The 56,075-nt window shown below is 67.1% G+C and carries 56 protein-coding genes (1 of these 56 running past the window's edge); 40 read left to right on the top strand and 16 right to left on the bottom strand.

Translation table 11 applies throughout. From position 1 onward, the window contains the following. From AC5592_RS30615 to AC5592_RS30565, 11 genes are all read left to right on the top strand, one after another. Positions 1-957 carry the 3' portion of a flavin-containing monooxygenase gene (locus AC5592_RS30615; RefSeq protein WP_063066204.1) on the top strand. The gene continues 555 nt to the left of window position 1, outside the view, so the window shows 957 of its 1,512 coding nt (coding positions 556-1,512); its start codon lies off the left edge, out of view; it ends in the stop codon at positions 955-957. After that, positions 950-1,849 (top strand): alpha/beta fold hydrolase, encoded by a 900-nt coding sequence (locus AC5592_RS30610; RefSeq protein ID WP_036511123.1) that lies wholly within the window; start codon positions 950-952, stop codon positions 1,847-1,849. Before AC5592_RS30615 ends, AC5592_RS30610 begins: the two co-directional genes overlap by 8 nt. Then, complete coding sequence (locus AC5592_RS30605) at positions 1,846-3,246, top strand: flavin monoamine oxidase family protein (RefSeq protein ID WP_063066203.1); 1,401 nt, start codon at positions 1,846-1,848, stop codon at positions 3,244-3,246. The genes AC5592_RS30610 and AC5592_RS30605 overlap by 4 nt, the downstream gene beginning before the upstream one ends. 171 nt (positions 3,247-3,417) lie before the next feature. Continuing rightward, a complete protein-coding gene (locus tag AC5592_RS30600; RefSeq protein WP_063066202.1) occupies positions 3,418-4,845 on the top strand; it encodes an APC family permease in 1,428 nt (475 codons plus the stop codon). A gap of 56 nt (positions 4,846-4,901) precedes the next feature. Continuing rightward, positions 4,902-5,561 carry a hypothetical protein gene (locus tag AC5592_RS30595; protein WP_063066201.1) on the top strand — a complete coding sequence of 220 codons (660 nt, stop codon included), beginning with the start codon at positions 4,902-4,904 and terminating at the stop codon, positions 5,559-5,561. Further along, on the top strand, positions 5,554-6,927 hold the full coding sequence (locus AC5592_RS30590) for a glutamine synthetase family protein (RefSeq protein ID WP_036511109.1): 1,374 nt from the start codon (positions 5,554-5,556) through the stop codon (positions 6,925-6,927). The genes AC5592_RS30595 and AC5592_RS30590 overlap by 8 nt, the downstream gene beginning before the upstream one ends. Next, complete coding sequence (locus AC5592_RS30585) at positions 6,924-7,706, top strand: gamma-glutamyl-gamma-aminobutyrate hydrolase family protein (RefSeq protein WP_063066200.1); 783 nt, start codon at positions 6,924-6,926, stop codon at positions 7,704-7,706. The genes AC5592_RS30590 and AC5592_RS30585 overlap by 4 nt, the downstream gene beginning before the upstream one ends. Then, positions 7,682-10,144, top strand: coding sequence for an AMP-binding protein (locus AC5592_RS30580; RefSeq protein WP_232329622.1), 2,463 nt, complete (start codon positions 7,682-7,684; stop codon positions 10,142-10,144). The genes AC5592_RS30585 and AC5592_RS30580 overlap by 25 nt, the downstream gene beginning before the upstream one ends. Beyond that, positions 10,141-11,271: a Zn-dependent alcohol dehydrogenase gene (locus tag AC5592_RS30575; RefSeq protein ID WP_036511103.1), complete on the top strand. Its 1,131-nt coding sequence runs from the start codon at positions 10,141-10,143 to the stop codon at positions 11,269-11,271. Before AC5592_RS30580 ends, AC5592_RS30575 begins: the two co-directional genes overlap by 4 nt. Next, the gene (locus AC5592_RS30570; RefSeq protein ID WP_036511100.1) at positions 11,268-12,728 is read left to right on the top strand and encodes an aldehyde dehydrogenase family protein; all 1,461 of its coding nucleotides are present in this window, start codon (positions 11,268-11,270) and stop codon (positions 12,726-12,728) included. The genes AC5592_RS30575 and AC5592_RS30570 overlap by 4 nt, the downstream gene beginning before the upstream one ends. A 65-nt stretch (positions 12,729-12,793) precedes the next feature. Continuing rightward, positions 12,794-13,672, top strand: a complete 879-nt coding sequence (locus AC5592_RS30565; RefSeq protein WP_063066198.1) for an NAD(P)-dependent oxidoreductase — start codon at positions 12,794-12,796, stop codon at positions 13,670-13,672. 71 nt (positions 13,673-13,743) lie between these two features. Here the strand turns inward: AC5592_RS30565 and AC5592_RS30560 are convergent, their stop codons facing one another. Next, positions 13,744-14,964: a PucR family transcriptional regulator gene (locus tag AC5592_RS30560; protein ID WP_232329620.1), complete on the bottom strand. Its 1,221-nt coding sequence runs from the start codon at positions 14,962-14,964 to the stop codon at positions 13,744-13,746. Between the two features lie 131 nt (positions 14,965-15,095). Between AC5592_RS30560 and AC5592_RS30555 the strand changes: the two genes are divergently transcribed. The 4 genes from AC5592_RS30555 (at position 15,096) to AC5592_RS30540 (ending at position 18,836) form a co-directional block, all read left to right on the top strand. Next, positions 15,096-15,728, top strand: coding sequence for a TetR/AcrR family transcriptional regulator (locus AC5592_RS30555; RefSeq protein WP_063066197.1), 633 nt, complete (start codon positions 15,096-15,098; stop codon positions 15,726-15,728). 388 nt (positions 15,729-16,116) lie between these two features. After that, positions 16,117-16,623, top strand: coding sequence for a TetR/AcrR family transcriptional regulator (locus AC5592_RS30550; RefSeq protein ID WP_198163975.1), 507 nt, complete (start codon positions 16,117-16,119; stop codon positions 16,621-16,623). Positions 16,624-17,213: 590 nt separating this feature from the next. Further along, entirely contained in the window at positions 17,214-18,581 is a 1,368-nt protein-coding gene (locus tag AC5592_RS30545) for a flavin monoamine oxidase family protein (protein WP_036511092.1), read from the top strand. A gap of 54 nt (positions 18,582-18,635) precedes the next feature. Continuing rightward, positions 18,636-18,836 carry a hypothetical protein gene (locus AC5592_RS30540; protein WP_157122335.1) on the top strand — a complete coding sequence of 67 codons (201 nt, stop codon included), beginning with the start codon at positions 18,636-18,638 and terminating at the stop codon, positions 18,834-18,836. 128 nt (positions 18,837-18,964) lie between these two features. On the opposite strand, the gene AC5592_RS30535 is transcribed toward AC5592_RS30540, so the two are convergent. Continuing rightward, positions 18,965-19,432 carry a hypothetical protein gene (locus AC5592_RS30535; protein WP_036511090.1) on the bottom strand — a complete coding sequence of 156 codons (468 nt, stop codon included), beginning with the start codon at positions 19,430-19,432 and terminating at the stop codon, positions 18,965-18,967. Positions 19,433-19,905: 473 nt separating this feature from the next. Next, positions 19,906-20,271, bottom strand: a complete 366-nt coding sequence (locus AC5592_RS30530; RefSeq protein WP_157122333.1) for a hypothetical protein — start codon at positions 20,269-20,271, stop codon at positions 19,906-19,908. 235 nt (positions 20,272-20,506) lie between these two features. On the opposite strand from AC5592_RS30530, the gene AC5592_RS30525 reads away from it, so the two are divergent. Both AC5592_RS30525 and AC5592_RS30520 read left to right on the top strand, forming a co-directional pair. Further along, the gene (locus AC5592_RS30525) at positions 20,507-20,794 is read left to right on the top strand and encodes a hypothetical protein (RefSeq protein WP_063066194.1); all 288 of its coding nucleotides are present in this window, start codon (positions 20,507-20,509) and stop codon (positions 20,792-20,794) included. 238 nt (positions 20,795-21,032) lie between these two features. Further along, positions 21,033-22,040, top strand: coding sequence for an LLM class flavin-dependent oxidoreductase (locus AC5592_RS30520; protein ID WP_063066193.1), 1,008 nt, complete (start codon positions 21,033-21,035; stop codon positions 22,038-22,040). 35 nt (positions 22,041-22,075) lie between these two features. On the opposite strand, the gene AC5592_RS30515 is transcribed toward AC5592_RS30520, so the two are convergent. Next, on the bottom strand, positions 22,076-22,294 hold the full coding sequence (locus tag AC5592_RS30515; protein WP_036511077.1) for a dodecin: 219 nt from the start codon (positions 22,292-22,294) through the stop codon (positions 22,076-22,078). 278 nt (positions 22,295-22,572) lie between these two features. After that, on the bottom strand, positions 22,573-23,208 hold the full coding sequence (locus AC5592_RS30510) for a TetR/AcrR family transcriptional regulator (RefSeq protein WP_063066192.1): 636 nt from the start codon (positions 23,206-23,208) through the stop codon (positions 22,573-22,575). A gap of 70 nt (positions 23,209-23,278) precedes the next feature. Between AC5592_RS30510 and AC5592_RS30505 the strand changes: the two genes are divergently transcribed. Then, the gene (locus tag AC5592_RS30505; protein ID WP_063066191.1) at positions 23,279-24,484 is read left to right on the top strand and encodes a cytochrome P450; all 1,206 of its coding nucleotides are present in this window, start codon (positions 23,279-23,281) and stop codon (positions 24,482-24,484) included. After that, complete coding sequence (locus tag AC5592_RS30500; RefSeq protein ID WP_036511068.1) at positions 24,481-24,765, top strand: hypothetical protein; 285 nt, start codon at positions 24,481-24,483, stop codon at positions 24,763-24,765. Before AC5592_RS30505 ends, AC5592_RS30500 begins: the two co-directional genes overlap by 4 nt. On the opposite strand, the gene AC5592_RS30495 is transcribed toward AC5592_RS30500, so the two are convergent. Next, on the bottom strand, positions 24,752-25,183 hold the full coding sequence (locus tag AC5592_RS30495; protein ID WP_036511064.1) for a hypothetical protein: 432 nt from the start codon (positions 25,181-25,183) through the stop codon (positions 24,752-24,754). The genes AC5592_RS30500 and AC5592_RS30495 overlap by 14 nt on opposite strands. 391 nt (positions 25,184-25,574) lie before the next feature. On the opposite strand from AC5592_RS30495, the gene AC5592_RS30490 reads away from it, so the two are divergent. Then, positions 25,575-26,618 carry a YdcF family protein gene (locus tag AC5592_RS30490; protein ID WP_036511061.1) on the top strand — a complete coding sequence of 348 codons (1,044 nt, stop codon included), beginning with the start codon at positions 25,575-25,577 and terminating at the stop codon, positions 26,616-26,618. 79 nt (positions 26,619-26,697) lie between these two features. On the opposite strand, the gene AC5592_RS30485 is transcribed toward AC5592_RS30490, so the two are convergent. Then, entirely contained in the window at positions 26,698-27,360 is a 663-nt protein-coding gene (locus tag AC5592_RS30485) for a TetR/AcrR family transcriptional regulator (protein ID WP_036511058.1), read from the bottom strand. A gap of 132 nt (positions 27,361-27,492) precedes the next feature. On the opposite strand from AC5592_RS30485, the gene AC5592_RS30480 reads away from it, so the two are divergent. From AC5592_RS30480 to AC5592_RS30445, 8 genes are read left to right on the top strand one after another with little or no spacing between them, the layout of a single operon-like run. Beyond that, positions 27,493-28,626, top strand: coding sequence for a VOC family protein (locus AC5592_RS30480; RefSeq protein ID WP_063066189.1), 1,134 nt, complete (start codon positions 27,493-27,495; stop codon positions 28,624-28,626). Continuing rightward, a complete protein-coding gene (locus AC5592_RS30475; protein ID WP_063066188.1) occupies positions 28,623-29,561 on the top strand; it encodes a fumarylacetoacetate hydrolase family protein in 939 nt (312 codons plus the stop codon). The genes AC5592_RS30480 and AC5592_RS30475 overlap by 4 nt, the downstream gene beginning before the upstream one ends. After that, complete coding sequence (locus AC5592_RS30470) at positions 29,558-31,459, top strand: acyl-CoA synthetase (RefSeq protein WP_063066222.1); 1,902 nt, start codon at positions 29,558-29,560, stop codon at positions 31,457-31,459. Before AC5592_RS30475 ends, AC5592_RS30470 begins: the two co-directional genes overlap by 4 nt. 29 nt (positions 31,460-31,488) lie before the next feature. Then, positions 31,489-31,815 (top strand): DoxX family protein, encoded by a 327-nt coding sequence (locus AC5592_RS30465; RefSeq protein WP_232329618.1) that lies wholly within the window; start codon positions 31,489-31,491, stop codon positions 31,813-31,815. Further along, on the top strand, positions 31,812-33,389 hold the full coding sequence (gene mhpA, locus AC5592_RS30460; RefSeq protein WP_063920422.1) for a bifunctional 3-(3-hydroxy-phenyl)propionate/3-hydroxycinnamic acid hydroxylase MhpA: 1,578 nt from the start codon (positions 31,812-31,814) through the stop codon (positions 33,387-33,389). The genes AC5592_RS30465 and mhpA overlap by 4 nt, the downstream gene beginning before the upstream one ends. After that, positions 33,382-34,566, top strand: coding sequence for a cytochrome P450 (locus tag AC5592_RS30455; protein ID WP_063066186.1), 1,185 nt, complete (start codon positions 33,382-33,384; stop codon positions 34,564-34,566). Before mhpA ends, AC5592_RS30455 begins: the two co-directional genes overlap by 8 nt. A 14-nt stretch (positions 34,567-34,580) precedes the next feature. Continuing rightward, a complete protein-coding gene (locus AC5592_RS30450; RefSeq protein ID WP_063066185.1) occupies positions 34,581-34,778 on the top strand; it encodes a ferredoxin in 198 nt (65 codons plus the stop codon). Further along, positions 34,775-35,905, top strand: a complete 1,131-nt coding sequence (locus AC5592_RS30445; RefSeq protein ID WP_198163973.1) for an NAD(P)/FAD-dependent oxidoreductase — start codon at positions 34,775-34,777, stop codon at positions 35,903-35,905. The genes AC5592_RS30450 and AC5592_RS30445 overlap by 4 nt, the downstream gene beginning before the upstream one ends. 138 nt (positions 35,906-36,043) lie before the next feature. On the opposite strand, the gene AC5592_RS30440 is transcribed toward AC5592_RS30445, so the two are convergent. Both AC5592_RS30440 and AC5592_RS30435 read right to left on the bottom strand, forming a co-directional pair. After that, entirely contained in the window at positions 36,044-36,814 is a 771-nt protein-coding gene (locus AC5592_RS30440; RefSeq protein WP_063066183.1) for a helix-turn-helix domain-containing protein, read from the bottom strand. Positions 36,815-36,842: 28 nt separating this feature from the next. Beyond that, positions 36,843-37,655, bottom strand: a complete 813-nt coding sequence (locus AC5592_RS30435; protein ID WP_232329617.1) for an alpha/beta fold hydrolase — start codon at positions 37,653-37,655, stop codon at positions 36,843-36,845. Positions 37,656-38,001: 346 nt separating this feature from the next. On the opposite strand from AC5592_RS30435, the gene AC5592_RS30430 reads away from it, so the two are divergent. Further along, positions 38,002-38,907 (top strand): class I SAM-dependent methyltransferase, encoded by a 906-nt coding sequence (locus AC5592_RS30430; protein ID WP_063066181.1) that lies wholly within the window; start codon positions 38,002-38,004, stop codon positions 38,905-38,907. Between the two features lie 15 nt (positions 38,908-38,922). Here the strand turns inward: AC5592_RS30430 and AC5592_RS30425 are convergent, their stop codons facing one another. Then, entirely contained in the window at positions 38,923-39,708 is a 786-nt protein-coding gene (locus AC5592_RS30425; protein ID WP_063066221.1) for an SDR family NAD(P)-dependent oxidoreductase, read from the bottom strand. 191 nt (positions 39,709-39,899) lie between these two features. Beyond that, a complete protein-coding gene (locus AC5592_RS30420; RefSeq protein ID WP_232329616.1) occupies positions 39,900-40,592 on the bottom strand; it encodes an NAD(P)H oxidoreductase in 693 nt (230 codons plus the stop codon). A gap of 129 nt (positions 40,593-40,721) precedes the next feature. Between AC5592_RS30420 and AC5592_RS30415 the strand changes: the two genes are divergently transcribed. The 6 genes from AC5592_RS30415 to AC5592_RS30390 all read left to right on the top strand — a co-directional run bounded on the left by AC5592_RS30415 (position 40,722) and on the right by AC5592_RS30390 (position 47,283). Beyond that, positions 40,722-41,657 carry an AraC family transcriptional regulator gene (locus AC5592_RS30415; protein WP_063066180.1) on the top strand — a complete coding sequence of 312 codons (936 nt, stop codon included), beginning with the start codon at positions 40,722-40,724 and terminating at the stop codon, positions 41,655-41,657. Positions 41,658-42,059: 402 nt separating this feature from the next. Then, a complete protein-coding gene (gene sigJ / locus AC5592_RS30410; protein WP_063066219.1) occupies positions 42,060-43,001 on the top strand; it encodes an RNA polymerase sigma factor SigJ in 942 nt (313 codons plus the stop codon). Positions 43,002-43,083: 82 nt separating this feature from the next. After that, complete coding sequence (locus AC5592_RS30405; protein WP_083871550.1) at positions 43,084-44,319, top strand: NAD(P)/FAD-dependent oxidoreductase; 1,236 nt, start codon at positions 43,084-43,086, stop codon at positions 44,317-44,319. A 1,026-nt stretch (positions 44,320-45,345) separates the two neighbouring features. Then, positions 45,346-45,801: a pyridoxamine 5'-phosphate oxidase family protein gene (locus AC5592_RS30400; protein ID WP_036511006.1), complete on the top strand. Its 456-nt coding sequence runs from the start codon at positions 45,346-45,348 to the stop codon at positions 45,799-45,801. Between the two features lie 53 nt (positions 45,802-45,854). Then, positions 45,855-46,850: an NADPH:quinone reductase gene (locus tag AC5592_RS30395; protein ID WP_063066179.1), complete on the top strand. Its 996-nt coding sequence runs from the start codon at positions 45,855-45,857 to the stop codon at positions 46,848-46,850. 28 nt (positions 46,851-46,878) lie between these two features. Next, positions 46,879-47,283 carry a DUF3052 family protein gene (locus AC5592_RS30390; RefSeq protein WP_063066178.1) on the top strand — a complete coding sequence of 135 codons (405 nt, stop codon included), beginning with the start codon at positions 46,879-46,881 and terminating at the stop codon, positions 47,281-47,283. 168 nt (positions 47,284-47,451) lie between these two features. Here AC5592_RS30390 and AC5592_RS30385 read toward each other — a convergent pair whose 3' ends face one another. Together AC5592_RS30385 and AC5592_RS30380 are read right to left on the bottom strand one after the other, a co-directional pair. Then, positions 47,452-48,753, bottom strand: coding sequence for a lipase family protein (locus AC5592_RS30385; RefSeq protein ID WP_198163972.1), 1,302 nt, complete (start codon positions 48,751-48,753; stop codon positions 47,452-47,454). Positions 48,754-49,462: 709 nt separating this feature from the next. Next, positions 49,463-49,999 carry a phosphatidylserine decarboxylase gene (locus AC5592_RS30380; RefSeq protein WP_232329626.1) on the bottom strand — a complete coding sequence of 179 codons (537 nt, stop codon included), beginning with the start codon at positions 49,997-49,999 and terminating at the stop codon, positions 49,463-49,465. Here AC5592_RS30380 and AC5592_RS30375 point away from each other — a divergent pair. Next, positions 49,946-50,134 carry a hypothetical protein gene (locus tag AC5592_RS30375; protein ID WP_051025634.1) on the top strand — a complete coding sequence of 63 codons (189 nt, stop codon included), beginning with the start codon at positions 49,946-49,948 and terminating at the stop codon, positions 50,132-50,134. The two genes, AC5592_RS30380 and AC5592_RS30375, sit on opposite strands and share 54 nt — an antisense overlap. Before the next feature lie 122 nt (positions 50,135-50,256). Here AC5592_RS30375 and AC5592_RS30370 read toward each other — a convergent pair whose 3' ends face one another. Together AC5592_RS30370 and AC5592_RS30365 are read right to left on the bottom strand one after the other, a co-directional pair. Beyond that, complete coding sequence (locus AC5592_RS30370; protein ID WP_157122327.1) at positions 50,257-50,595, bottom strand: hypothetical protein; 339 nt, start codon at positions 50,593-50,595, stop codon at positions 50,257-50,259. A gap of 96 nt (positions 50,596-50,691) precedes the next feature. After that, a complete protein-coding gene (locus AC5592_RS30365) occupies positions 50,692-50,997 on the bottom strand; it encodes a hypothetical protein (protein ID WP_063066174.1) in 306 nt (101 codons plus the stop codon). 327 nt (positions 50,998-51,324) lie between these two features. Here AC5592_RS30365 and AC5592_RS30360 point away from each other — a divergent pair, with 327 nt between their 5' ends. After that, positions 51,325-51,849, top strand: coding sequence for a hypothetical protein (locus AC5592_RS30360; protein WP_051025632.1), 525 nt, complete (start codon positions 51,325-51,327; stop codon positions 51,847-51,849). 340 nt (positions 51,850-52,189) lie between these two features. On the opposite strand, the gene AC5592_RS30355 is transcribed toward AC5592_RS30360, so the two are convergent. Beyond that, positions 52,190-53,611, bottom strand: coding sequence for an amidase (locus tag AC5592_RS30355; RefSeq protein WP_036510994.1), 1,422 nt, complete (start codon positions 53,609-53,611; stop codon positions 52,190-52,192). Between the two features lie 82 nt (positions 53,612-53,693). Here AC5592_RS30355 and AC5592_RS30350 point away from each other — a divergent pair, with 82 nt between their 5' ends. The 3 genes from AC5592_RS30350 to AC5592_RS30340 all read left to right on the top strand — a co-directional run bounded on the left by AC5592_RS30350 (position 53,694) and on the right by AC5592_RS30340 (position 56,030). Continuing rightward, positions 53,694-54,374, top strand: a complete 681-nt coding sequence (locus tag AC5592_RS30350; protein WP_167332044.1) for a TetR/AcrR family transcriptional regulator — start codon at positions 53,694-53,696, stop codon at positions 54,372-54,374. Positions 54,375-54,713: 339 nt separating this feature from the next. Beyond that, positions 54,714-55,787 (top strand): oxygenase MpaB family protein, encoded by a 1,074-nt coding sequence (locus AC5592_RS30345; protein WP_063066173.1) that lies wholly within the window; start codon positions 54,714-54,716, stop codon positions 55,785-55,787. A gap of 15 nt (positions 55,788-55,802) precedes the next feature. After that, on the top strand, positions 55,803-56,030 hold the full coding sequence (locus AC5592_RS30340; protein ID WP_371507550.1) for a hypothetical protein: 228 nt from the start codon (positions 55,803-55,805) through the stop codon (positions 56,028-56,030). The last annotated feature ends 45 nt before the right edge of the window (positions 56,031-56,075 follow it).

The raw sequence follows: 56,075 nt of genomic DNA, 5'->3' as shown, positions 1-56,075 counted from the left end.
GTGATCGGGAGCGGCGCGACCGCGGTGACCCTGATTCCGTCGATGCTGACCGGCGAGGGCGCCGCCGCTCACGTGACCATGCTCCAGCGCACCCCGACGTACGTCGTGCCCTGGCCGAAGGTCGATTCTCTGGCGTTGCTGTTCGCCCGGCTCTTCGGCCAACGCCGCGGTTACGCGATGACCCGGTTCACCAACATCTGGATCGATCGGGGCGTGGTCAAGTCGCTGCGCACCTTCCCCCGCCTGGGGCGCGCGGTCATCCGGCGCGTCAACAAGATGTTGCTGCCCAGGGGCTACGACGTGGACACCCACTTCAACCCACCCTACGACCCGTGGGACCAGCGCCTGTGCCTTTCCCCCGACGGCGATTTCTTCGCCGCGCTGCGCGACGGCAGCGCCTCGATCGTCACCGACCGGATCACGCGTTTCACCGAGTCGGGGATCCAGCTCGAGTCGGGCGAGCATCTGGACGCCGACGTGATCATCACTGCGACCGGCCTCAATGTGCGCCTGCTCGGCGGCATGGACGTGGTGGTCGACGGTGCACCGGTGAACCTGGCCGACTCCGTCGTCTACCGCGGCACCCTGCTCTCGGGCATTCCCAACCTCGCCATCGCGATCGGCTACACCACTTCGTCGTGGACGCTGAAGATCGGCATCCTGTGCCGCTACTTCTGCAACCTGCAAGCGCATATGGACGCCTTCGGTTATGACAGCGTCGTCGTCGAGGCCGATCCCGCCATGGAGACGCGCCCGGTCATGGACCTCAGCTCGGGTTATGCGCAGCGGGCCATCGCGATCAATCCGAAGCAGGGCACCGGCATGTGGCAGATGTCGATGTCCTACCCGCAGGACGCCAAGCTTTTGCGTGGCCCCCTGCTGGACGACGCGCTGCGATTCGGTTCCACCGCCGAGGAGAGCGCAGCCTCGACAGTGCGGGCGGCGGCTCATGCCTGAGCACACCGAGGACCGTTTCGCCGTCCTTCCCGGCGGCACGCGTGTCTGCTATCGAATCGAGGGCACGTTCGGCGCCCCGCCGATCCTGCTCATCGCCGGCCTCGCGGAGGACTTGACGGCGTGGTCGCAGCGGTTCGTCTCCGCCCTGGTCGCGGCCGGCTTTCAGGTCATCCGGATGGACAACCGCGACTGCGGCCGCTCCACCTACGCGAGCACTCCGCCACCGAGTACGCTCCGGCAACTGCTCGCCCGGCCCCGCCGGGACGCCTACACGCTGGCCGACATGGCGGCCGACGCGGCGCAACTGATCGAACATCTCGGCCTGGGCCCGGTGCACCTCGTCGGGCGCTCGATGGGAGGGATGATCGCGCAGACCGTCGCGGCGCGGTACCCCGAACTCACCAGTTCACTGGCCTCGTTGTACTCGACCACTGGCGATCCGAAGGTCGGCCGGCCGGCCGTGTCGACTCTGGCGCTGATGGCCGCCCCGCCGCCGCGCAACCGGGTACAGGCCGTGCGTGCGCACCTTCGCTTGACGGCGCATCTGGCGGGCGACAAGTTCCCGATCGATGAGGTCGAGGAAGCGGACCATGCCGTGCAGACGTGGAATCGCACGGCCGGCGACGGTGCGGCCGGAACCGCCCGGCAGGTTCAGGCCATCCAAGCCTCGGGTGACCGGACGGCGGAGATCGCCGGCGTCAAGGCTCCCACCGTGGTGATCAACGGCGATCGCGACCTCATCATCGCGCCTTCCGGGGGCGAGGCCACCGCGGCCGCGATACCCGGTGCGCGACACATCGTGATTTCCGGAATGGGACATCACTTGCCCGCCGCGCTCGCACCCCTCGTCGCCGACCACGTCGTCGAACACCTCGAAAGGGCATCAGCATGACCGAGCTACGCACCGCCGACATCGTCGTCGTCGGCGCCGGGGTGTCCGGGTTGACAGCGGCGCGGCGGCTGGTACAGGCCGGGCAATCGGTCGTGGTGACCGAGGCCGGTGACCGAGTCGGCGGCCGCACGATGAACCTCGACGTTGCCGACGGTGTGATCACCGAAGGCGGCGGCCAATGGGTCGGTCCGGGCCAGGACCGGGTCCTCGCGCTGATCGACGAGTTGGGGCTGGCCACCTTCGAGACGTACGTCGACGGGAAGTCGATCTACCACCGGCGTGGTCGTTCGAAGCGATACGACGGCACCATCCCGCCGCTGAGTCCGCTCGTTCTCGCCGACTTCGCCCAGTTGCAGTTGCGGTTGGAGCGGATGGCGAGAACTGTGCCGCTCGACGCGCCGTGGACCGCGCGTCGCGCCCGCTCGTGGGACGCCACGACCTTCGGGCACTGGGTCGATGCGAACGCGATGACCGCGGAGGCCAGAGAGTTGTTCTCGGTCGGCTTCTCGGTGAGCAACGCCGAGGCCCTGCACTCCACCTCGCTGCTGGTGCAGCTGGCGCGGATCCGGGGCGCCGGCGGAATCGACCACATCTTCAACATCACCGGCGGGGCGCAGGAGTCGCGGGTGGTCGGTGGCTCGGTCCGGATCGCGGAGCGCCTGGCCGAGGATCTGGGGGACGCGGTGGTGCTCGACTCGCCCGCTATCGAGATCGCGCAGAATGCCGGGGGCGTCTCGGTCCGGTCGGCGCGGGTCGACGTTCGCGCGGACCGGGTGATCGTCGCGATGTCGCCCGCGGACGCGGCCCGGATCCGTGTGACACCGGGCTTGCCCACCCGCCGCACGATGCTGCAGCGTCGCTGGTGCAGCGGCGCGGAGAGCAAACTCTTCGCCGTCTACGACCGCCCGTTCTGGCGCGAGGAGGGCCTGAACGGGCAGGCGGTTACGGACCTGCCGGTGGCCCAGTTCGTCGTCGACAACTCCCCGCCGGACGGCAGCGTCGGGATCCTGCTGGCCTTCCTCGCGACCGCTGGGGAGGGAGTCGGCCGGCCCGGGCCCGACGCGATCCTCGACGACCCCGCCGTGCGGCGCTCGGCGTTCCTCGCCGACCTGACCGTGCTGTTCGGGGCGCAAGCGGCCGATCCGATCGCGTACCTCGAGAAGGGCTGGACGCACGAGCCGTGGATCAGCGGCTGCGTCGGCTCCCGCCCTCCGGGCTCGCTGACCGAGTACACGGATGCGGATCGCCGGCCGGTCGGTCGGATCCACTGGGCCGGCACGGAGACCGCGACGGTCAATCAGGGCTATCTCGACGGCGCTGTCCGTGCTGCGGAACGCGCCGTCCGAGAGGTGCTGGACGCGGGACTCGTCAAGGTTCCGAGTCGGCCCGCGGGGTAGCCGCGTCCGTCGCCGGTCCGCGGGCGGGTCTTCCGCCGCCCTCCCGCGGGGTGTCGAGCCGGTGCGCCTTCCATCTGTCGCACAGGGGGCTATCTCCGTGGGACCGGCGGTCGGTCACTGCGGACCTCTGGCAGGCGGACTAGGAAAGCATCACCGAATGGAGCAGTTGTCATGACCGAGCAGCGCGAAGAACGGGCACGAGCGGTCACGGCCGGCCTGGACCGGACACTGGGCGTTCCGCAGATCGTTTTCATGGTCGTGGCGATGGCCGCGCCCCTGACGGTGTTCGCCGGACTCATCCCGTTGATGCTCGGCTCGGGGAACGGCATCGGGACGCCGGTCGACTTCGTGCTCGTCGGAGTCGTGCTCGTGCTGTTCACCGTCGGGTATTCGGCGATGACCCCTGAGGTACGCAACGCGGGTGCCTTCTACTCCTACGTCCAACGCGGTCTCGGTACCGGCACCGGGCTGGGCGCCGCGACGCTCGCCCTGGTTACGTATTCACTGCTCATGGTCTCCGTTTCGGCCTACCTCGGGGCCGCCGCGCGCACTGTGGCCGAGACCTTCCTCGGCGTCGCGGTGCCGTGGTGGGTCCTTGCGGGCGCGGGGCTCGCGGCTATCGGTTACCTGGGGTACCGCAACGTGGAGGTCAGCGCGCGGGTGCTCGGCGCGCTGCTGATCGCGGAGGTCGGGATCGTCGCTCTCGTCGACCTCGCCATCGTGCTGCGCGGCGGCGAGAGCGGGCTCTCCGCGCACCCGCTGACCTGGGACGCGTTCACCAGCGGCGCCACCGGCACCGGAATCATGTTCGCCGTCTTCGGCTTCGTCGGGTTCGAGGCCACCGCCGTCTTCCGGTCCGAGGCGAAGGACCCGGACCGGACCATCCCGAGGGCCACCTACATCGCGGTTGTCCTGATCGCCGTGATCTACGCTTTCTCGTCCTGGGCCATGGTCAATGGCCTCGGCGTCGCGCACGCCGTCGAGCTCGCGGCGAACGACCCCGAAGGACTAGCGCCTGGGCTGGCTACCCGTTACCTGTCTCGGGCCGCCCACGATGTCATGCAGGTTCTGCTCGTCACGAGCTTCTTCGCCTGCGTGCTCACCGCGCACAACGTGGTGGCCCGTTACCTGTTCGCCCTCGGACGTCAGGGCGCGTTGCCGGTCTCGCTCGGCTCGGTGCACCCCGCGCATCGGTCGCCGCATGTGGCCTCGCTGCTGACCTCCGGGGTGATCGCCACCGTGCTCGCGGCCACGGCGATCGCCGGGCTCGAGCCCGTTGTCGAGATCTACGCCTGGTTCGGCGGTGCCGGCACCCTCGGGCTGATCGTGCTACTGGCTCTGACCTGCGCGGCGGTCTTTGTGCACTTCCGCAAGGTTCGCACGGCGACCGCGTGGACGGGCACGGTCGCCCCCGCCCTCGCGTTCGGCGCGCTCGCGACGATCCTCGTGCTCGTCATCGGCAACTTCGAGCTGCTGATCGGCTCGCGCACCGGGGCGAACGTCTTCCTCACGGTCGTCGCCGCGGCGTTCGCCGGTGGCCTCGCGTGGGCGGCGCTCCTGTCCCGGCGCCGGCCGGAAATCTACGCGGCCCTCGAATGACCGCCGCGCCCACAGCCCCACAAGCACCAACCCCGTCTTCGGAGAAAGGTACGACAATGACGGAAACCCCGACGATCTCCCCGGGCCTGGCGGCGCAGCGCGCGCCGGTCCGGGTCGAGGTCGACGACGATGCCACGCCTGTCGTCCGGCTGCTCGGCCGGACCCTGCGCGACGCGGTCCGGATCGGCCACGCCCCCGAGGTGCTCGAGCGTGGCACCGGGACGGTCGCCGTGCTTTCGCACGACACCCCTCAGGCGGCCACCGTCACGCTGGGTGAGGGCGCCGTCACCGTGACAGGTGGCGTCTTCGCGCCGGCCGACGCGACGCTGGTCGTCGATCTCGAATCCCGTTTCGCGCCGACTCGCGGCCCGGACGGTGACCCGGAACTGGCTGAGGCGGTCCTCGGCGCCTTGCGACCCCCGCTGCCACCGTGGCGCGAGGCCGCCGAGCGCTTCTGGAACCTGACCCGCGGCATCCGCGGCATCCCAGACGTCCTCGTCGCGGTCGCGCAGGAAGCCGAGGGCCCCCAGGAGGCCCGGTTCGGTTCGGGCCCGTCCACCTACCGCATGGTCGGCACGCCCGACGCGCTGGCAGGCGTGTTCACCGGCGCCGACTACCTGCTCACCTCCCTGGACTCCGGCCTGCGGGTCCAAGGGACGCTCTCGCAGATGTCGGTCATGACGGCCGCCTCCTGGAAGGTTCGATTCGATGTCTGAGATCATCCGGTCCCGATCCATCAAGTCCGCGTGGGAGGTCCCCGCGAAGGCGATCCGCCTGGAGGCCACCGGCCACGACGGGAGCTTCCTGGGAAAGACCGTCACGCCCGCGAAATTCGCCGCCGGCAAGGAGTCGGGCTTCGCCTTCGCCGACATCATGTTCGCGATCGACCTGGGCGATGCGTTCGTCTTCGGCGACGCCTTCCCCGACTGGCGCGGCAACCTCTACGACATCTCGATGATCCCCGACATGAATACGCTGGTGCACTGGAAGCCCGGCCTGGACTCCGTCATCGGCGACTACTGGCTCCGGGACGGGCGGCCGGTGCCGATCTGCCCGCGGAACATGGTGCGCAGGCTGGTCGAGCGGCTGAAGGGACTCGGTTACACCGCCACGGTCGCGGTGGAGATCGAAACGACGCTGTTCGAAGAGTCCGTCCAGCAGGCGCGGGCCCGCGGCTACCGCAATCTCACCCCGCTCGGCGGGGACACCGGCGCCACCTATCACTTGGCGAGGTCGAAGGACTGGGTCGATTACATGGACGCAGTCACCGACCGGCTCGACGAGCTCGGCATGACCTGGGAGGCGTGGACCGACGAGGCCGCCGCCGGTCAGACCGAACTGAACCTCGCGCCCACCGATCCGGTGTCGCTCGGCGACCGTTGGGTGCGCACCAAGCAGGTGATGCGCGAAGTCGCGTTCGAGCAGGACCGGACGGTGACCTTCATGGCCAAGCCGACCGCCGGGTTCGGGCAGGGCGCGCACATCAACCTCTCGCTGCACCGGGACGGTGAGAATCAGTTCTTCGCACCGGACGGGCCGTCCGAGGTGATGCTGCAGGCCGTTGGTGGGCTGCTGGCCACGATGGCGGGAAACACCCTGCTGGCGCTGCCGCAGATCACCTCGTACCGGCGTCTGGTCGACATCAGCGGTCCGCCGACCACCATCTCCTGGGGCGTCAACAACAAGACCGCGGCGGTGCGAGCCATCGTCGGGCATCCCAAGTACTCGCGGCTCGAATACCGGCTGCCCGGCTCGGACGTCAACCCGTACTACGCGCTGGCCGGTGTGCTCGCCGGGGTCGTGGCCGGTATCGAACGGCAGATGCAGGCCCCGCCGCAGGTCGACGACATGGCGTGGTGCCTGCCCGACGACTGCGGAGTCGAGCGGATCCCGGACTCGATCACGAAGGCCATCGCGGCGCTGGACGGCGACGCGGTGCTGCGCGAGTACCTGGGCGACGAGTTCGTCGACTTCTGGGTGGCGTCGCGGCGATGGGAGTGGATGGAGTTCCACACCAAGGGCGGGGACCCCTACGCCGAGCTCTCCGAGTGGGAGTCCCGTCGCTATTTCGAGTTCCCGTGAGCGGCAAGCCATTGGTCGGGATCACCGGCCGCCGGTTCCAGCTGGGCCTGATCGCCGGCATGGACGAGCGCTACGCCGCGGCGTGCGTGGACTCGTTCATGTCCGCCTTCGCCACCCGCGTCGCGAAGGCGGGTGGCGTGCCCGTGCACCTGCCCTACGACGCCGATCCGCAGGAGGCCTGCGAGTGGCTGTCCGGGGTGGTGATCACCGGCGGACAGGATGTGCACCCGGCCCGGTGGGGCGGCGACGTCTCCGTCGTCCGGGATGTCGACCCTCAGCTCGATCCCCATGCGCACGACTCCGAACGCGACGACTACGAGTTCGCCCTGACCCGCGCCGCCATCGACCGAGGTATCCCCGTGCTGGGAGTGTGCCGCGGGATGCAGCTGCTCAACGTAGCGCTGGGCGGAACGCTCATCGCGGACCTGCCGCCCGGCCCGGTGCCTCACTTGTCGAAGCTGGCGGCACCCACCGACGGCGACGCCGAGCACCTCGTGACCTTCGATCCCGGTTCGACGGCCGCGCGGATATTCGGTGACAGCGCCGTCACCAACTCGTGGCATCACCAGGCCGTCGATCGGTGCGGCGCGGGACTCGTCGTCACCGGCCGCGCGCCCGACGGGGTCGCGGAGGCCGTGGAGGCGCCCGGCGCGCCGATCCTCGGGGTGCAATGGCACCCCGAGTGGATGGAACGAGACGATCCGGCCATGGCCTGGATCGTCGACGAATCGAGAAAACGACAGGAGGCCGGGGAATGCCCGCTGACACGACAGTCGTGACGACGCCCAGGGACGAAGCACCGCGGCGTCCCGCCGTCGCCCTCGACCGGATGGGAGCGACGCCCCGGGTGCGCACCGTCACCGGCCTGCTGGCCGACGGTGCCGCTCGCACACCCGTCGCCGAGCTGCTGCGGTTCGGCGACGCTTCGTGGACCTACGAGCAGGCCGACACGTCGTCGTCGCGGTTGGCGCACCGCCTGATCGAGGTCGACGGCGTGGCGCCGGGCGACCGCGTCGCGATCATGCTGCCGAATGTCGTGCAGTGGCCGCTGACCTGGTTCGCGGTGCTCAAGGCCGGCGCTGTCGCCGTGCCCGTCAATTCGGCGTACCGCGCGGCTGATCTGGCGTTCGTGCTGCGCGACTCGGGCGCGAAGGTGATCGTCAGCGACGCGGAGCACCTTCCGCTGGTGCGTGAGGTGGTGTCCGGTGACGACGCCCTCGCGGGCATCCGCATCGTCGACGTCGCCGACGCGGGAGAAACAGGGTTCCCGCCCACCGCCCCCGATCTCGCGATCACTCCGGACACACTGGCCAACCTCCAGTACACCTCGGGCACAACGGGATTCCCGAAGGCGTGCATGCTGACCCACGACTACTGGACCCGCATCGCCTGGGGTTGTGCCGCGGCTGCCGGCCTCGGCGGCGGCGACGTGCTGCTCACGGCGCAGCCCTTCTCCTACATGGACCCGCAGTGGAACACGGTGCTCGCCCTCACCGCCGGCGCGCCGCTGGTGGTGCTGCCGCGGTTCTCCGCATCAGGGTTCATGGCCGATGTGCGCCGCCATCGCGTGACGTTCTGCTACGTCCTCGGATCGATGCCGACCCTGCTGTTCAAGCAGCCGCCCGCCGCCGACGACCGGGACAACGACCTGCGCGCGGTGTTCTGTTCCGCGATCCCGGCGGCGCTGCACGCCCGGCTAGAGGACCGTTGGGGCGCACCGTGGCGAGAGGTCTACGGCATGACCGAGAGCGGGATCGACCTGATCAGCCCGCTCGATGACGCCGCATCCGTTGGAGGTGGCGCCATCGGGCGGCCTGTGCCCAATAAGCGGGTCAGGATCGTGGACGCCGACGGCGCCGAGGCCCCCGCCGGCACCCCTGGGGAACTGACCGTATCCGGCACGCCCATGATGCTCGGCTACTGGAACCGGCCCGAGGAGACCGCGCGGACGCTACGCGACGGATGGCTGCACACCGGTGACATCGCGATCGCCGACGACCGGGGCGAGATCCGCCTGGTGGGTCGCATCAAGGACATGGTGCGCCGTGGTGGCGAGAATGTCGCAAGCGCCGAGGTGGAGGCGGCGCTCGAAACCGACGATCGCGTCGTCGCGGCCGCTGTCGTCGCCGAGCCCGACGAGGTGCTCGGCGAGGAGGTCAAGGCCTTCGTCCAGCTCGCGGGGGGCGCCACCGGCGACCGCGCCACGGCCGAGGCGATCATCGACCGGGCTACCCAGCAGCTCGCACGGTTCAAAGTGCCTCGATACGTCGAATTCGTCGCCGATTTCCCCCGAACCCCCTCGGAGCGGGTGTCCAAGCCCGCCCTGAAGGCCCGGGCGGCCGAAGTTCCCGGCACGACCTTCGACCTGCGCGAACGGCCTCCGTCGGACCTCGCCGCATCGACGGCCGTGGCGCCGTTGGACGTCACGCCGCCGGACGCGGCGGCCGAGCACGTGCTCATCGAGGTGATCCGCGACGTCGCCGTGATCACCCTGCAGCGGCCGTCGAAGCTCAACGCGCTGACCGTCGGGATGCGCCTGCGCCTCGCCGCGCTCATCCGCGAGTACGGCACCGGCGAGCGGGTCCGGGGCATCGTGATCACGGGCGCGGGCCGCGCCTTCAGCGCGGGCGAGGACCTCAGCGCGGCGCCGACCACGTTCGCCGAGATGCGCGAGACCTTCGAGACCTTCCACGACGTCACCCGCGCGGTGATCGAGACTCGGGTCCCCGTGGTCGCGGCGATCAACGGGATCGCGGTGGGCGGCGCCTCGGAGATCACCCTGTGCTGCGACGCGCGCCTCGGGACGCCGCAGACCACGTTCTTCCAGCCGGAGAATGCCCGCGGCCTCACGATCTCCAATGCGTCGAGCGTGCTGCTTCCCCGGATCGTGCGTAACCAGGCGATGCGGATGGTCCTGGGCTCGGAGCGCATCGCCGCCGAGGAGGCGCTGCGGATCGGCCTGATCGATCAGATCGTCGAGCCGGACGAACTGCTGGACCGCGCGATCGAGACCGTCCGTGCCTGGACGCCGGAAGGTGGCAACAACACCGCCTTACACCTCGCGCTGTTGCGGCCCTCGTCGGAGGAGATCGAACGCGCCTTCGAGCTGGAGGACGCCGCGGCCGACGCGTCATGGAACAGCGGAGCGCTGACCGCGGGTATCGCGGGCTTCTGGAGCGCCAGGAAGCCGGCCACAACGACCGGAGAGAACCGATGATCACCACCCGCGCGGCGGTACTGACACGGGTCGGCGAACCGCTGCACCTGACCGACATCCACGTCGACGACCCCGAGCCGCACGAGGTGCGGATCGCCGTCACGCACGTCGGGCTGTGCCACAGCGACCTGCACTATATGACCGGCACGGTCCCCACCGAGCTGCCCGTCGTAGTCGGTCACGAGGTGGCCGGCATCGTCGAATCCGTCGGCTCGGCCGTCACCAGCCTGCGTCCGGGCGACCACGTCACGGGCGCGCTCACCCCGTCGTGCGGCGAGTGCGCGAACTGCAACGCGGGCCGTTCGACCCAGTGTCAACGGGTCGACGAGATCCGGCGCCGCCCGCGGCCCGCGTACACACTGCCCGACGGGACGCCGGTCGCCCGGCTCGGTGACCTGGGCGCGTTCTCCGAGCACATGCTGCTGCGCGCGAACGCCGCCGTGAAGCTGCCCGACGGCGTGCCCACCCGGGTCGGCTGCCTGCTGTCGTGTTGCATCGTCACCGGAGTCGGCGCGGTGTTCCGCGGGGCGCGGGTGCGTCCCGGCGCCACGGTGGCGGTGATCGGTTGCGGTGGCGTCGGCTCGGCCATCATCCAGGGCGCGCGCCTTGCGGGTGCCTCGGCGATCGTCGCGATCGATCTCGACGAGCAGCGGCTCCGCGCGGCCCGCGGTTACGGCGCGACTCACACCCTCAACGGAGGAACCAACGACCCGGCCGGCGCGGTGCGCGGCCTGCTGGGCGACGGCGTCGACTACTCGTTCGAGGCCGTCGGATCCGCCCGCACCGCGGCCACCGCCCTCGAGGTGGTGCGTTCCACCGGCACGGCCTGCCTCGTCGGCATCGCCCCCGAGGGCACGCAGTTGACCGTTCCCGCGTCGGACTTCTTCTTCGGCGAAAAGCGCCTGATCGGCTCGTATATGGGCTCGGGGCAGGCGCGGGAGGACATCGCCCAGTTCGCCCGGTTGTATCAGCAGGGCCGGTTGCTGCTCGACGAGATGGTCACCCAGGTCATCGGTTTCGACCGGATCAACGAGGGCTTCGAGGCGATGAAGTCCGGCGACGTGACCCGCATTGTCGTCGCCATGCCGGCCGGTTCCGACATCCCCGCTGTGCAGGAGATCCGATGAACACTACGACGACCCTCGCCCAGCCGGTGAGCTATATCGCCGGCGAATGGGTGCCATGCCAGGCGCTCGACGCATGGAACCTCGATCCGAACACGGGCGAGCCGGTCCACCGCACGGTGACCACGTCGCCGGACGGCCTGGAACGCGCGCTGCGACACGCACAGCGCGCTTACGAGGCGGCGGACTGGGCCGATGACGACTTCCGGCTCGAGCGGGCCGAGGCGCTCGAACGGGCCGCGGCGAACGTCGAGCAGCGGCTCGAGGAGATCGCCCGCACCGATGCGATCACGAGCGGCACGGCGATCACTGCCACTCGCAAGCTCGCCGCATTCCTCCCGGCCCGGATCCGGGCTGCGGCCACCGAAGCCCGTGCGATCCCCCGCGTCACCGCGCTCGCCGCCGGCGGCCGCGATGTCCGGCTGCATCGGGTACCGTGGGGGCCCGCCGCGATCCTTACCCCGTGGAACGGCCCCAGCTTCATCCCGGCGGCGAAGGTGGCCAGCGCGGTGGCGTCGGGGTGCCCGGTGCTGCTCAAGCCGTCCGAGCACGCCCCCGCCAGCGCGCAGGTGATCGTCGAGTGTTTCGTGGATGCCGGATTACCCGACGGTGCGCTGCAACTCGTACACGGCGCCGGTGACATCGGCGCCGCGCTCACGGGTGACCGACGGGTCCAGGTGGTGTCCTTCACCGGCGGCCCGGGCGCCGGGCGCGCCATCGCTCGCGCGGCGGTCGAGGACTTCAAGGTCCTCCAGCTCGAGCTCGGCGGCAACAACCCCGTCCTCGTGCTCGATGACGCCGACCTCGACGTGACCGCCGACGGGATCCTCACCGGCATGACGAACCTGAACGGCCAGTGGTGCGAGGGGCCGGGCAAGGTCCTGGCCCCGCACCGGCTGGTGCAGCCGCTACGGGAAGCCCTCGACGAGCGCATCGCGCGGCTACGGATCGGGCACTCGCTCGACGAGGAGTCCGACATCGGCCCGATCTCCAACGAGCCGCACTACCGGACCCTGATCCAGCGGATCGAGGGCCTGCGCGGGCTCGGTGCCGAGATCGACCAGCCCGGGGAGCTGCCCGGGCTGCCGGGTTTCTTCCTGTCACCCACGATCGCCACCGGGTCCGACCCGGACCGCACGACGGCCGAGCTGTTCGGGCCGGTCGTTTCCCTGCACGGCGTGGACTCGGATGAGGACGCGCTGCGCGCCGCCAACGCGCACCCCTCGGGCCTGGACGCCTATGTGTTCGGCACCGACACCGACCGCGCGATCGCGATCGGTGCCCGGGTCGTGTCCGGCGAGGTGCGCGTCAACGGCGCGAAGCTCGCCGATCTCGGCGACGACTCCGCTCAGAGTTTCTGGGGCCCGTCGGGCATCGGCGGACACGGTCCGGCGGAATCGGTGCGGGTGTTCTGCGGCGACCGGGTCGTCGGCGTGGACTCGGCGGATCTGCCGCTCTAGACGGCGGTCATCGACTGGCCTGTGCGGTCGACACCACGGCACGTCATCGAAGAGAGGGAGAACAAATGGAGAAGACCACCTCACATGACGTCACAGTTCTCGGCTGTGGCCTGATGGGATCTGCGCTGGCGCGGGCAATCGCCGGCGCCGGCAAGTCCGTCGCCGTCTGGAATCGGACGCACCACAGAGCAGACGCACTGGCCGACAACACGATTACGCCCATACGGGAGATCGACGACGCCGTCCGTGCCGCGCCGCTGGTCCTCGTGTGCCTCGCCACATACGACGGCGCCCTCACGGCCCTCGAGCCCGTGTCGGACTTGACCGGCACAACGCTCGTCAATGTCGGCAGCGCCGCTCCCTCAGAAGTCGAATCCTTCGGGGTTTGGGCCGGCGAGCGCGGCGCCGAGTACTTGGACGGGGCGATCCTCGGATATCCGGAACAGATCGGCACCGAGGGGGCGGCGATCCTCTATTCCGGATCCGAAACCGCCTGGGCCGAGCACGCCGAGAGTCTGACCTTGCTGACTCCCGTGTCCGTCCGGGTGTCCCCAGACGTCAAGATCGCCAGTGTTCTGAACGCAGGACTCGTCGGCATGTTCCTGGTCCCGGCCGTCAGTGCCTACGTGGAGGCAACGACCTACATGCTCGGACAAGGAGTGGATCAGGCCCTCCTCGACGCCCTGACGCCTGCCGCGTTCGGGTCCATCCAGAGTGAGACGGCGAGGGTCGCGACGGCCATTGCCAGCGGCGATTTCACCACGGATCAAGCAACCATCGCCACGTACGCCCAAGCCTTGGGCGGAGCCATCGACATCATGAAGGAGACCGGGCTGAACCCCCGAGTGTTCTTCGCCGCAATCGAGAATCTGACCGCAGCTGTCGATGCCGGACTGGGTGACCTCGGCTTCGCAGCTCAGACGAAAATCATCGGCACAGAGTAACCCCGTCCCGTCCGATCAGGGACTCGATCAGCGATGCCGGCCGCTGATCCGGTGCGGCCAGTGTCCGCACGTCAGTCTCGCAACTGCACGAGCATGAGCGCCGCGACCACGCTCGCGGCGTTGTCGGCGAGTGGCGCCGGCAGTAGCTGATCGGCCCGGGCCAGCCGTCGCTCGATGGTGTTGCGATGCGTGAACATCCGTTCCGCGGTGGCGGAGCCGTTGAACCGTTCGCGGACATAGGTCAGCACCGTCTGCCGTAGCACCGGGTCAGCGGTCGCGAGGTCGCCCAGGGTGTCGGTGACGAACTGATCGGCCTGTGCCATGTCGGCCGTGAGCGCGGACACCAACGCGACGTCCTCGTACCGGACGACGGGGCGCGCCGAGCCTATCCGCGCCAGTAACCGCTGCGCGGCGGCGGCGTCCAGGTGGCTGCGGCGAAAACCGTCGAGATCCCGCCCGCAACGTCCGAACGCGACATGAATACCCGGGTGAGTGGCCAGGGCGGCGTCGACCATCTCGGCCGAGGGGACCATCTCCGCCGGGACCCACACCCACAGCGCGGTGGTGCTGGCGTTCAGGGTCAATCGGCGTGGGGCTTCGCATATCCGCATCACCGCCTCGGCAACCGCGTCGAGACCCGCGGCCTGGTCGGCGGAGTCGCTCCAGACGATCGCGGCAACGTGGCTACCCGTCAGCGCGTACCCGAGACGCGATTCGGCCCGGGACCGGCCGATCGGCGCACCTTCGAGCAAGAGCTGGACGGTGGCGTGCCGCTCGGCGCTGGCGCCCCGTGCCAGGTCCGCCCGCTCCCGTTCGACGTACTCGTCGAGCGCCGCGATCGAATCGTCGATGAAGGCCGCCATCGACCGCTCGGATACTTTCATCACGTCGCGGAGCTCGTCGAGAACGGTGGTCGCCGCGAAACAGGTGTCGACCCACAGCTCCCACGCGCCGTGCTGGGCCCCTCGCCACGACCCGAGGTCGTGCATGTCCAGGCCACGCCGCACCAGGTCGCGTGCGAACTGCAGAACCTCCGGTTCGACGCACGGCAGGACTCGAGCTCCGGGGTCGTGCAGAGTGGCCGACAGCCAGTGCCGCATATACGTCTTGCTCATCTGGCGGTCGGCCGCCGCGAGCTGTGGATCATCGACCAGTGCCCGGTATTCGGCGTCCCGGTGAGCCGCGGCCACCACCTCGTCGACCGCAGTGCTGGACGCGGCCAGAAGGCGCTCGGCGACATCCCGCATCAACTCAGCGGTGCGTCGGCTCGGTTGCGGCCATGGTAAGTCCACGGCCGCACTCTAGCGCCACACGACGCGCCGGCTATCGGAACTCACGAATTGCCACGGGTTTTCGGTGCAGCGGTCGGTTTCGGGCCCGGAATCGGCACACCTCAGTTTGCTCCCGTGATAAATTAACTGTCATGACAGTCAATCAGGTCGGGCGGCCGAGCAAGGCGAACGAGTGGATTCGGGAAATACTCGAAGCCACATTCGCGGTCGCCGTGCGGGAGGGCCTGGCGGGTGTCACCTTCTCGAAGGTCGCCGACGCCGCGGGGTTGCGGCGCACACTTGTGTTGCACTACTTCGGGTCTCGCGACGAGTTGATCGGCGCGTTCATCGACCACGTCGTCGGCGCTATGGGCAGCGAGATCGTGCATCGGCACGGCGATCTGCCGCTACGGCTGCGGGTGGCGGCGGCGTATGCGCCCGGCGCCTACCGCTCCCGCGACGACATGGTGGTGTGGGCCGAGCTGGTGGCGCTGAGCGCTCGTGACCCGGCGGTCCGCGAGCGTCTACACGACCTGTGGACGCAGCGGTGGCTGCCCGATCTGGAAGCGGTGCTGGCCGAGCGCTATCCCGCCGTGGGCGCGGAGGATGTCTCGGCAGCGGCCTATGCGCTGGTGTGTCTGTTCGAAGCGCACTGGGCATTGGACATTCAGGGTGTCGTCGACGAGCGAAAACAGCAGCAGGTCGAACGCGCGGCGATGGTCATCCTCGACGGTCTCGGGACTCCCGACGGATCCGACTCCGACCCGCAGGGTCGGTGGCCATGACCCCGTTCGATATCGAAATGCTGGAATTCGCCACCGCATGGGCACCCTACGGTGGTAACGACGAAGAAGCGTTCATCCGCTTCGGTCTGCGGCCGAAGGAATTCCACGTGCGGTTGTTGCGGTTGCTTCGAACCCCGCCCGCGCGTGTGCTCGGCGGATCGACTCTCAGCGCGCTTCGCGAACAGTGCCGTGAACGGCTGGCGCGCTCGGCTGTCCAAACATCGCGATAACGAAGCTCCGCCATCTTCGGCAGGCGTCGTTCGTCCGGCGGATCGTCGGCGTGTGGCGTAATCGAAGTGATACGATTTCGAATTGCATTCGAAAAGCATCGGCAGCGATTTCGTCAGCCACGCGGACAGCGCCGGTGCAGCGTCGCAGTGTCGAGCGTGTGCGGACCATTCTCGATGTCGCCGACGTTCTGTTCGGCGAAAAGGGGTATGAGGCCACCACTTTGAAGGCGGTCAGCGAACGGTCCGGTATCCCGATCGCATCTATTTATCACTACTTCGAAGACCGCAATCAGTTGGAAATCGCGCTCTTACAAAGGCATTCGACGCAGCTCGAGGAGCGGCTCGGCACCGTCTGGAGTGGTAGGTCCGCGCCCCGCAGCCTGCGTAAAGCGGTCGATGTCATGATCGACGGCTATCTGAGCCATTTCCGTGGGCACCCGGGTTGTTTCGTCGAGCTCTGGTTTTGTGGCCGCAATCCGGCGATCAGTGATATGGCGCTGGCATTCGACCGAAAACAGGCGGAGCAACTTCGAGGTCTGGCCTTGTCGAAAAGTGGGTTCGGCAGGATGTGTCACCGCTCGTTTTCGAGCTGGTGTTCGAGGTGGGAAACCGTCTATTCGATGTCGCATTCCGTCGGTCCCGAACCGGCGACGACACTGCCGTGAAAGAAGCGCGACGCTTCATCACCGCGTATCTCGAAACATATGTCTAGTCGTCGTAGGAGCCGAATTCTTCGAATTCCTCCATGTTTTCGGGCCGGACAATCTCGGCCTGCTTTGCGCGAGGGCGCGCGGCCGACATCGAAGCCTGAATGGCCCTACGCCTGGATGTTCGCTTCCCGGTCTGCGGTCAGTGCTGTGCTGGCACCGGCGGCCGGACCGCCGAGGCTGTGCTAGAGCACGATAAGTCGACCTAGATTCGGATTTTGTCTGGGCTGTCCGCCGCGTCAACCAGCGTGGCGTGGATGCTGTCACGTCGGAAAGCTAAGCCGCTGGAGAGACTATTTCTCCAGTTGGTGGTAGGTTTCTCGAACTCTCCATTGGCGTTGGCGCGCCGTTTCGGTGGCGGCCACTCTGAAGCAGAGTGAGCGTTGACAACCTCATGTTGCTGCCATAAAGTCGAATCGAGTTCGAAACTGGCTACCGCAGTGTGCCGCCGGCGCACCGCCGGACCCACAGTGCGTCGCTACGAGCAGGGGGTGCGAGCGCCGATTCGTGGACCTTTTTGAGTTATCAATCGAGAGTCAGGAGTTGACATGACAGCGCAGGACACGCACGAAGTGCACGAGGAGACCACCGATGTGGTCGTCGTCGGCGCCGGAATGGCGGGATTGATGGCGGCGACCACCCTGTCACCGAACACCGATGTCGTGGTGCTCGAGTCCTCCGGTCGCACGGGCGGACGAGTCGACAGCGTCCGACGTGGCGATTACTGGATCAATGTCGGCACTCAGTTCACCGAGGGCACCGGCCCGCTGTTCGATGCTCTCGAGCGGCACCGCATCGAGATGGGCTCGCTCGCGGGTAAGAGCGTCGCGCTGTACCTCAACGGGGGATTGGTCGACACCTCCAATCCCGTGGAACTCATGTTCGGTTCGCGGATGAGCGTGCTGGACCGGATCGGTATGGGGATTGTCGGTGCTCGGATCCTCGCGGTCCTGCCCTTCCTTCAGTCGCAGAGCCGTGTCGCGCAACGGGTTCGCGCCAAACTCGACACCAAGCTGGCGTCCTACCTGCTCAAAGGGGTCCGGTCGGAACTGGCCGCCGCTATCGTCCGGGCGTGGTCGGCGCAGTGGATGGGGTGCGAGGTGGAAGAGACCGCCGCCACCCAGTTCGTCACCTCGGTCGGCCTCGCTCTCTCGGACCCGGAGAAGGTCCCGAACTTCTCGCTACCCGTGGGTGGTAATCAGACCCTCACCGATGTGCTGGCTGAAGATCTCGGGCCGCGGATCAGGCTGAACTCGCCGGTGCGGTCGGTGCGCCGCGATGGCGACGGTGTTGTCGTCGACTACCTCGAAGGCGAACGCACGATCCGCCTGCGCGCGAAGCGTGCGATCGTGACCGCACCCGCCGATGTCGCCGAGCAGATCATCGCCGACCTGCCGCAGCAGCACCGAAACGCGTTGAGCGACATCACCTACGGTCGGTACGTGATCGTCGGCTTCTTCACCGAAGAAACCGGACCACAGCGCTGGGACGAATACGTCGCCGTCTCGACACCGCAACTGTCATTCCAGGCGATGTTCAACCACGCCGCGGCGATGCGCAGGGGGAGCAATCGCAAACCCGGGGGAGCACTGGCCTGCTTTGCCGGCGGCGCACAGGCCGACGAACTGCTGGAATTGACCGACGAGGAAATCGTGTCGCGATTCGCCGAGGACCTGGTCACCGTGTTCCCCGAATTGAAAGGAAAGCTGGGCCACAGCGTAGTCCGGCGGCACCGCCGCGTCGTACCCTTCTGGGCTCCCGGGCGGCGGAACTCGCTTCCGACGCTGCGTGATCCACTCGGAAACATCTACTTCGCCGGTGATTACCAGCTCGACCTGCCGACCCTCGCCGACGCTGCCACCTCGGGTGAGCGCGCCGCGAAAGCCGTACTGGCCGACCTGAGCCGACGACGATAAGACCACCACCGGGCATCCGCGCAGCGTGCGGTGGTTGTTCCCTACAACCACCGGATGGCGTGTGTCGATGTCGGCGCGGCGTGCGCGGCGGTCCAGCTCTCCCGTGACGGCGGACACCTCCGAAAGACCTATCACCTCCATAACGGACACGATGTGCTGATGTTCGACGAGGTGGCCGCATTGCTAGGTGAAGTCCTCGGCGTTCCTCACGGCTTCGAAACGCAGCCACTTCGATCGGAGCTGCCGGCGCATTGAGGCCGGACTTTTGTCATCGCTTCCGCTGCCCGAACCGGCGGGCCAGCTTGATCGTGTGATGATTGCTGAAGATTCGCTATCGGCCTGAATTGGACGGGCTTTTCGGGTGTGTCGACATTCGGCTCGGCTCATGTGTGGTTGCTGTGGTGGCCGCCGGCGGGGCGCATGGGTGTGCCGCGTTTGTGGAGTGCGTCTTTGATGGTGCTGGCGGGTGTGCGGGTGAGTCGGCTGCATGAGGTGAGGGAGTGGCCGGCGAGGTAGAGCCGTTCGAGGTGGTCGCCCTCGGCGTCCGTCAGAGGTTGGTGTCGGCGGGTGACGCCCTCTCGGGTGAGCAGGTTCAGGACGGCGGTTTTGGAGATGCCGTATCGCTGGGCGAGTTCGAGTGCGGTTGCGCCGTCGCGGTAGTCCTGGACGAGTTGGTCGATGGTGTGGCGGGGGAGTCGGCGTTGGATGTTCCGGGCCGGCTTGGCGTGTGGCGGTGTGGCTGATTTTCGCTGCCGCCGCTTCGGTTCGGGGCTGTCGGATTGGATTCCGGCGGTGAGGCTTTCGAGTTTGCGCAGGTCATCCCGTTTCGCGTAACGCCCAGCCAGGTCCACAATTGTTATAATGTCTGGTCAGAGGCTTTTCTGGGTTCTGACCTTTCGTTGTCTTAGGTTGGCTTTTGGCCCGTGTAGCCGTCTGATCTGCGGAAATATCGTTGTTTTCCTGTTTCGCGCCCAGCTGGGTGTTTCACGCCTTTTGATGCAGGTGTGGCAAATGTGATGTTCGTGGTCATTGGATTCGGTAGGCGCTCCTGTCGTCGGGTGGATGCCTCGTCGGGCTAGCGTGCAGGCGGAGATCAAAGATACGGTGCTTGCCAAGCGGGCGATCTCGGCGATGACCAACTCATTTTCAACAACTCCGCTGCCGAGGGCCGCAAGTTCGTCTCCGAGATGTCCCGGAGCATGCTGCGCGCTACAACGCCGCGGAACCGAGGGTGTAACCACTGTCCGTGCCGGCTGGCGGTGTCTCGATCGGTCTGTGCTCGCAACGCCGGACAAGCCCAGATCTGTAGGCACGTATACGAATTTCACTGCCCGGGGATGCGGCAACGGTCGGTCTTGATGTCCAGCCGGCCGTTGATGATGTTCTGGTGGACAAACACCGTGCCGTTGCAGATGTAGGCGAGGTCGTTATCTCTGGGCTGGATGAGAGTCGCTTCCTCGACCTTCCCGCTGGTGGGCGTGCCCTCGCCGGCCTGGCAGTTCTGCCCCCTGATGGCCTTGGTTCCGTCGAGTTCCGTCACACCGAACCCTTGCTCCGCGATGTCGCAGGTGTAGACCGGCAGCGGACCGAGCGGCTCGGCTGAGGCCGTCGGCGCCCACACTGTCACCGTGGCCGCGGCGGCGAGGAAGGCGGTGGGCACAAGGGGCCGGGCACAACGAGCATCACGCATTTTCGACCTCCTGGGGTGTCGTACCGATCCGGTCGTGCCGCCACGAGGCCGGCTTCTCCCCGCGACAGCGCAAGAAACTTGCTGGACAAGCTGATCGACAGGCCGGCCGCGCGCACGCGCGGCGGCGGGCAGACAACCCGACGCGACCACGGTAGGCGCACCGCCTGCATCGGCCGACACGTCCGCTCATCCCGGCGTGTCTGGCTCCCAAACCTGTGCACCTGCAGAGTCGGACATGGTGTGGCTCGAGGACCGAACGGTCGCTTCGGCATTGGACCGACCAGACGACGGCGAGCCGATATCCGCGGCGGCGGCGCTCGCGGTGGCGAATGTGGCAGCACTCGAGCTCGGCTGGCGACTATTCGGGCCGTTTCTGCGCGCATTCACCGGTCTCGACGACGCCCCCATGACGGAGTTGCAGCGGCGAATCGATGACGAGGCCCTGCGGATAATCCAGGGGAATGAGGTTCGGTCGAACAACGTCTTCGGTGAGTCCACATGCCGCTCGAGGAGAAGGGGATGAGTGCAGCCGTGCCAGGGGGACCGGACTCACCTCGAATTGCGCTGAGGCGTCTTCGATCGTGGTGGGATAGGACGGGTGACGACAGAAGGGCCCCGATGATGTCCGACTCGGCCTCGCCGCCGGCATTGATGGTGGTGATGGCCCATCCGGACGATGAATCCACCAGTGCGGGAGGTGTTTTGAGTTTGTACGCACGACGCGGGATGCGCACCGTGTTGGTGACTATTCTGAGCGCTCGATGACGAATCATCGCGCCGCGCTGCGTTTTTCGATCCTGGATACGGCGCCGATCGTGCAGGGCTCGAATGCAAAGACCGCACTGCTCGAATGTATCGAGCTGGCACGGTTCGTCGACAGGCTCGGCTACCACCGGTTTTGGGTACCCGAGCATCACGGTATGCGCGGAGTGGCCAGTGCCGCACCGGCAGTCGTCATCGACCGCGTCGCGTCGGTGACCCGTCATCTGCGAGTGGGAGCCGGCGGTGTCATGACACCGAATCACTCACCCATCGTGATCGCAGAACAATTCGGCACGTTGGAGGTCTTTCACCCCGGCCGTATCGACCTCGGATTGGGACGGGCCCTTGGCGGGCCACGCGAAGTTGTCGACCGTATCCGCAGCCCACACGAGAGGGCGGCCGTCCCCTTCGCAGAACAGATCCGGGATCTGCTGGGCATGTTCGATCCGACGACGGAGGGCCGCGTCGTGGCAGTGCCCGCACAAGGCAGCCGACCTGAGATCTGGATGCTCGGAAGCAGCGACTACACGGCGCGCGTCGCCGGTGTGCTCGGGCTTCCTTTCGTAGCCGCTCATCACCTCGAGCCGGGAAACGCCATCGCGGCCACTCGTGTCTACCGGCAGACCTTTCAGCCCTCGCCGTTGTGTCCCGGGCCGCGGGTCATGGTCAGCGTGTCGGCAATCGCTGCCGACAGCGATGAACGCGCCCAGTGGCTGTCCGGATCGCTGAGAATGAAGACCGCGCGGCGAAAAGAGGGGCAGCCCATACGCTTACCCAGCCCGCAGACCGCGGATCACTACGGATATGCGGCCGGACGAGACATCGCGGATGAACTCGACGGGGTTTTCGTCGGGGCAGCCGCAACGGTGTTGTCGCAGTTGCACGCCTTGGCGGAGGCGACCGACGCGGAGGAACTTCTGATCAAGACCGACCTCTACGACCCGAACGACCAGCGCAAGTCGTTCGAGTTGCTGGCCGCGGAGCTCGCCGGCACAGTAGGCAGGTAAGGGGGGAGCACCCTTCCGTCACCTCGGCGGCAGCGCTATTGTCTGGCGTCCTCGATGCGGAAACCGACCTTCATGGTGACCTGGTAGTAGGCGACGGTTCCTTCCTCGAGGTAGCCGCGGACCGACTGGACTTCGAACCAGTCGAGGTTGTGTGTTGTCTGCGCGGCGCGCGACAGGCCGCTGCGAATAGCGGCGTCGACGCCATCGGGGGAGGTGCCGACGATTTCGATTACTCGATAGGTGTGATCGGTCATGTCGATGCCTTCCGGTTCAGCGGAGGTGGACGGTTCGACTATGCCACCGGGGCAACCGTTGACGGCGTAATCAAGGCCGGGACGGTGGCGCCGAGCTCGAGGATGCATGCGGCTGCGGCCGTCGGCATCACGCCGGATCCGTTTTTGTTCGCCCGGATGTGGTGTTCGACGGGGCCGGCAGGCGTACACCGGCTGGGCGACCGCCGCAAAGGAATTGTCCATCTGCAGCGCCTCGAACAGATCGAATTCGAGATCGTGGCCGAGCTGAATGCGCTGGTTTATAGGTGATGCGGCGGGTTGGTCGTGGTGAAGAGCAGTTGTGCTGCGCGGGTGATGGTGTGGCGGATGTCGGTGATGTTGGCGGGGTTGGTGGTCAGGTCGAGCAGACAGGTAGTCAGGACGTGGCCGAGGACCAGGGCTCGGTCGTGTTCGTCGGTCCAGTCGGGGTCGGCCATCGCGGCGCGGACGAGTTCGGTGAAAAGCGGTCGCCAGACCCTGATTCCGGGGCCGTCGCCGGAGTGCACGGAGTTCATTCCGGCTTGCAGCAGGTTGTGGTCTTCGGCGGCCCAGCCGATGAATTGGGAGAACGCGGAGGCGATCCGGTCGGCGGGCTCAGCGCCGCGGTCGGCCGGTAGCCGGGTGAGGCGGTCGAGGGTGTCGAGGGCCCAGTCGGCCATGAGGTGCTGGATCAGGCCGTCCTTGGAACCGAAGTAGCGGTAGACGGTGACCGGGGTGGTGCCGGCCTCGGCGGCGACCTCGCGGATTGTGACGCCCTTGTAGCCGTGCCGGGAGGCCATCGTGCGGGCGACCGCGGCGATCTCGGCGCGGCGCGCGCGTTCGGCGGGACCGAATTCGCGGACCATCCGCAACGAATCGCGGGACTCGCGCAGCAGGGCAGCAGTGTCGTCGACCACCGTTCGAGGGTACCGCAGAGCGAGAACACGTTGTATAACGTGTTATACAACGTGTGAAAGGTTGGTTGTGATGACTGTTCCCGATCTGTTCTGCGCCGAGGCATTGCAGGACCCGTATCCGCTGCTCGAGCAGTTGCGTGGTGTCGGGGACGTGCATTATCTGCCCGATCAGCAGTTATATGTGGTGCTCGGGTTCGATGCGATCCGCACCGTGCTGGCCGATCCACAGACCTATTCGAGCAATCTGGTCGCGGTGCTGTCGGCGGTGTCGGGGTCGGCGACGGTGTCGGTGGTCGAGGCCGGTGGCGGGGTGGACGTGCTGGCGACCGCGGATCCGCCCGCACACACCGCGCAGCGGGCGCTGGTGATGTCGCGGTTCAGCCCGCGTGCGGTGGCCGAGACGACCGAGTTGATCGACGCCGCGGTCGCCCCGGCTGTAGCCGGGCTGGTCGCCTCCGGCGGCGGTGACTGGATGACCACGGTCGCCCACCCGGTCCCGGTGCAGGTGATCGGCGAGCTGATCGGGCTTCCGCGCGCCGACCATCAGCGCCTCGCCGCCTGGTCGGACGCGGCGATCGATCTGGTCTCCGGCGTCGCAAGTACCGAACGCGCCGGCCAGGCCGCACTCGCGGTGCTCGAATTCGCACAGTATCTGGGCGAACGCCTCGACCAGGCCCGCCCCGGCGCGGACGCGGGCATATTGGGCGGCGTCGCCGCGGCGGTCGCGTCGGGAACCCTGACCCGTGATCAGGGTGCGACGTTGCTGCTGCAGTTGGTCACCGCGGGCGCGGAATCGACCGCGAGCCTGCTGGGCACCGCGGTACGGCTGCTGGCCGACGATCAGCGACTGCAAGCCGCGGTGCGCGCCGAACCCGGTCGAATCGGTGCGCTGGTGGAGGAAGCGGTGCGCATCGAGAGCCCGTTCCGCGGCCATTTCCGCGTTACCACCGCCCCCACCCGGCTGGCCGGTGTACGCCTCGAACCGGGCGCACGACTGATGCTGATGTGGGGCGCCTCCAACCGCGATCCCCGCATCTTCGACCACCCCGACCGCGTCGACCTCGACCGCGGCCAGCCGAAACTGCACCACAGCTTCGGCCGCGGCATCCACTTCTGCCTCGGCGCCCACCTCGCCCGCAAGGAAACCACCCAGGCCGTGCGCGCACTGCTCGCCGCCACCGCCACCGTCTCGCTGAGCGGCCCCGAACCCGCCTATGTTCCGAGCCTGATCGTGCGCCGCCTGGCGCACCTGAACCTGTCGCTCACCCCCGCATGATCAGCGCAGCGACCCCACCGGCGCCCCGCACGAACCCGGTCGACCGGTTCCGCCATGCCGGCGCTACCACCGCGACCTTCGCCCGTACGCGCTGGCACTACCCCCGCGAAACCGTCAGCCCACGCACGTTGCCGCTGATGCGCCGCCTCGCCGCGCGCACCCGCCCGCATCGCGCCGCCGTGGTCACCGATCTCGGTGGCGGTGCGCGGGTCCGGGTGTTCGGCGACACCGGTTCCCGGGCGCCGGGCCCGGCACTGCTCTGGATCCTCAGCCGTGCATGACAACCTCGAGACGGGAAGCGTCGGGGAAGTGGGCACTGAGCGTGGTCAGCTCGATCGCGATCCGTCCCGGGCCGGGGGCGAAGGAAATCGAGTTGGTCTCGTTGTGGAACATGTGCCGGGAGACGCTACCCACCCCGCCGCTGTCCAGATTGCGCCAATTGACGACCGCGACCAGCGACGACCCGCATCCCGCGCTGCCGGTGCCGGCGATGTCGTCGGTCTGGTAGCCGATGGAGACCTGGTTGCTGTCATCGAAGATGTTGGCCTTGGCGTTGATGGTCGTCGCGCACGGGCCGCCATCGAACTGTGCAGTCAGCGTCGGCATACCGGTGTGCGACTCGGCTGAGGCCGGCGCGGCCTGAAACAGAAACGCGCTACCGACGGCAGCGAGGATGGAAACAAAGGCAGGAGCGTGCATGGTGTCCTCTCGCAGTTCAGGCCTTACACGCTATCGACACACGGGTTCAGGTTCCATCGACCGCACCGCCCCCGAGTCCACTCCGACCCGGCACGGGTCGATGATCAGCGCGGCGGCGTGAGGCGCTTCGGAACGTGGCTCAACCCAACCGCTTTCACGCTGAAATCGCGGCCAGCCGCGGTTCGATCAGGTGAGGTCGTGACGCAGGAGTTCGGTGCGAAGTGGACTGATCAATTCGGGCCGCAGTCTGCCCCGCTGACCTGTTTCCGGCGCCCCGGAACGGGAATTCGTCGCTACGTCGCCAGGTCGCCGCGGATTTCTCGTCGCGCCGACGACTTCGAAGTGTCTTCGGCGCGGCGGCCCGGCAGGGGCCGGAAGGAGTCTCGGACGGATGCAGACGGCGACGTACCTGTCGATCGGCGGGCTCCTGGTGGCGGGCGGAGCGATCCTGGCATTCATCGCGGCGATCCGCGTGGCCCTGGAGCCTCGTCGGCTCTCGACGGGATTCGTTCTGCTGGCGGCGGTCACCCTGCTGGGCGTCGGCGGTGCGAGCGCGGTCGTCGGACTCGGCCCCGACGCGCCGTCGTCGTTCGGGGTGGTCGTGGTATTCACGGCTCCGTTCGCCGTGGCCGGTATCGCGTTGCTGGTCAACGGAATCGAGCTGATGTCGCGGGAGGGGTTCGCGGCGACCACCGCGTTGCCGGTCGTGCTCGGGGCGGGCCTGATCGGCGCGGTGGCCGCGGTCGTCACGGTCGCGTCCGGTCCGAGGATGCCGAGCTGGGCCATCGGGTCCACCGTTCTGGTCGCCGCGGTCGCGGTCTATTTCGTGGCGCATCTGATCGCGTTCGGCGGCTACGCACTGATCTACGGCAGCTTGGCAGCTCGTCCCGAAGCCGATGCCGTCGTGATTCTCGGCTGCGGCCTGAACCGCAGATCCGTCACACCCCTGCTGGCCGCGCGACTGGACCGCGGTATCGACGCCTACCGCACAGCGCTGCGGTCCGGACGCCGGCCGGTCCTGGTCACCTGTGGTGGACAGGGTCCCGACGAAGCGACGACCGAAGCCGACGCGATGGCGCGTTACCTCACCGCGCGCGGCGTCTCCGGACACGCCATCGTCCGAGAACGGCACTCGCGCAACACCGCCGAGAATCTGCGCAACTGCCTGCGCGAGCTGAACCGGCGCGGCATCGATCCGGAGCAGCTCCGAATCACGGTGGTGACCAGTAACTTTCACGTTCTCCGGACGGCCGGGCTGACCCGCCGCCTCGGTATCGATGCCCAGGTCCTGGGATCTCGGACCGCCGCCTATTTCCTGCCCGCCGCCTTCCTGCGCGAATTCGTCGCGGTATTGGCGACCCATTACCGGCGCAGCCACATCACGGTCGCGGTCTCGCTTCTGGTCGTCCTGCTGGCCGTGATGGCCCTGCCCTGAACATCGGTCGTGCCTCACCCTGGACGGGCGATCCGATCACGGCCGGGGCGGCAGGATCTCGCACGGTGGGGGCTGTTGCCTACGCCGCGTCATCGCTGCCCGGCTGCGTTTCGACGATCGGCAGTGGTCGCCGGCATATCTCGCGGGCCTCGTCGGCGGAGAGACCGAACATCCGCAGCAAGTCTTCGGTGACCTGATCGGCGGCTTCGGCGTCATCGCGTTCGGGATGCTCGTGTAGTAGTTGACCCAGGCATAACGCGGCCCCGGTGACGACGGTCATGGCCAGTTCGACATCGTGGGTGTGAAATCGGCCGGCTCGGGTGGCGGCCTCGATGTCACGGCGAGCACGTGGCGCCAAGCCCTTCTCCGACACTGCCAGACTCATCCCGCTGTTGAGCAGGACTTTGCTCAGGGTGGGATTGCTGCGGTGCAGGCGGCCGGTCAGCCGGAAGCTTTGGGCAAATACCTGGGCCGGGTCCTCGATGTCTTCGGTGAGCGTGTCGAGGGTCGCGCCGAGGATGTCGAGCACCTCTTCGACGGCGGTGGCGAACAGCTCGTCGCGGGTCTGGAAGTGGTTGTAGAACGACCCCATCCCGACATCGGCCGCCTGAGTGATATCCGAAATCGGGACGTTCATCTTGCCTCGAGCGATGAACATCTGCGCCGCGCCGACGAGTGCGGCGCGGGTGCGTGCCTTGCGTCTCTGCAGGCGGTTCGGTCCCTGGACTGCCTCCTCGGCCATCCTGTTCGCCTCCTCTGATTTCCGCCCGATCCTACCTCGCGTTGTCAGTTATGAGGAAATGTTCAGATAGGTCTTGACTGAGAACTTCTTCGTAAGTGAGGATATGTTCAGATACACCGAAGGGAGCGGTCGATGAACGACCTGCACGACCCCCATGCGGATCTGCACAGCGAGCACGGCGCCTTCACCGGCGAACATCCGGGGCGAGCGCTGAATCCGATCGTCAAGGTGCACGACCTCGCATGGCTGGAATTCGAAAAGCGCGATCTTGTCGGTGCCGAAAAGTTCGCCACCGCTTTCGGTTTCACGACCATCGTGCGAACCCCGGCCGAGCTGCACCTGCGCGGCGTGGACGCCGGTTCACCGTGTGTGATCATTCGCCGCGGCGCGCGCTCCCGATTCGTCGGTCCGGCCTTTTCGGTGGCCGACCGGAAAGATCTGGCACGGTTTTCGGCTGCGACCGGCGCGGCGGCGGCCCCGCTGCCGGAAAGCCTCGGCGGCGTGGGTGTCGATGTCGCGGATCCCAGCGGACTGCGGGTCCGACTCGTCTCCGACACCCATGTTCACGCGGAGTTGCCGGCACAACCACCGCACACCCTCAACGTCGGCCGTGCACTTGCCCGCGCCAATCGCACACAGCGACCACCGCGAGAACCATCCCGGGTGCAGCGCCTGGGCCACGTCGTAGTTCAGACGACCAAGTACCGCCGGACCCTGGACTGGTATCTGCAATACCTGGGCATGATCGTCAGTGATTTCCAGTACTACCGCGGTCAGCGTGACCGCGGGCCGGTCATGAGCTTCATCCGTTGCGACCGCGGCCGCACTCCCGCCGACCACCACACGCTGGCTCTGGTACTGGGGCCGCGGAATCGGTATGTCCACTCGGCCTATCAGGTCGCCGATCTCGATGCCCTCGCCGCGGGCGGGGAATACCTCCGTGACAGCGGTTACCGCAGATCCTGGGGGATCGGACGTCATGTTCAGGGCAGCCAGCTGTTCGACTACTGGCGCGATCCGGACGGATTCCTTGTCGAACACTTCACCGACGGGGACATGTTCGACTGCACGGTCGAACCGGGCTGGGCACCCATGACTGCCTCGGGCCTTGCCCAGTGGGGCCCGCCCGTCAGCAGAGACTTCCTCGGGATCAGTCCCAGCCGAGAAGTGCTGCGGGAGGCGCGGGCCGCGCTCGGCGCCTTGCGCGATGACAACGAATTCGATCTCCGCCGCCTGCGCGGCCTGTTGAAAGTGGCCTCGTCATGAGTATTTCCGTTCTTCGCACCACCGATGGCTGGTGGGTGTCGACACCTGCCGGCGCAGCCCGGGTGGACACGACCGCGACATCCACCGGGGAGTTGTTGGCCGATCGGGCGGCGTTGGCGGCAGCATCGGCGAGCACTCGACTCGTACCTGCCGGCAGTCTGTCGTTGGTATCGCCGGTGACCACACCGTGCCGGGTGGTGGCTCAGATGACCAATTTCGCTTCTCACGTCACCGACGCGGGCGGAGACCCGGACACCGTGCCCCTGACGTTCTTCCGGAAGTCCTCCGGTTCGATCAGCGGTCCGTTCGACGAGGTCATCCGGCCCGCTCATGTCCGGCTGCTGGACTACGAGGTCGAAATCGGTCTCGTATTCGGCAGGGACATGCCGGTGGGCACCACCATCACCGCTGAGAATCTCGCCGACTACGTCGCAGGTCTGGTGGTCACCAACGACATTTCGGCTCGCGATGTGCAGCTACCGAAAACCCAGTTCTACGAGGGCAAGTCCTATCCCACCTTCACCCCGGTCGGCCCGGCGCTGGTGCTACTGGATGCTGATGAGCTGCAACGGTTTACCGAACTGCGGCTGCGGCTGTCGGTCAACGGCGAAATTCGCCAGGACATGACCGTGGCGGACATGATCTACCACCCGGTGCAGACCTTGCAGGCGCTGACCGGATTCCAGCACATCGCCCCCGGTGACCTGCTGCTCACCGGAACGCCGGTCGGCACCGCGCTCAGTGCCCCGCCCAAACCGGTCGAGATCATCGGCTCGCTGCTTCCCGCCGCGACGAAATGGCGATTGTTCTTCAAAGCCCAAGCCAAGAACCGGAAGTATCTACAGGACGGTGACGTGATCGAAGCGAGCGTGGCTACCGACGACGGCAAGATCGACCTCGGGCGTCAGCGCACCGTTGTGAGGTGCGCGCGATGACCGAGCAACTGATCGATCATGAACTGCTGTGGCCGCGGTACGCCGAACCCGCCGACCTGCCCGCTGTCGAGGCGATACCGCTGGAAGAGCGGGGGTTGCCCGAATCGACCTACGCGCTGCTGGTGCGAGCGGCTGAGCTGTGGCCGAATCGGACAGCGCTGACCGTCCTTCCGGAAGCTGCCCGGTGGCGGCAACCGTGGCAGTGCACGTACTCCGATCTGCTGGCACAGGTACACCGGTACGCGAACCTTCTTCACGGCCTGGGCATCCGGCGTGGGGACGCGGTCGCGTTGATGGCCCCCAATTGCGCCGAGCTGATCCCGGCGACCCTCGCCGCGCAACTGGCCGGAATCGCCGCCCCGATCAATTCCGCACTCTCGCAGCATCATGTCGCAGAACTGTTGAAGCGTTCGGGTGCGCGGGTACTGATCGCCGCCGGCCCCGAACTCGACGCCACCACGTGGGCTTGCGCGCGTGAGCTGGCCGCCCAGGGACTGCTCGACTCGATCCTGCTGCTGCGACCCACCGCCGCGGCGTCGACCCCGGAGCCCGTCTCGCTGGCCGACGGTGTTCACCTCGGCTACCTCGACGAGGCGGCCGGTGACGAAGACGCCCGCGGCTTCGCCGGACAGCTGCCACAATCGCACGATTCGGCAGGGCTCTTTCATACCGGCGGTACCACCGGGGTTCCGAAGCTGGCCGCACATACCCATCGCGGTGAGGTGGCCAACGCCTGGATGATCGCGGCCAATTCGTTGCTCGACGAGCAAGCGGTGGTATTCGCCGCCCTGCCGCTGTTCCACGTCAACGCACTTGTCGTCACCTTGCTCGCGCCGCTGTTCAAAGGGCAAGCGGTGGTGTGGGCCGGCCCGCTGGGCTATCGCGATTTCGCCCTCTACGCGGAATTCTGGAAAATCGTGGCCCACTATCGGATCGCCGCGATGAGCGCGGTCCCGACGGTGTATGCGGTACTGGCGCAATGCCCCGTCGACGCCGACATCAGCACGCTGCGCTACGCCATGGTCGGTGCCTCTCCGCTGCCGGCGGCCGTGCGGGACAACTTCCAAACCCACACCGGCGTCACCCTTGTCGAAGGATATGGCCTCACCGAGGCCACCTGCGCGAGCGCGCGCAGCTTCCCGAACCAGCCGCGCCCGGGCGCGGTCGGGCAACGCATGCCATACCAGCGGATCAAGGTCGTCCGGGTCGGGGACGACGGAACATGGCACGACCTTCCCGCCGGTGAGACCGGGGTTCTGGCAATCAGCGGGCCAACCGTTTTCGCGGGATATGTCAGCGGTCACAACGAGCACGGACATGTCCTCGACGGTCTCGGCAAACTCGTCGACGGCTGGCTCGACACCGGCGACCTCGCCCATATCGACGCCGACGGGTTCATCCATCTGCACGGGCGCGAAAAGGATCTCATCATCCGCGGCGGACACAACATCGACCCCGCGCTCATCGAAGACGCCCTGCTGTCGCATCCCTCGGTGACCGCCGCCGGCGCGGTCGGGCGACCCGATCCGCACGCCGGGGAGGTGCCGGTGGTGTACGTCACTGTCGCTCCAGGCACCCAGACCACCGAATCCGAACTTCTCGCGTGGGCGGCGGAGCATGTGCCTGAACGGGCCGCCGCGCCGAAAGCAGTTGTCGTGCTCGATGCCCTGCCCGTCACCGATGTCGGAAAGCCCTACAAGCTCGGGCTGCGCGCCGACGCCACGCAACGAGAAATCTGCGACGCCCTCTACGACGTCCCCGGTATAGGAAGCGTCACCTCCGTCATCGAAGACGGTTCGATCACGACCACGGTCGAACTCGAACCGCGCGCTGACCAGGCCCGTGCCGAAGCCGTTTTGAGCGCATACGCGATCGAATGGAAAGTTGTGGTCCGATGACGACTGCCCTGGCCGCGATCCTGGCTGTCGTGCTCGCGGTGCTGTTCGCGCCGCTGGGTGCCGCGAAAGTTGCGGCTCTGCCGCAACTTCGCCGACGAGCCGACCACGCCGGCTTCTCGGTCGACGCTTATCGAGTCATCGGATGCCTCGAGATCGCCGGAGCCCTCGGGCTGCTGATAGGCATCGCGTGGTGGCCGATCGGCGCCGCCGCCGGTATCGGTCTGACACTGCTGATGATCGGCGCACTCGTGACCCACCTGCGCGTGCGTGACCGCCTACAACAGTTCGCGCCCGCGGTCGTCGTCGGGGTCCTTTGCGTCTGCTACCTGGTAGTACTGCTAGGCACGAGCCGATGAACCCCCTCGACACCGAGGTGATCATCGTCGGTGCCGGCCCGACCGGGCTCACCGCGGCGAGTCTGCTTGCCCAGCACGGCGTGGAATCGGTGGTGCTGGACCGCTGGCACGACGTCTACCCGCAGCCGCGGGCGGTGCACCTCGACGGCGAGATCCGGCGAATCCTGGCCCGCCTCGGTATCGACGAGGAGTTCGCCGCCCTCTCCCGGCCCGCCCTCGGGCTACGGCTGGTCGATCCCGCACTGCGGGTTCTTGCCCAATTCGATCGTGACCCGGCCGGCGGGCGCAACGGCTTTCCCGAAGCGAACCTGTTCGACCAACCCGACCTCGAGGCCGTACTACGTCGCAACGCACGACGACATCCCGAGATCACGATCCGCGGCGGCGTGGAGGTGACCGGAGCGGGTCAGGAAAGCGACTGGGCGCGTGTCGATTACACCGACCGCACCAGCGGCGCCGCCGCATCGATCCGGGGCTGGTACGTCCTGGGCTGTGACGGCGCCAACAGTGTCGTTCGCTCCTCGATCGGGTCGGCGATGCGCGACCTCGGGTTCGAACAGCGCTGGCTCGTCGTCGATATCGCCACCACCGCCGAACTCGGCGAATGGGAAGGGGTGCACCAGGTCTGCGATCCGGCCCGCGCGGCCACCTACATGCGCATCGGAGCAACCCGATACCGGTGGGAATTTCGCCTGCTGCCAGGGGAATCGGACGCCGACTTCCACGATATCGCCGATCTGTATCCGCTGATCCGGCCCTGGACCAAGACCATCGGGATCGACGAACTCCAGCTGGTCCGCGTCGCCGAATACATCTCACGAGCCCAAATCGCGGATCGATGGCATTCCGGGAGCATCTTTTTGCTCGGCGACGCCGCGCACCTCACTCCACCGTTTATCGGTCAGGGCATGGGCGCCGGTGTGCGCGATGCGGCCAATCTCGCCTGGAAGCTGGCTGCTGTGCTGAGCGGCTCCCTGCCGCCGCCGGTGCTCTCCAGTTACGAGATCGAACGCAAACCTCACGCACACAGCCTGATCCGGCTGGCCACACTGACCGGAAGGGCGATGACCGAAGGCGGCGAATTCGGCAATGTACTGCGCCGCCTACTCCTGCCGCGGCTGACGCGCATACCTGGCTTCACCGGAGTCGTCACCAGCGACGAGACGCCACCGCTGCGGCGATCGGCGCTGAACACCCGCCGCCGCTTCGGCCGTGGCCTGGCGGGCACGCTGATACCGAACGTGATGGTCGACGCCGAGCGCCGATTCGACACCGTCGCCGGCGGACGCTACGCCCTTGTCACCGTCGCCGAACCAACCCTGGTGCAGCGCAACGAGATCGCGCGGCGCGGGGCTGTTCTCGTACCGGTCGAGCCGGGCAGCGAATTGGGTGCGTGGCTGCGGCGGAAGTGGGCTCGCACCGCACTCGTCCGCCCCGATGGCACGATCCAGACCGCAGCACGGACAGTCGGTTCGGTGCTCGGCGCGCTCCCGGGCAGCGGCTCCAGGGCCGCCGGCCTACACCGATCCCAGTGCGGGGGTCACCACGATCTGTACAGGAGTCCCGATGCGTAAACACGCCCGAATCCCCACCTACGAACCGAATCTGTACTCCCCCCGGGCAGTTCGAGACACCTATCCGCACTATGCGCGGTTGCGGGAACTCGGCCCCGTGGTGTGGCTGGCGCGACAGAAAGCGTATGCGCTGCCGCGGTACGCCGAATGCAAACAGGCGCTGCTCGACGACACGACGTTCATCTCCGGCGCCGGCGTCGCCCTGAACCCGCTCACCAACCGGCTCTCGCGCGGCACCACCTTGAACAGCGACGGTGACGACCACGCACGCCGTCGAGCGCTACTGTCGCCCCATCTGACGCCACGAGCATTGCGCGCGATGCGGGAATCTGTCGACAAGCAGGCGGACGCGGTCGTCGCGGCCGCAGCCGGCCAGGGCCACGTCGACGGCGTCGAATTGGCGACCGCCCTTCCCATGTCGGTCGTGCCCGACCTCATCGGATGGCCGCACGAAGGCCGCGAACACCTCCTGCGCTGGGCAGGAGCGACTTTCGACGCACTCGGACCCGTCAACTGGCAAACCGCACGGTCCACACCATCGGGCGTCGAGATGATGCGCTTCGCCCGCCGGGTCGCCCGCGAGCGCTCCATCCTGCCCGGCGGCGCCGGCCGAGACATACTGAGAGCCGCCGACGAAGGCACGCTCCCGCGTGCGCAATGCCCAGCCCTGCTGATCGACTACCTGGCGCCGTCACTGGACACCACGATCAGCGCGATTTCCAGCGCCCTGTACCTGCTGGCCACACATCCCGAGCAGTGGCGGCTGCTGAAATCGGACCCTTCGCTGATCCCGAACACGGTGAACGAAGTTGTCCGCTACCACTCTCCGATCAGGGCGTTCTCCCGCAAGGTCGTTCGCGACGTCGAGATCGCCGGAGCCTCGATCGAAAAGGGAGCGCGCGTCGTGGTGATCTACGGCTCGGCCAACCGCGACCCGCTCGAATGGGAAACCCCCGACACCTTCGATATTCGCCGCGACGCGGCCCGCCAACTCGGATTCGGACACGGCACCCACGGCTGCGCCGGTCAAGGCCTTGCCCGCTTGGAGACTCAAGCCATCCTGCGTGCACTCACCGAACGTATCGACCACATCGAGGTGGCCGGACAGCCCGAATGGGCGATGAACAACATCATTCACCGCCACGCGCGTCTGCCCCTGCGACTCATCCCCGCCTGAAAGAGAGGACACCGATGAAAATCACCGTCGACTACGCCCGCTGCGAAGGACACGGACTGTGCGCCGAACAAGCACCTGAGGTGTTCAGCCTCGACGACGACGCCGAACTGATCTACCACTTCGACGGCGAGAACGTTCCCGATGACAAGGTCACCGCCGCGCGCGCCGCCATCGTTTCCTGCCCGGTCGCCGCCCTGCGGGAAGCATCGTGAGCGAGCGTTGCGCCGTCATCGTCGGCGAATCCATCGCCGGTGTCACCGCCGCACGCGAACTGCGGTCCCTCGGACACCAGGGCACGATCACCCTCGTCGGCGCCGACCCATACGGCTCCTACTACCGGCCCCCACTATCCAAGGCGGTGCTCGAGGATTCCGCAGCCGACGACACCCTGGGCTACCGACTCGACGACCTCGACCTCACCAGCGTGCGCTCGCGCGCGGTCAGCGCCGACGTCGACCGGCGCACCATCATCACCGCTGACGGCGACACACTGCCCTACGACGCGTTGATCATCGCGACCGGCGCCGAAGCCCGCCGCATCGCGAAACCCGGGCAACACGGTGAACTCGTGCTGCGGACATTCGATGATGCACGCACGCTGCGATCACGCCTCGACACCGCCACGTCCGTGATCGTGGTCGGCGCGGGGTTTCTCGGAATGGAAGTCGTCAGCGCCTGTGTCGCCCGTGCGATCCCGGTCACCGTGATCGACGTCGAGCCGCCCCTGCACACCATCCTCGGCCCCTACCTGAGCAGCGTGATCAGCGCCCGCGCCGAACAACACGGCGTCCGAGTAGTGCACACGACGGATTTCGTCACTCTGTCCGGCGACCCGGTCAGCGGGGTGACCCTTGCCGATGGTGCGGTACTGACCGCGGATCTGGTGGTGACCTGCGCCGGCGAAGTCCCGAACACCTCGTGGCTGGCAGGCACCGGTCTGGCCGATCGCAACGGCGTCGGCATCGACAACGCATGCAGGACCACAGTCCCCGATGTTTACGCAGCCGGTGATGTCACCTACCGGCGCGCCGACAACAGGCGTGCCCCGTTCTGGTCCAACGCCGTCGCCCAAGGCAAGGTCGCCGCCGCTTCCGCCCTGGGACTGGAGCCGACCGAAGCACCCGACGACAACTACTTCTGGACCGAAATCCTCGGAACAGCAATCAAAGTCGTCGGGTCCTTGCCACTCAGCGGCGCACCAACCCGTGTAGACGGCGATGTCGCCGACGGATCGGCGCTACTCACCTGGCACCATGACACAGGGCAGGCAACCGTCGTCGCCTACGGAGTACGCAAACCCATCGCCCGGCTGCGCGCACTGGCTGCTTCACCGAGCTAGCTTCCGCCTCGGTCAGTAGTTGTCCGTTGCCAGTTGGGGACGCAGGTCGTGCGTGTCGAGCCGGACTGCGTCTACTGCATCGCAGAGCGTCAGGTCGATCTTCCGCTGGTCTATCGGCGCAGGTCGGAGTCTCCAACCCTATGGTGGGTCTCTTCGCTCGAGCTTGGTCCAGCCGTTCCAGCCGCGCTTCGTCAACAGTTCGGTCAGTCGACGGGCCGGCGGCCAGGTGTCGAACGCCAGCGTGTCCAGCACCTCGACCAACGGTGGTTCGACGTCGGGATCATCGAGATAGTCCTCGCCCTGCTCGTCGGCTATCCGCGTCATATATGAGGCCATCTTGTCGGCCAACTCGGCAAGGTTTCGGTCGTCGGAGGTGTCCAGAGCCTGGCTCAGCGTGAGATAGAAGTCGATGAGCTGCGGGTCTGCGATCTGTTTCCGCTTGCGTGTGATCCACTCCGGGACGCGTTCCGGCGAATGCGCGACCAGCGGGATCCAGCCGTCGCGTTCGACCTGGACGATCCGCTCATCGACTCCGAGTGCCCGCAGGTGGTCGAGAAACTCGATCAGCTCCGGAGGCAGCGCCAGATTGTCCCCGGTAGTGAGGCGGGCGATCCGCTTGCGCAGCTGCTGCCGCTGCCGAATTTCTGCCCGCAGCTGCTTGTCGATGTCTGCGACCGCCGCCGCGAAGTCCTCGGTATCTGCTTCCAGGAGCTTCCGCACGCGCGCCAACGGAACCCCGGCCTCGGCGAGCGTCCGGATCCTGATCAGCTCGACCACCGCAGCTCCGTCGTACCTGCGATAACCGGAGTGGTCGCGCTCGGGCTCCGGCAGCAGTCCGATGGCGTGGTAGTGCCGCACCGCTCGTACCGTCACTCCGGCGTACGAGGCGACCTCGCTGATGGTCAGCATCGGACCAGTCTGCTCGACCTGGAAACTGTTACGACGTTGCCCGGCAGGCTGGGCCGGGGGTGTCCCGGATGATCCGTGCGATCTCCCGGGCGTGGGTCCCGAGCAGCCCGTGACCGGCGTCGAGCCACGTCGCGGAGATGTGCGGCTGGTCGCGGACCAGTCGCTCGATACCGGCCCGCCAGTTTCGATTGCGCCATGGTGCGCGCCCTTCGCCGCTGTCGCCGGCCATCGAACGCGACATGACCATGCTGATCGGACAGTCGATCTTGCGATACCGGTCGAGGATTGCGGACCGCACCGCATCCACCTCGAGATTCAGGTCGAGTATTTCCTGTGGGGTGAGCATCACCCGGTGCGGGAACCCTTCGGCACCCTCGGTCCCTGTCGCGAGGCCGTCGAACATCGCACGGAACTCCGGCAGGTCGGCCTCGGTGATGAATGGTTCGGGCACCGGGTTCGCCCCGTCGATGAGAACCATCCGCGCGGCGGTGCCGGGATACTCGCAGGCGTAGTGCACCACCAAGTCCGCGCCCAGCGAGTGGCCCACGAGCACGGGCGCCGAGGACAGGCCGAGGTGCCCCACCTCCGCCATCACAGCGACCAAATCGCCCAGGAAAGCCTGGAAGGAGTACCGATCGGCGGCAGAGGACAGGCCATGCCCCCGCAGATCGAAGGTCACCACGTCATGATCGCGCCGCAGCAGCTCGGTCAGCTCGTGCAGGTCAGCCTGAGTCGTGAGCAGCCCGGGGCACAGGACCAGCGGTTGTCCCCGACCGCCGCGGGACGCCGCGATCGTGACGCCGTCGTGGTGGACCATGAAGTGATCGGTTTTCGCAGTCATGCCGATCATGTTGCGGGGTTGCCCCTGCGTCAGGGTCAACCCCCGAAGCGTGATGTCGTCCGCGCATCCCTGACGAGGGCCCCGAGCAACCGACACAGTCCGCGCCCTGGCGGGCCTCCGTCTCCGACGAGCGCTGTAGTTACTACCTGGTTAAATGGTGCTCACGCGCCGCTTCTCTCAGCTGTGAGATCGGTAATCTCGGATTCGGATGCCACCCGACCCAGGGCACCCCAGCCGCTCGATCGGCGACTCGCAAGCACGCGCGCCCCGAAGGGCGGTCCAACTTCGGTTGTTCGGCGGGGGCATCGACACGATTCGGCCCTGCCCGCAAGGAAAGACCCGCACGATGACCGGTTATGCCCCCGCCGACCGTCGAATCCCGTCGCGCGACCAGCTACCCGACGAGTTCTTCGCGCAGTTCCTCGACCGGACTCGCACCTACAGTTGCGCGTACTGGACTCGCCCGGACGACACCCTGGAACAGGCCCAGTCCGCCAAGATCGACCTTGCACTGGCCAAATGTGATCTGCGATCGGGGATGACCTTGCTCGACGTCGGCTGCGGCTGGGGTTCGACGATGCTGCGTGCCATGGACACTTACGGTGTCAACGCGATCGGGCTGACGCCGCACCGCAACCAGCACCGGTACGTACGAGACCGCCTCGTCGACCGGCTCGTCCGCGGCTGCCCCTACGGCGGTGTGCGACGGCAAGGCTGGCACCAATTCGACCGTCCGGTGGACCGTGTCGTCTGCATCGGCGTGCTGGAACACATGCCCCCACAGCGATACCCGGACTTCTTCGACTTCGCCTACCGGATAATGCCCGACGACGGAGTGCTGCTGGTGCAAACCGTCGTCGCCCATGATCCGCACGCGGCCCAGGCGCACCGGGGACCCGGCCTGGCGACCGAAGCCGAATTCGCGTTCCTCCGCGGAACCGTATTCCCGGCCAGTCAGCTCCCGCGATCGACAGGCCACCACCCCAGGGGAATCACCGAGTACGCGCAGGACGCCGGATTCACTCTCACCCGCATTCAGGAACTGGGGTCTCACTACACCACCACCCTGGACAGCTGGGCGACCTCTCTGCACGAGCACCGTGACCGGGCGATCGAACTCGCTGGGCAACGCACCTACGACGCCTACAGCAGCTATCTGACCGAGTCCGCCGACAACTTCCGCCGCGGACACCTCGACGTCATGCAGTTCACTTGCACCAAATCCGGCGCGAGACAACCTTCACCCCGGTGAGCAGGCCGGCAACTCTCACGAGGTGGTGATGAAGCCACCGTCGATCGTCATGTCGGTGCCGGTGATGTTGGCTGCCCGGTCCGAGGCCAGGAACAGTGCGAGGTCTGCGACCTCGTCGGGGGTGGTGAATCGTCCGGTCGGTGTGCCGGCTACTGCTCGGTCGGCGACTTCCCGGGCGCTGCTGCCGCTGGCCTGCGCGACCGTCTCGGCGACTCCTCCGTTGCCGAGCCACAGGTCGGTGAGTACCGGGCCGGGACTGATCGAATTCGCCCGGATGCCTTGCGGGCCGAACTCTTTCGACAGCGCCTTGGTGAGGTTGGTCAGAGCTGCCTTGACCGCGCAGTAGTCGACCACGCCGGGGTCGGGGTAGAACGCGTTGACGGACCCGATCGTGACGATCGCGCCGCCACCCCGGCGGAGCATTTCGGGGATCGCCGCGCGGGTGGTGCGGACGGCCGCCATCATGCCCAGGGTCCAGGAGGATTGCCAGTCTTCGTCTGTGACGGTGGTGAATCCACCGGGTCTCGCGGTGACGGCGCCGGCGTTGTTGATCAGGATGTCGGTTCCTCCCAGCCGGGAGGCGGCCGCGACCAGCTGTGCGGGGGCCTCGGTGCCTGCGAGGTTTCCGGGCACGAACGTCACGCTTCCCTCGGACCGGAGCTCGGCGATGCGATCGCTCATGGTGCGTGCTCCCGCGACCACGTGTGCACCGGCGTCGGTGAGGTGTTCGGTGATCGCGAGCCCGATGCCTCTGCTGGCGCCGGTGACAACCGCGATCTTTCCGTCGAGATGCAGATCCATGATCACTCTCCCTCGGTGGAGTGAGAACCGAATCCGGTACGGCCGCCGACCACGGGTCGGCGCGGTCAGCCTATCCACCTGCCCGCACGGTCAGGGCGAATCTGGCTCCGCGGGGTGTCGCGTCCGGTGGACGGTGGGGCATGGCGGAATCCCCACCGCTGGTGTCCGGTAAGTCACCTGAGCCTGCGTGGTCAGGCCGGAACCTGGTCGGCGGCGAGGAAATCGTCGACGAAGCCCAGCGCCCGGTCTTCGAAACCCGCATAGTGGGCCTCGCGAACCGCACCGGTGAGTGCGTCGTCGAGCAGCAGATTCCCCGCGGCATCCAGGCGCTGTCGTTTTTCCTCCGCGCCCGGCAACAGCCCTACCGACGACTGGGTGAGGCCGCAGTAGTAGGCGATTCCGTCGTCGAGTTGCGCGCTCAGCGCATCCTGCATGGGTTGGACGAGCGCGTCGTCGTCCGCCACGCCCGCCAGGCCCAGCCACAGCATCCGCTTGCCTGCGAGCCGCGGTTTGCTTCGGCCGTAGGCGAATCCGTAGTTCCACACGCGATCGATCCAGCCCTTCAGAATCGCCGGGACCTGCATCCAGTACACCGGGAACACCGCGACGATCACATCGGCGGCGAGGATGCGTCGCATATGGTCCGCGACTTCGGGGGAGTGGACCTTCTCCCCGTGGCCCCATTCCGGGAGGTCGGCGGCGGTCATCCGGGGATCGAAGTTCTCGGCGTGCAGGTTCAGCAGGTCGATTCGGTAGCCGGCGGCGGTGAGCCGGCGGGTCGCCAGGTCGGCGATATGGGCGGTCAGCGACTCGGGTCGGGGGTGAGCGACGACGACCAGCGCGGTGGGGGTGGTCGAGGTATCCACGGTCGGGTTGTGCTGCACGGGGGCCTCCTGGATGCGGGGTGTCCGAACGCTCGGTTGTGCGTTCCGGGATCAATTCCACACCGAGGAAGATGGACGATCTATGGGTAAAGATCTACATTCGATAGGAGTTCGTCTACGCTCGATCGTGTGGATCCATTGAGCAAACTGCTGGGCGGTATTCGTGCCGAGGGAGCTGTGCTCACCACCGCGGTCCTGGAAGCACCGTGGCGCATCCGATTCGCCGATCAGGCGCCGTTGACCATGGTCACCGTGCTGCGGGGTGGGGGCACACTGCTGCTACCGGACGGTCTCGAACGTCGAATCACGGTGGGGGACACCGCGATCGTGCGCGGCCCGGAAACGTTCATCCTCGTCGACGATGGCGACACCGCCGCCCTGCCGCGCGAGGAATACGAGGTCGCCTGCTTCGCGCCGGACGCGAAATGCGATCCGGAACTGGACGGTGTTCGCTGGGACGACGACCCCGCCGGCGAGACCGCTCTGATCGTCGGCGCCTACCGGGCGTCCGGGCGGCGCCATGAACGGCTGCTGCGAGCGGTACCCCCGGTCCTGGTCGTGCACGACGACGTGGAGGTGTGCGCGTGGATGGAGTCGATGGCCGCGGACGCGGCCCGGCGACCGGCCGGAGCGCAAGCGATGATGGACCGCCTGCTCGACTGGGCGCTGGTGTGCACACTGCGCGACTGGTTCGACGGGCTGGAGGCGGACGCGCCCGGTTGGTACCGCGGACCGGCCGATCCGGTCGTGGGCCCGGCGTTGGAGGCCATGCACGGAAGGCCCGCCGCCGGTTGGACGGTCGCGTCCCTGGCTGTCGAGGCCGGGGTCTCGCGGGCGCTGTTCGCACGACGGTTCTCCGAGGTCATGGGACAGTCGCCGCTGGCGTATCTCACCGAATGCCGCATGGATGAGGCGGAGGAACTACTGGCCGACCGGAGTCTCACCGTGGCACAGGTGGCGAAGGCCGTCGGCTATGCGGACGCTTTCGGTTTCAGTGCGGCGTTCAAGCGCCGTCGAGGCATCCGCCCCAGCGATTTCCGCGCCACCGCCGATATCGGAGCGTGAACCGGTCCGGGCGGACCGTATCGCTCACAGCTCGGGACTGCGCCTGTAATCGCCTAGGGCCCAACGAAGTCCGGCGTGGTCGGCGACGATCACGGCGCGTTCGGTGCCGATGGCCCGCAGCGCAACCGGGTCACCGCCACCCCGATTCGTCGCGCGGATCCGCTGGCCTTCTTCTACGGTGAGCAATGAGGGGCCCGGCGGATCCGAGCCGCCGGGCCCCTCGTCTGTGGCGCATGTACGGTTCGGGCCGAAACCATCCCGCGCACACGCCTCGGTCATTCGCCGGTGGATCACCCTGAATTGTTCACGTCCGGTGTGGTCGAACAGCATTCCATGATCGGTCACGACCAGGACCGGTGGCTCGGGTGGACGCTCCCGATATATGTGGCCGACGATGTTGGCATGTTGCTCACGCGCGAAGCCGATGTGTTCGAGAGTTTCCGGGCCCGTCTGGAAGCGATCGCCTATCGCCTGCTGGGCTCGGCCAGTGATGCCGAGGACGCGGTGCAGGAGACCTACCTGCGCTGGCAGGCCGCCGACCGTGAGTACGTCCGGACGCCCGAGGCGTGGCTGACCAAAGTGCTCACCAACCTCTGCCTCAACCAGCTCACCACGGCCCGCGCCCGCCGGGAAACGTATGTGGGACAGTGGCTTCCGGAGCCGGTGCTGGCCGGCGACTCGATGCTGGGGCCGGCCGACACCGTGGAACAGCGGGAATCGGTCTCGATCGCCATGCTCACACTCATGGAGCGGCTGACCGCCAAGGAGCGCGTGGTGTACGTGCTGCGCGAGGCATTCGGCTACCCGCACCACGAGATCGCCGAGCTGCTCGACATCACCGAAGCCAACTGCCAGCAGGTCTACCGCCGCGCCAAACAGCATCTGTCGGTGGAACGGGCGCGCATCGAGGTCGACGAGGCCGCCGCTCGACGGATCGTGGAGGAATTCCTGGCCGCGGCGGTCAGTGGGCAGACCGAGAAGCTGGTGGCACTGCTCACCGATGATGCCTCGATCGTCGGCGACGGCGGCGGATTCCTCGCGACGCTGAGCCGGCCGCTTCTCGGCGCGCAGCGCATCGCACGGTTCGTGGGTCTGGCGATCAAGCCCTCCAACGGCACGTGGAACAAGCTCGGCGGCAAGCCGGAGATGTTCGCGGCGATCGCCAACGGGATGCCCGCGCTGGTGCTGGTCTCCGAAGATCGGGTGGTCGGCATCGTGGTCCTGCAGGTCACCGTCGACGGCATCGCCGCCGTGCACGCCCACGTCAATCCCGACAAGCTGGCATATGCCAACCGGCAGTGGGCCAACCGCGCGCCGGGAGCAGCCCTTCCCGAACTGTGGTGACGCACATCACATCCCGTGACTGTCAGTCTTCGTGCTCCTGTCCGGTTCAGGTTTCGAACCCCACCGAGACAGGAGCACAACCATGAAGCACCGCATCGTCGTCCTCGGAGCCGGGTACGCCGGAGCCATCACCGCCGGCCGCCTGGCCAAGCGACTGCACCGCGACGACATCGAGATCACCCTGGTCAATGCCGATCCCGATTTCGTCGAACGGATCCGCCTGCATCAGCTCGCCGCCGGACAGGATCTGCCGGCCCGTCCGCTGCAAACGATCTTCGCGGGCACCGGCGTTCGGGTGCGGGTCGCGTGGGTGGATTCGGTCGACGCGGACCGCAAGACCGTCGAACTGCTCGGCGAGAACGGCGCCGAGACCCTGGCCTATGACACCCTGGTCTACGCCTTGGGCAGCACCATCGCCGACATGGGCGTGCCCGGGGTCGCCGAGCACACCCACAATGTGGCCGGCAAACAGGCCGCGCTGCGGTTGCGGGAACGCCTGAACGAGTTGGTGGCGGGCGAGACCGTGCTGATCGTGGGCGGCGGCCTGACCAGCATCGAGGTTGCGACCGAGATCGCCGAGGCGCGCCCGGATCTGAAGGTCGCCGTGGCGGCGCGCGGCGGCGTCGGCGACTGGCTCGACGAGAAGGCACATGCCCACCTGCGCGCCAGTTTCGAGCGTTTCGGAATTACCGTGCACGAACACGCCGACGTCACTCGCGTCACCGAAGGCGGCGTCGTCACCCGAACCGGTGCGGAGATTGCGGCTCGAACGATTGTCTGGACAGCAGGTTTCGCCGTGCACCCGATCGCGGCCGCCAGCACGCTCACCGTCTCCGAGTCCGGGCGCATCGTCGTCGACGACACCCTGCGCTCGGTCTCGCATCCCGACGTCTACGCCGTCGGCGATGCCGCGCACGCCGCCGGAGTAGGCGGCAAGACGCTGCGCATGGGCTGCGCCACCGCCTCACCGATGGCGTGGCTGGGCGGCGACGTCATCGCCGCCCGGCTGACCGGAGGAAAGGTCCCGAACGCCCCCATCGGCTACAACAGCCAGTGCATCAGCCTCGGCCGCCGCGACGCCATCGTGCAGAAGGTCACCAAGCAGGATGAGCCGACCTCCAAGGTCGACGTGGGCCGTAAAGCAGCACGCATGAAGGAGCTGATCTGCAGGGGGACCGTGTGGAGCGTCAACCATCCCACCTTGATGATGCCGAGCCGGCGTCGCCACCTGATCACGAACCCCACCGAGACTGGGCGTGGCCGGCCAACCAGCGACCGGACCGCCGCTGCCGAACAACGGTCGACTGCAATCATCTGATCGGCAACGCCGCCGGCGGGGCAACTCGATCAGCGACCAGCCCTTGACATGCAGCAAGTCGAACGTGACGAAGGCCGCCCGGAACCACCGCAGCCATCGCGGCGAACCCACGCCGTTGTGCGATCGCGCCGGCTGCTCGTTTGAACCGGCACGATCTAGGTCCCCGCATACGCCCGGGCGGATGCGGGGACTTACCGAAGCAGTACCCGGCTGACGGCAGGCGAACCGCTGTCCGGGCAGTGAGGTGCATAGCCGAGGCCCGAATCTCCAGTGGGGTAGTCGATCTCGAACACTGTCGGCAACGACGCCGAGGATCCAGCGCCGATGCACGCAGCCCGTGGATAATAGACCGATCTATCAACACGGCGAGTCCACTTCGAGCCCCGCTCAGTTGCATGAATGCAGTAGTCATGCGAGCCTTTTCATCCGTGGGGATCGGACAGCGGCTTCGCTGGCAGACACCGAAAGTAGAGCCGCAATCGAACACGTCCGCGTCGGCGACGGATGCGCCCGTGGCATGGCACGACGTCATCAGTACCCTCGACCGTCTCGCGCCTGAAATCGCGGCAACCTGCCGGGCACGGCAGGTCCCGTCCCGCGAGCGGTCACTGCTGACAGGACGGGGCTGGCTTCTCGACTTCTATCCCGGTGCGCGCTTGCAGTTGCGGATCGATTGGACCGGCGGCTGGGCGTTCATGCACCGCCCGGTCCCTCGGCCCGGCGCCTACCGGGCGCTTCCCGGGCACGGAGCGAAGCGGATCTCGAGAAACGATGCTCGTCTGCATTGGGAGACCCGGGTAGCCGGAGATCCCAGCGTCCGCTCGGCGTTCACAGAACCCGCCCTGCGTGAAAGTTTCCGGAATCAGCTCGCACGTCTGTCGTCGGCCGGAACGCACTGAGTAACTGGCCCGGCGAGACCTCCCACTGAGGATGGACGCTGTGGCCCCGGTCGCCGTGCACCCGTCGCAAAGATGGTGACGAGCGCGGGCTCGGATTCGCCGGGAGGTCCGGGGGTAGGCAGGGGTCATGGGTGTCATCGACGAGGACATGCGCTCGATCGTGGACAGCGCCAAACTGGGGTTCGTCGCCACGGTGTGCGCCGACGGATCACCGAACCTGTCCCCGAAGGGAACCGTGCGGGTCTACGACGACGACCATCTGGTGTTCTTGAACCAGGCCTCGCCGGGCACGGTCGCCAACTTGCGGCGTGATCCCCGGCTGGAGATCAACGTTGTCGACTTCCTCAAACGACGCGGGTACCGGTTCAAGGGAACCGCCGAGTTCCACGGCCCCGGCAGCCCGGTGTTCGAGTGGATTCACGACTGGTTGCTCGCCACCCAGGGACCGGGATATCCCGCGATCGAAGCGGTACTGGTGACCGTCGACCGCGCCCTGCCGGTGGACTCGCCGGCCTACCAGTTCGGGCACGCCACGGAGTCCCAGTTGCGGGCGGCCTGGGCCAAGACGTACGGGGTCGGGTAAGTCCTGAGGCCGATACCGGCGGGCGCCTCATCGGCCGAAAGGAGGCAGACACGATGGCCGGGATTCCGGACGTGATGTACGCGGCCTACGTGGAGGCGCTCGGCCCCGCCGATGCGATCCACTACGGACGGTTGCCCGTCCCGCAGATCGGACCCACCGATGTGCTGGTGGCCGTCCACGCGGTCACGGTCGACCCGGTGGACACGTTCGTGCGGTCCGGGGCGTATGCGACGCCGACTCCTTTCCCGTTCGTCATCGGCCGCGACCTGGTCGGAAACGTCGTGGCGGTCGGCGACGGTGCAGTCGGCTATGCGGTCGGGGACGCGGTGTGGTGCAACAGTCTGGGCCACGGGGGCCGGCAGGGCTCGTTCGCGCAGTACGCGGTTGTCCCGGTCGACCGGCTGTACCACCTGCCCGACGGGGTGGATCCGGTCCAGGCGGTCGGGGTCGCACATCCGGCTGCCACGGCATGGCTGGGACTGTTCCGGCACGCTCGGCTCGGGCTGGGAGACGCCGTCTATATCGGCGGCGGCGCCGGACACGTCGGCGACGCCGCGGTCCGCCTGGCGCGCGCGGCCGGCGCGCGGGTCATCGCGTCCGCCTCCGGGGGCGGGCTCGAGCGTGTCCGGGATGCGGGGGCCGCTGTGGTAATCGACTACCGGGATCCCGGCATGGTCGAGCAGATCCGGGCGGCGGCGCCCGAGGGGTTGGACGTGTATTGGGACACCTCCGGCCACCACGACATCGACGTCGCGGTCGCAGTGCTGGCCCGCGGGGGCCGGCTCCTGCTGACAGCGGCCGGACCTCAGGCGCGGGTGCCGCTCCCCGTCGACCGCGCCTACACCCACGACGTCACCGTGGCTGGGTTCGCGATCAGCAACGCCACCGTCACCGACCTGGCCGCCGCCGCGACCGTGCTCAACCAGAAGCTCGCCGACCGAACCCTGACCGCACGGATCGCCGACACGATGCCCCTGGCGCGAGCAGCCGAAGCACACCACCGTCTCGAAAAGGGCGGCGTCCGCGGGCGACTCATTCTGATGCCATGACGATTCGCGCAGCACGTATCGTGAGCGCATGGCGGGATATTCCGGTGCCCTGTTGGCCCGCAAGCTCGGCATCCGGCCCGGCAGCCGCGTGCTGCTCGCCCACGCCCCGAGCGGATTCGCGCTCGAACCGCTCCCCGAGCAGGTCTACCTCCAGCGGCGCGCCGGGCGCGGGCAGTATGACGTGATCGTCGGCTTCTGTCCCGACTACCGGTCCCTGGAGCGAGGATTCGGCACGTGGCGCGCCCGCCTGACGCAGGCGGGCGGCCTCTGGGTCGCCTGGCCCAAGAAGTCCAGCGGGGTAGCTACCGATCTCAGCGATGCCGTCGTGCGCGAATTCGGCTTGGCCGCAGGACTCGTCGACAACAAGACGTGTGCCATCAATGAGACGTGGTCGGGTCTGCGCTTCGTCGTCCGGCTGGCCGATCGGCACTGAACAAGACGGAGCCGCAACGGGTTCGCACTTTGTGAGAAGCACCCGCCGCACGTGGCGCGGACGTCGCGGCGGGTGCACTCGCGATCCTGAACGAAGGGTTTCGACTCGGTGTCCTGCCCAGCAGCTGTCACCGGCCGCTACTTCGTCCGGAGTGGTGGATCATCCCGCCTAGATGTAGGTGAACTCGTTGGCGGGGGTCTTCTTCGTGTCGGAGATGGTCAACAGGTTCGTGATGGAGACGGCGACGGTCTCGATCCCGAGATGGCGCGGCGCGGTCGCCGTGATCGAGTTGATGCCGACCTTGACGTCGGTGCCGCGCTCGGACCCGAAGTAGACCACACAGGCGGATGCGAACGCGGCGGTCGACGGAACCTCGATCGTCACCGTCGTGCCTCCCGGGCCCTTGTTGGGGGACAGCGACTTGATCTGGGGCACATCGATGTTCACGGTCGGTGCGCCGAGGAGAGTGAGGTAGGTGTTGTTGGCGTGCTGATAGGCGAGCTGGCCCATCCAATCCTTCTCGGTCTTGCCGAGCGCATCGGTCGAGTGGCGCGCGTAGTCGGTGTTCATCGGCGGCTGCTGGGTCGGCTGCACGTACGGTGAGACGCCGCTCTCGGCCAGCTTCTGCGCGAGGTCCTGGATCTGGGACTGGACTGTCCGGCCTTTATCGTCCTTGCATTCGCTCGCGTACGGGCCGGGGGCGGGGAAGAAGGACTGGATGCTGGTCGGGCCCGGGCCCAGGTTCCACCACACGTTCGCGACCACGTCGTATTTGTTCCATATCGCCTGGCCATGGGGGAATTGGGTGTCGAACCATGTGGCGAAGTCCTGGTTTCCGGCGGTCGGGGCGGCGAAGGTATAGGTGTCGAAGGCGACCTTGGGGTTGAACTTCGCGAACTGGGACTGCAGAAACAGCGCCGCTGTCGTGACGAGACAGCCACCGAGGCTGTGGCCGGTGAGGTGCACGGTAGCCGGTTTGCTCGGACCGCAGAGAGTCTGCAGCGCGGACACCAGCGTCCCGGATCCGCCCGGCAGACCGAGGACACATTTCGCCGACATGATCTCGTCGAAGGCGGCCGCGGCGCCCTTCGCGATCACGGGTTTCGAACCGGCAGGCGGCGTGCCGCCCTGGGGGAACGGCACCTGCGTGAAAACCTCGAAATCCTCGGCCAGATCTATCAGCGAGCTGAACACCGTCCCGCGGAAGCAGACCGCCAACTCCGAGGTGTCATTGACGTTCTGGACCACGAACGCCATATTCGCGCGAAGAGAACTCATCCCCAGCCACACGACTTTCCACGAGTCGAGGCCGGGGGTCTTGGCCATCATCGATCGGATTCCGTCGAGCATTCGCTGCTGTTGCTGTACCGACGTCTCGCCGTCCGGAAGCGGAACGGCGGCGATCGGCGAAAAGGCGCACAGAGTCATCATCGAATCGACGTTCTGGTTCACCGTCGCAGCACTACTCATTCGTGCCACTCTCCCTCGTCGTCTGTGGGAGCACGTGAAGCAACTCCCTCGTGCGGGAAGCCGGCCGCCTCTGCTGTCGAGGCTACGAACGACCATCATTGCTTCGGGACCGGCTTTTTCTACGGAGCGCAATCGCCCGGAACAACCAGACCACTTTCACCACGTCCGCAAGGAGCGCAGGACGTAGAACAGCGTAGCGTCGTGTCGGCCGGTGAGCTAGCGGCATTCGATATCGGTTGTGGTCTTGACGCGGCGACATCGTTGCGCGCACACTACTTCTCTCCAACCGGACTTTTCTCTCCGGATATGGAAGGTCGTGGCAGCGTCGAAAGCATGCGGTGCCCCAGGGGCTCGAGCCGTATGACACAGCGGCAGAGATGAATTGGGTGATTCGGCAGCGCAGGGGATCTCGCGCCGACCACTCGCGGAAAGTAGTGGTGAACGGCCGAAGCGGCACCGGCACGAACATTGTTCCGGCTGAGACACCCGTCGGTGTGCTTCGACCGTTCGTCGCCGAACCGACTGTGTCAGTTCGGCTTCCGCATATGATCGGCGGGTTGCCGTGCGTGGGTGTTCCGGTAAGTCCGCCGTAGGATGCGAGCGAGAACGTTCATCTGCATGCGCCGCTGAAGGACGCGAGGTCGATCGCGTCGGTCCACGCCAGCGCGGCACCGAGGCGACCGCCGACAACTTGTAAATAGCCGTAACGCTAAGCTGGGCCGCGGTGGGCGGAGGAGGAAAACCTCGGATCGACTGTCCAGCAAGGGAATTCGATCATGATCGGCCCAGGCCGGCATATCGGGTGACAGCTTGCCGCCGCACCGACGACGGTGTGGTCCGGGTTCACGTCGTGCCTCGAGTGTGACGCTGACCGGGTCAGCCCGAATTCGTCTCCCTTGGCCATGTGTTTTCCGGGGGTGCAGGTGAGAGTGACCGATGCGACGTTCTGCATGCCGACGCACACGACCGCGACCGTTCCGATGTCGCCGTCGGGCGATTCGGCGGTGTCGATGACGACCACGCCGCGGGTCTGGAAGAACTCGAAGCCGGTTTCGGCGTTGTCCTGGCCCTTCAAGCCGTGGTCGGACAGCTCGACCTGCATGAACGCTTGCCCGTGAGTCACGAACGACTCTTTGACGATACCGCTCACCGGTAGGTGGAAGCGGTGATAGGCGTTGGTCGGCAGCATGTAATGGGCAAAGGTTCCGCCGGCGAATTTCGCGGCGTATTCGCTGCCGGTGAGCAGCGTTTCGATATTTCCGTACTTGTGCGTGCCTTTGATCGTCGTCGCCGGAATGTTCGAGGCGTCGTCGATGCCGTAACGGTGCTGGAACTGCTGGGGGCGTTCGGCTTGCCGTCGATCATGGAATCGCCCACGTGATATTCCGGAGCATTGTCGACGAACGATTTCAGCACGTCCGGCCCGAAGGATTCGGGAGTGTCGAGAAAGCTGCCCCAGTCGCGGGCGAAGTCGGTGACCCATTCCCGGAATGTGTCCGAGCCTTACGCCACGGATGTGTCATGGTCGTCCGTCTTCTGGTCGATGATCCAGAAGAAGTGGGAAAGCCGGTCGCTGACCTCCTGGGTGTACCGGTGCTGTGGTGCTTGTGCGCGCCATGCGGGCGAGTCGGTCTCCCGCGGTACCCAGCGAGCGAAATCATCGATGTAGTCGATATATTCCGCGACCGACTGCGGCCACGGTAACGCCGCCAGCAGTTCGTCCTTCAGCCCTTGCTCGGCGACCTGACGCGCCTGCACCAATGATCGCTCCAGGCCGTCGGCCAAGTCCGGATCCTCGTCGAGAAGGTTTCTGAGCCGCTGCCCGATCGCCATATCACTCACGTCGAACTCCTTCCGCTCACCGCCCCACCGTCCGATTACCCCCGTAGCCTCGTCTACACCGTGCCTGTGGTGCCTCGGTGCTGCACCTTCGCAGAGCTACGGCACGTCGTGGTGTTCGCCGGCGGTCAGTGGGCGGGCATACATGTGGCCGTCGCGGATGCCGAATTCGATGCGGCAGGGAAAGCTCGGGACTTCGGCGTCGGCGCGGTGATGATGGGTGACGAGCATGGCCATCGCCCAGTCGCGCAGCGGCACGGGCAGGGTGACCGTGGTTCCGTCGCGTAGTCGTAGGTGGGGTTCGCCGCGGCCGAGGGGGTCGGCGATGGCGATGCTCACGATGTCGAGGATCAGGCCGGTGTCGGTCGCGGAGGCGACCACGGGTGGGTCGAGCGCGAGAACCATATCGGCAACTTAGCCGCCGATTCCGTCGCGAGCACGGTGTGCGGGCTCGTGTCGGCTGCGGGTTTTCCCGGCAGGTCTACCAGCTGTGACCAGCATCGTTGCCGACGCGCGGATGTGCGTGCACTATCGAAATCGGCCGATCAAGGATGCTCGTGCAGGACCGAGTGGGCCCGGCCGCCGGATGCGTGAAATCCCTTGGCGACTCGTCACTCTCACATCGTGAACGGTGAGCCCTGCTCCCGGTCACGGCTGGTGTTCCGCGCCGGCCTCGGCAGACCTTGGCGGTGGTAGCAGCGAACGGAATCGTCGCGGAGAGGAGCGAATGCGATGACAGACACCCTGACCGATATTCCCACCGCACCCCTTCGGCTCGCACGGCCCGTCCCGGTCGCGCGGGCGACCTCGGCCCGCCCGGTCCCGGTGACCGGGGCCGCGAGCGAGTGGCATGAGGCGAAGACGGTGCTCGTCACCCGCGTCGCCGGCCCGCAGCAGTTGGTGACCGTCCCGCGGCTGGTCGTTCCTATCGGGTTCGGCCAGTTGGCGTTTCGTATCTCGTCGCGGACGCCGGAAGCCGGCGATCTGGTGCGCGACGGCCGGGTGCTGGTCCAGGCCGGTGATTGGCGCGGTCATCCGGCGCTGGGATCCCACCAGCGCCAGGGACACGCGCAGGTGGTGACCGCGGGCACGCTGGTGTCGTTCGTTCAGGCCGAGATCGAGGCCAAGTATCGGTGGCGAATTCCGCTGGCGAAGTTCGGCCACCGGCTGGCGCGGGGAAATGCCCCCTACGGCGACGTCGTCGTTCTCGTCACGGTGCAGGAGTCTCCGTCCCGGATGCTGCCACCGTCGCCCTGACCGACGCCAGACTCATGTCGCCGAACGAAGCGATGCCGCCGGGGTGGCGATCGGCCCGGCGGCATCGCAACGACTTTCGCGCAGCCCGTCATGCCGTCGGCCTACGCGCGGGCCGGCGCCGGGCAGGACGTCGGCCGCACTTCTCTGTTACCCGCTCCGCTATCGTCAGCAAACCTTCAGCGCTCGGATTTGAATCACAATCGCCGGTTGGGCGGAAGTATTCGATCGACGTTTCCCTCCACGTCACCGAGGGTGCACCGAGTCGACGAACGGCATGCCGCCACTGCGCGCGGCGGGTTTGCTGCCGCGGGTCGCTGAGAAGTCGGGAACGATCGGGACATCACCGAGGTGAGGAGTTCGCCGCCTGCTCCTGGATGCGGGGGAAGGGTTGTTCGGCTTCGAGGAGGTAGGCCAGTTCGATCAGCGTGCGCTCGTCGCCGTATGCGGCCGACAGTTGCACGCCGACCGGCAGGCCGTCGGGGGTGCGGCCCATGGGGAGCGAGACGGCGGGGGTGCCCGCGATGTTGTTCACCGGCGTATAGCTGACGTAGCGGGTGAGCCGGTCGATGAGTTCGGGGAAGGGGACCGTCGGTGCGATGTGGCCCAGCGGCGGCGTCGTGTGCGAGAGTACCGGCGACACAACGACTTCCAGGTGGGTGAACATTCGCGCGTAGGTGGCCGGGATGCGTCGCAGCCGGCGCAGTGCCGCCGGTGTGCGGTGCAGGTTGCGCCGGTGATGGGCGCGCAGTCCGCGCGTGAGTCCGTCGGTGGCGGCGGCGTCGAACGAGCGATCCAGGATGAGCTTGCCCGTGCTCACCGCGAGGTCGGCCAGCAGCGCCCAGTATTGGACGAAATCGGCGGCGAACTCCTCGGTGACCGGGAGCGCGATCGGTTCGACGACGTGCCCGGCCTTTTCCAGCAGCGTGGCGGTGTGCTCGACCGCGGCCCGGGTGGGTGCGTCGACCTCGGCGCCGGTGACGCTGTGCATGACCAGACCGACTCGCAGCCGTCGTCGCGCCGGGCCTCGGACTTCGCCGATGGGGGCGAGTTTCGGGTTGCGCCAGACGTTCTCGGCCGCGGCGACGAATGCCGCGGTGTCACGTACGGTACGGGTGAGCACGCCTTCGGAGATCATGCGGATCGGCAGGCTCCGCACCTGTTCGCCGTCGATGTGGCGGCCGCGGCTCGGCTTGAGTCCGACGAGTCCGCCGCATGCGGCGGGGATGCGGATGGATCCGCCGCCGTCGTTGGCGTGCGCGATCGGGACCACGCCCGCCGCGACGAGTGCGGCCGACCCGCCGGACGAGGCGCCGACCGAGCGGTCCAGATCCCACGGATTGCGTACGGGCGGTTCGGTCATGAATTCGGTGGTGGCGTTGAAGCCGAACTCCGGCAATCGCGATTTACCGAGCAGCGTCAGCCCGGTGCCGAGCAACTGGTCGGTGTAGGCGCCGTTCTTCGCGGCGGGCCGCGCCCGGAACGCCTCGCTGCCGTGGTTGGTCGGCAGGCCCGCGACGTCGGAATTGTCCTTCACGAATGTCGGCACGCCGTAGAGGTCGGCATCGGAGCGCGAGTGGTAGCGCGGAGCGTCGTAGATCGCGCAGGCGACGGCGTCGAGTTGCGGGTCGACCGCGCGCGCCCGCTCGATGGCGGCGGCGGCGAGTTCCTGCGGGCTGACCGAGCCGTCGCGGACCAGTCCGGCGAGGGCGACCGCGTCGTGCTCGCCGAGCGCATCGTCGCGAAATGCGTGAAGGGACGTCATGGCGGCTGAGTCTAGAAGAATTTACAGACTCTGCCCAGAGGGAAACTGTAAGGAGTTACAGAGATGGCCTAGGGTGGGCCGCGTGACTCCGCGCCGCCACCGCCCCAGCGCTCAGGCTCGCCGCGAAGCCCTGCTCGCGGCCGCTGTCGAAGTCACCGCGGCCGTGGGTGTGGCCGGAGTGACCCACCGCGCGGTCACCGAAAGAGCCGGCCTGCCGCTCACCACCGTCGGCTACTTCTTCGACTCGATCGACGCGCTGACCGAGGAAGCGCTGCGCGTCTACACCGACGCCGACGCCGATACCCAGGTCGCGCTCGCCGAGGCGCTGGCCGAGGCGCACAGCACACCCGACGAGATCGCCGCCGCGCTGTCGTCGGCCGCGACCCCGCGCTCGCCGGAGACACCGGCGTTGTTCGAGGCCTATCTGCACGCCGCGCGGCACCCGGAGTTCCGCGACGCCGCCGCGCGGGCACTGGATGCCGCACGCCGTGCCGCCGCCGCGGGCGTTCGCGCGGCCGGATCGCCGGAACCCGACACGGCCGCACCGGCATTCACCGCCCTGGCGCACGGGTTGGCGCTGCACGAAATGGCCGTCCCGGGCACGCTGCCGCCGGATTCGGTGCATGCGGCGTTCCGTGCGCTGTTTCTGGGGTTCCTGCTCGACAACGGACATGTCGAGCTGGCTCTGCGACTGCGGCGACAAGGGTCGGTGGACGTCGATCCGGCCGAGGATGATGGGCGATCTGCCGAACCCGATGCCTGACAAAGGTTTTCGCTCACGCGTGCGGGGGATGCCGATTTCGCTCGACGCCGAACGGCGCCAGGTGCTTACCTGACGGCGTTCGAGTTGGTGGGCCGACGTCCGACATGCGCCTCTCGGCGAGTGGTCGCTCGAAGCGGCGAATGGGGCGCGGCCGCCCGCCTTGTTGGCATCTTCAGGCACGGAATCGGCTCCGCTGTCATCTACGAAGCGTGACCACGGCGAACTTCTTCCGAGCGTAGGCCCCGCCCCTATACACCTATTGACGTCGCGGAATGCCGCCCCTAGCATTCCTACGCAAGCGTAGAAAACACTCTACGCAACCGTAGAAAAGGAGCTGTGATGGCGACGCTGCGTGAATGGCTGTTTCTGCCCGAGGTGGAGCCGCCGGAGGATTACGGCTTCTTCGGACCCGACTCCGTCGCATGGAAGGTGTGGAGTTATCCGACGAGTTTGTCGCTCGGCTTCCAGCGAGCCGTGGTGATCGAAGAGCTCGATCCGGCGCTGATCGCGGCGGTGGACAAGACCAGTGCCATCTACAGTCGGCCGCGAACTCGCTACGACCGGACACTGCGGTATTTCGCGATGGTCTTGTTCGGTGACAGCCGGTCGACGGCGAAGGCGGCCGACGTGCTCGTCAAGGTGCATTCCAAGGCGGTGGGTATCGATCCGGTGACGGGCGGCAGCTACGACGCCAACGATCCGCAGTCGCAGTTGTGGATTCATCTGACCGCGTGGCATTCGATATTGATCACCTACGAGAAGTACGGTCCCGGGCGGCTGTCGGAGGCCGAGGAGAATCAGTTCTGGGAGGAGTGCGCTCGCGCTGCCGAGTTGCAGACGTGCGACCCCGCCGATGTACCGAGGACCCGGGAGGGCGTCCGGGAATATTTCGAACGAATTCGGCCGGAGTTGATCGGTTCCGACATCGCGCGAAAGGCGATGCGGCACCTGCTGCGAGCGGATGTGATGCTGCCGCCGATGCCGTTCGTGGTCAGGCCGTTCTTCACGATCGTGGCGGCGTTCCTGCGGCGCGCGACGCTGGCCACGATGCCGCGGTGGATGCGGGAGATGGCCGGCTTGCCGACCAACCGGGGGCTGGATCTGCTGATCGTTCCGCCGATCAGCGCGATAGTCACCCTGATCAGCATGAATGTGTGGCTCCAGATCGTGCTCCTGCGTTTCTTGTCTCCCATGACGGTCGATATCGCGGCGCCGGTGTTGATGAAGATCGCGCCGGTGGCTCCCGTGACGACGACGCCGCGAGAGGCGCAGAAGCGGTACGGGTATGCGATTCCCGCTGCGGCGCATCATGAGCTGCGTGAAAAGCAGCGCAACCGGGTGTTGAACAAAGGGCTGGCACCCGGTGACGAGGGGCTCATCGAATCCGAACCCATCCTCGGTCGGATGGCCTGAGAGCGGGGAGTAAGCGTGTTGACAGAATTTCTCGATCGGCAGCTGAGTTTCCGCCAGATGCTGTATCTCGCGATCATGGCAGCTGTCGTGGTCGGCATTCCGTACTTCGGCATCGGCCTGATCTGGCTGTGGACTCATCACGATCATCTGGGTGAGCTGCACGGGTTCGACAAACTCTTTTCCGTCATCGGAGAAATAATCGCGTGGCCGCCGTTGGTGATTTCCGACATCACCCTGAGGTGACCGGAGGAAACGGCTCGGGACATGAACGGCCCGGTGGCACCTGGT

Origin of the sequence: Nocardia violaceofusca NBRC 14427, assembly GCF_963869435.1 — a bacterium.
Classification (GTDB): domain Bacteria; phylum Actinomycetota; class Actinomycetes; order Mycobacteriales; family Mycobacteriaceae; genus Nocardia; species Nocardia aobensis.
Note: the sequence above shows the minus strand (reverse complement) of the source record. Positions and strands in the feature narration are given on the sequence as shown.

Bases quoted from the DNA above. Each gene is read 5' to 3' on its own strand.
- AC5592_RS30530 (WP_157122333.1), bottom strand. From the start codon at position 20,271: ATGCGTGATGCTCGTTGTGCCCGGCCCCTTGTGCCCACCGCCTTCCTC.
- AC5592_RS30455 (WP_063066186.1), top strand. From the start codon at position 33,382: ATGCGTAAACACGCCCGAATCCCCACCTACGAACCGAATCTGTACTCC.
- AC5592_RS30345 (WP_063066173.1), top strand. From the start codon at position 54,714: ATGGCGACGCTGCGTGAATGGCTGTTTCTGCCCGAGGTGGAGCCGCCG.
- AC5592_RS30555 (WP_063066197.1), top strand. From the start codon at position 15,096: ATGACAGTCAATCAGGTCGGGCGGCCGAGCAAGGCGAACGAGTGGATT.
- AC5592_RS30590 (WP_036511109.1), top strand. From the start codon at position 5,554: ATGTCTGAGATCATCCGGTCCCGATCCATCAAGTCCGCGTGGGAGGTC.
- AC5592_RS30600 (WP_063066202.1), top strand. From the start codon at position 3,418: ATGACCGAGCAGCGCGAAGAACGGGCACGAGCGGTCACGGCCGGCCTG.
- AC5592_RS30485 (WP_036511058.1), bottom strand. From the start codon at position 27,360: ATGGCCGAGGAGGCAGTCCAGGGACCGAACCGCCTGCAGAGACGCAAG.
- AC5592_RS30355 (WP_036510994.1), bottom strand. From the start codon at position 53,611: ATGACGTCCCTTCACGCATTTCGCGACGATGCGCTCGGCGAGCACGAC.
- AC5592_RS30565 (WP_063066198.1), top strand. From the start codon at position 12,794: ATGGAGAAGACCACCTCACATGACGTCACAGTTCTCGGCTGTGGCCTG.
- AC5592_RS30375 (WP_051025634.1), top strand. From the start codon at position 49,946: ATGGGCAAAGGTTCCGCCGGCGAATTTCGCGGCGTATTCGCTGCCGGT.
- AC5592_RS30405 (WP_083871550.1), top strand. From the start codon at position 43,084: ATGAAGCACCGCATCGTCGTCCTCGGAGCCGGGTACGCCGGAGCCATC.
- AC5592_RS30540 (WP_157122335.1), top strand. From the start codon at position 18,636: ATGGCGTGTGTCGATGTCGGCGCGGCGTGCGCGGCGGTCCAGCTCTCC.
- AC5592_RS30430 (WP_063066181.1), top strand. From the start codon at position 38,002: ATGACCGGTTATGCCCCCGCCGACCGTCGAATCCCGTCGCGCGACCAG.
- AC5592_RS30580 (WP_232329622.1), top strand. From the start codon at position 7,682: ATGCCCGCTGACACGACAGTCGTGACGACGCCCAGGGACGAAGCACCG.
- mhpA (WP_063920422.1), top strand. From the start codon at position 31,812: ATGAACCCCCTCGACACCGAGGTGATCATCGTCGGTGCCGGCCCGACC.
- AC5592_RS30525 (WP_063066194.1), top strand. From the start codon at position 20,507: ATGGTGTGGCTCGAGGACCGAACGGTCGCTTCGGCATTGGACCGACCA.
- AC5592_RS30365 (WP_063066174.1), bottom strand. From the start codon at position 50,997: ATGGTTCTCGCGCTCGACCCACCCGTGGTCGCCTCCGCGACCGACACC.
- AC5592_RS30545 (WP_036511092.1), top strand. From the start codon at position 17,214: ATGACAGCGCAGGACACGCACGAAGTGCACGAGGAGACCACCGATGTG.
- AC5592_RS30570 (WP_036511100.1), top strand. From the start codon at position 11,268: ATGAACACTACGACGACCCTCGCCCAGCCGGTGAGCTATATCGCCGGC.
- AC5592_RS30425 (WP_063066221.1), bottom strand. From the start codon at position 39,708: ATGGATCTGCATCTCGACGGAAAGATCGCGGTTGTCACCGGCGCCAGC.
- AC5592_RS30520 (WP_063066193.1), top strand. From the start codon at position 21,033: ATGACGAATCATCGCGCCGCGCTGCGTTTTTCGATCCTGGATACGGCG.
- AC5592_RS30360 (WP_051025632.1), top strand. From the start codon at position 51,325: ATGACAGACACCCTGACCGATATTCCCACCGCACCCCTTCGGCTCGCA.
- AC5592_RS30610 (WP_036511123.1), top strand. From the start codon at position 950: ATGCCTGAGCACACCGAGGACCGTTTCGCCGTCCTTCCCGGCGGCACG.
- sigJ (WP_063066219.1), top strand. From the start codon at position 42,060: ATGTTGCTCACGCGCGAAGCCGATGTGTTCGAGAGTTTCCGGGCCCGT.
- AC5592_RS30505 (WP_063066191.1), top strand. From the start codon at position 23,279: ATGACTGTTCCCGATCTGTTCTGCGCCGAGGCATTGCAGGACCCGTAT.
- AC5592_RS30470 (WP_063066222.1), top strand. From the start codon at position 29,558: ATGACCGAGCAACTGATCGATCATGAACTGCTGTGGCCGCGGTACGCC.
- AC5592_RS30500 (WP_036511068.1), top strand. From the start codon at position 24,481: ATGATCAGCGCAGCGACCCCACCGGCGCCCCGCACGAACCCGGTCGAC.
- AC5592_RS30480 (WP_063066189.1), top strand. From the start codon at position 27,493: ATGAACGACCTGCACGACCCCCATGCGGATCTGCACAGCGAGCACGGC.
- AC5592_RS30435 (WP_232329617.1), bottom strand. From the start codon at position 37,655: ATGACTGCGAAAACCGATCACTTCATGGTCCACCACGACGGCGTCACG.
- AC5592_RS30595 (WP_063066201.1), top strand. From the start codon at position 4,902: ATGACGGAAACCCCGACGATCTCCCCGGGCCTGGCGGCGCAGCGCGCG.
- AC5592_RS30440 (WP_063066183.1), bottom strand. From the start codon at position 36,814: ATGCTGACCATCAGCGAGGTCGCCTCGTACGCCGGAGTGACGGTACGA.
- AC5592_RS30475 (WP_063066188.1), top strand. From the start codon at position 28,623: ATGAGTATTTCCGTTCTTCGCACCACCGATGGCTGGTGGGTGTCGACA.
- AC5592_RS30385 (WP_198163972.1), bottom strand. From the start codon at position 48,753: ATGAGTAGTGCTGCGACGGTGAACCAGAACGTCGATTCGATGATGACT.
- AC5592_RS30395 (WP_063066179.1), top strand. From the start codon at position 45,855: ATGGCCGGGATTCCGGACGTGATGTACGCGGCCTACGTGGAGGCGCTC.
- AC5592_RS30495 (WP_036511064.1), bottom strand. From the start codon at position 25,183: ATGCACGCTCCTGCCTTTGTTTCCATCCTCGCTGCCGTCGGTAGCGCG.
- AC5592_RS30400 (WP_036511006.1), top strand. From the start codon at position 45,346: ATGGGTGTCATCGACGAGGACATGCGCTCGATCGTGGACAGCGCCAAA.
- AC5592_RS30450 (WP_063066185.1), top strand. From the start codon at position 34,581: ATGAAAATCACCGTCGACTACGCCCGCTGCGAAGGACACGGACTGTGC.
- AC5592_RS30605 (WP_063066203.1), top strand. From the start codon at position 1,846: ATGACCGAGCTACGCACCGCCGACATCGTCGTCGTCGGCGCCGGGGTG.
- AC5592_RS30490 (WP_036511061.1), top strand. From the start codon at position 25,575: ATGCAGACGGCGACGTACCTGTCGATCGGCGGGCTCCTGGTGGCGGGC.
- AC5592_RS30575 (WP_036511103.1), top strand. From the start codon at position 10,141: ATGATCACCACCCGCGCGGCGGTACTGACACGGGTCGGCGAACCGCTG.
- AC5592_RS30515 (WP_036511077.1), bottom strand. From the start codon at position 22,294: ATGACCGATCACACCTATCGAGTAATCGAAATCGTCGGCACCTCCCCC.
- AC5592_RS30390 (WP_063066178.1), top strand. From the start codon at position 46,879: ATGGCGGGATATTCCGGTGCCCTGTTGGCCCGCAAGCTCGGCATCCGG.